Genomic DNA, 54825 nt, shown 5'->3' with positions numbered 1-54825 from the left:
AGGTAGTCGAGCCAGCTCTGGTGCAGGAAGTGGGGCGGAAAGCGCCGCCCCGCCTGCTGAAGCTGCCAGGCGCTGGGCTGGTGGGCGGTGCGGCGCAGGGGCATGTGCGCCTGACCGGGCGTGCGGCCGCCCTTGCGCAGGTTGCAGGGACCGCAGGCGGCGACGATGTTCTGCCACGTCGTGCGTCCGCCGCGCGAGCGCGGGATGACGTGGTCGAAGGTCAGATCCTGGGACGTGCCCGGCTCGCCGCAATACTGGCAGGCGAAACCGTCGCGCAGGAAGACGTTGAAGCGGGTGAAGGCCGGCTTGCGGCCCTGATCCACATAGGACTTCAGGCAGACCACGCTGGGCAGCTGCATCTCCAGCGAAGGACTGCGGACGACCTTGTCATAGGTGGCGACCACGTCGACGCGGTCCTGCCACACGGCCTTGACCACCTCTTCCCAGGGCCAGAGCGACAGGGGGAAGTAGGACAAGGGCCTGAAATCGGCGTTCAGCACCAGGGCTGGAAAGCCGGACGGCGGGCGGGTCAGGACCTGCATCAGGCCCTCCCGCTCATACGGGGGGTTATCGACGCGACAGGACTGAAGACACGTCTCCTTCCTTGGTCTGCTGACGAAAATCCTACGCCTGATTCCCGCGCATCGCCATGACCGGCGTGAGGAGTTTTCGTGACGGCGCGATCAGAAGACCTCGACCAGTTCAAAGCGTTCGCAGACCACCTTCATGCCCGGCGCCCAGGTGCCTTCGCGGCGGTAATAGGCCTCGTGCGCGTCGCGCCACCACGCATAGGTCAGGTCGCCTTCCCCCTCGGCGCGGGCGACGTCCTCGCTGACCTGCTCGAAAGGCATGACCTCGACTTCGGTCGTGCGGATCGCGCAGCGAGGGACTCCGGCGCCGTCCAGAATGACGCTGACCTCGCCCACGGTCGGCATGATGTCGGCCTCGCATGACGCCAGCGACGAACAGGTGGCGCGTTTGCCGCCGGCCAGCACCAGGGCCAGCAGTTCGTCCGCCAGTTCGGGGCTGTCGCCGAAAGCCCAGCGCGGCGCGGCGGCATAGGCGGCGGGAATCTCGCTCATGGACAGCCTCAATAGCGCGACGCGGCGGTCGGGAAGGCGGGCAGGCTCCAGCCCCACTTCAGGGCGCCTGCGCGCACGCCGAACCCGGCCACGACGGCCACCGCCACGGCGGGCCATGTCGGCAGACTCAGGGCCTTCAGCCCGACGAACAGGGCCGCCGACACCAGAGCCGCGGTGATGTTCAGTTCGCGCCGCAGCAGGATGGAGGGCTGGTGCGCCAGCACGTCGCGCACGATGCCGCCGAAACAGGCCGTCAGCACGCCCATGACGATGCAGATTAGAGGCGTCACGCCATAGGTCGCCGCCTTGGCCGCGCCCATGACGCCATAGGCCGCCAACCCCACCGCATCCAGCCACAGCAGGGCGCGGAAACGCCACGACCGCGAACCCAGCATCCAGAAGCCGACCGCCGCCACCATGCAGACGGCGACATAGCGCCAGTCCTGCACCCAGAAGACGGGCGCCCCGATCAGCAGATCGCGCAGGGTGCCGCCGCCCATGCCGGTGACGGCGGCGAAGAAGGCGAAGGTCAGGACGTCATGCTTCTCGCGCGCGGCGGCCAGGGCGCCGGTGGCGGCGAACACGGCCACGCCCGCGAAATCCAGCAGCGGCAGCACCGCAGCCGGACGAACCAGGTCTGCGCCCGCGATCGGCTCCAACATCGTCATCATCCCCAGGGCGCCGCACGGCGCCGTCTTCGGGGTCGCCCCCAGCCTTCATGAATCCCGAGGGCTAGACGCCCTCGTCCAGCGCGATCTCGCCGCGCCGAACGCCACCATACCACCCCCAGAGCAAATGCGCCGCCACTCCGCGATGCGGCCGCCAGATCTCGGCGCGGGCATAGGCCTGTTTCTCGTTCGGACGGGCCTCGGCGCGGTCGGCCCAGCGCATCGCCTCTTGGAGGGCTACATCCCCGCCGGGAAAGACGTCGATCCGCCCCTCGCAGAACATCAGGAAGGTCTCGGCCGTCCATTTGCCCACCCCCTTGATGGCGACCAGGGCGGCGATGGCCTCCACGTCGTCCAACCGCTCCAGATGGTCGAAGTCGATGTGACCCTCGGTCTGGGCGCGGGCGATCTCATGGCCGTACTTCGCCTTCTGTCCCGACAGGCCGAAGGTGCGCAGCGTCTCGACGTCGCGCGCCAGCACGGCCTCAGGCGTCACCTGCCCGTCCAGCCCGTCGACCACCCGTTTCCAGATCGAGGCCGCCGCCGCCACCGACACCTGCTGCTCGACGATCATGCGGAACAAGCCCTCATAGCCGCCCGGCCGCAACCGCCATTCGAACACGGGCGTCGAGGCGTGCGCCTTGGCCAGCGCCGGATCGGCGGCGGCCAGAGCCTCGCGAGAGGCGGCGACGGAGGCGGGAGAAGGAGCAAGAGCCATGAGGTTGTATCGACAGGAAAACAGCGCGGCCTTAGCATTGCGCCAATGCGCACCTTGGACGATCTTCTTCACCCGATCACCCCAGAACGTTTTTTCGCCGAGTTCCACGGCCGAAAACCGCTGCATATCCCCGCCGTCGAAGGGGCGCCGAAGCGATCCATTCTGGACTGGGCGACCTTCAACGATCTGCTGAACCAGCCTTCGATCTGGACCGCACAGACCTTGAAGCTGGTGCGCAACACCGACCCCGTGGCGCCCGAACTCTATTGCCGTTCCGTCCAGACCCAGTCGGGCTCGTCCTTCCGCCCCGACCCGGCCAAGGTGGCGCTTTTCATAGCAGAAGGTGCCAGCCTGATCGCCGGCGACGTGCAGGACCTGACCGCGCCGCTCGCCGCTCTGTCGTCGGTGCTGGGCCACGCCTTCGCCGCCAGCGTGGGAGCGAACATCTACTGCTCCTTCAAGGGCGTCCAGGCTTTCGGCGCCCACTTCGATCTCAGCGACGTGCTGGCGGTTCAGGTCGAGGGCGAGAAGACATGGCGGCTGTATGAAAATCGCGCCGACTCTCCGGTCGAAATGCCCGCAGACGTCGGCGATGTCCGACGCTGGTTCGAACAGACGCGCGGTCGCCTCCAGGCCGAGATCACCATGCGGCCGGGCGACGTCCTCTACCTGCCGCGTGGTTGGTACCATGACGCCCTGGCCCAGGACGGCGCTTCCTTGCACGTCACCTTCGCGCTGGCCTCGCTTCACGGCCGGATAATCTTCGACCTGCTGGAGCAGGCGGCCATGCAGGACCCCGCCTTCCGCGCCTATCTGCCGCCGGCGGCGAAGGATGGCGGCCGAGCCTTGCAACAGCACCTGACCCAACTCGGCCAACGTTTGGCGCAACTGGCGGCCTCCCCAGCCTTCCGCGACGAAGTCGCCATGACGCAGGAACGGCTGACGCCGCGCATGCATCGCTTCGCCCTGCCCCAACAAACCTCACTGACGCGCTACAAGCCTGGCGTCGCCCGCGCCCCGGCCTATGTCGGCCCGGTCGCCCACGCCATGCATTGGGCCCTGTCCCAGCACGTCTTCGTACTGGAAAACCTCATCGCCCAGTTCGATTTCGTGGCCGAAGCCGATATCCGCGCCGCTGTCGAACAGGCGGAAGCCTTGGGCGCCGTCCAGCGTCTCTGATCCCTCCTCGTCGCGCCATGTTCGCCACCCGCTTCGCCCCTTCGCCGACCGGACGCCTGCACAAGGGGCACGCCTTTTCGGCCCTGACGGCCTGGCGCGCAGCGAATAATGTCGGCGGGCGCTTCGTGCTTCGGATCGAGAACATCGACCCGACGCGCTGCCGACCGGAATTCGAGGCGGGCATCTATGAAGACCTGACCTGGCTGGGGCTGGACTGGGAGACGCCGGTGCGGCGCCAGTCCGATCATCTGGCCGACTACGCCGCCGTGGTCGAGGCGCTGAACCGGCGCCGCCTGCTCTATCGCTGCTTCCGCACCCGCAAGGAGATATTGGACGCCATCGGCGACGCGCCCCACGGCCCGGCCGAAGCCGCCCGCCCCGGCCCGCATCCTGCCGAGGAAGAGGCGCGCCTGCTGTCCGAAGAACGCCCTTTCGCCTGGCGACTGTCGCTGGATCGGGCGAAGGAGGCGCTGGGCGGCGCGGCCTGGGACGCACTCAGCTTCATCGAGGAAGGCTCAGGCCCCGATGGCGAGACCGGCATGGTCAAGGCGCGCCCCGAGACGGCGGGGGACGTGGTGCTGGCGCGCAAGGACGCCGGGACCGCCTATCATCTGGCCGTGACGCACGATGACGCCCTGCAGGGGATCAGCCATGTCATCCGGGGCCAGGATCTGTTCGAGGCGACGCATATCCAGCGGCTGATCCAGGCGCTGATGGACTGGCCCGCGCCCGTCTATCGCCACCACCGCCTGCTGGCCGGGCCGGACGGCCGCCGCTACGCCAAGCGCGACCGCTCGGTCACTCTGGCTGAACTGAGAGCGGGCGGGTTGACGGCTGAGACGCTGAGGGCGGAACTGGGGTTACGATAACGCGAGAGGGTTTGCAGTTGGCGGCCATCCTTATGGCATGTCACGCTGCAGTTGTTCGCCTCCATGAAAGCCAAGACATGCTCACGCTGTTCGCTCTGATGATGCTGACGCCCGCTCAAGATCGGTTCCAGCCGGAGGTTGAACAGGCGATCATGGCCGTGGATCTGGATGGTTTCAGCACAGGTCAGTGCTGGGCCTTTCTTTCGGAAGAAACGCAAGGCGCCGTATCAGTCGGTCACGAGAACTTCGAAGCTCGGCCGCCCCGTCCTCGTCCCGTACTGGATCAAGTCTTTTACGGCGCCTTGGACCGAGGCAAGGCAAGCGCGCTGCGAGAAGCGCCCGATCAGGAGCTTTGCGACATCCTGCGTCAGGAAGCAGCGGACGACATGGCAAGACAGGCAGACGCGCTCCGAGCGTTCGAGGAGTCGCTCCACCCCAGCCTGCGGCGTACGCCCTCCCCATAAAGCTCCATCCGACCGGACTTCTGTCAGATCGGCATCCGCATGATTTCCTGATAGGCCGAAATCACCTGATCGCGGACGGCCATGACCGTCTCCAGCGAGGCTTCGGCCGAGGAGATGGCCGTGACGACATCGATCAGATTGCCCTGCCCCTGAACCGACTGCGCCATCTGGGTTTCGGCCGTGCGGGTCGCCTGCGTCGTCTGGGTCATGACGTTCTGCAGCAGGTCCGCAAAGCCTCCCGCTGCATTAGGTCCCGTCGAGGCGGCCGCATTGGCCGAGGTGGCGACATTGACGCCGCCCCCGCCCTGAACGGCGGCGTAGGCGCGGGCGGCCATGATGGGGTTCATGCCCTAGACCCTCTTATTTCTTGATGATGTCGAGGGTGCGGGACTCCATGTTCCGCGCCGTCTCGATGACGTTCAGATTGGCCTCATAGGCGCGCTGCGCCTCGCGCATGTCCATGGCCTCGACCAGGGTGTCGACGTTGGGCCGCTGGACATAGCCTTCCGCATTGGCCGCCGGGTGCGAAGGGTCGTAATCCATGCGGAAGTCGCTCTGGTCCGGCCGCACCTCGGCCAGGACCACGCCGGTCGCGCCGTCGACGTTGCGGGCTTGGAACACCGGGGTCTGGCGGCGATAAGGCTGGCCGCCCGCGACGTTGGCGGTGGATTCCGCGTTGGCGATGTTCTCGGCGATGATGCGCATCCGCGACTGCTGCGCCTTCAGCGCGGTCGAGGCGACGGCCATGGCGGTGTTGCGCGGAGTGACGGGGCGACCATTGATCGGATCAGGCATGGTTCAGTCCTCCTCAGGCCGCGGGCTTCTTGGCCGCCAGGCGGATCATCTGCATCGACTTCTGGTAGAAGCCGATGGCGGCGTCATAGGCCATGCGGCTCTCGGCCATCTTGAGCATCTGCTCCTCGACCACGACCGAATTGCCGTCCAGCGTGGTCTCGGAATCCGGCGCGTTGCTTGCTTCAAACCGCGCGGCCTGGCCGGGCGGCGAGATGTGACGGGCGTTGGTGGCCGTCATGCGAAGGCCGCCGCCCGTCCGCATCGCCTCGGCGAAATCGGTCGGCGTCTTCAGGTCGCGAGCGACATAGCCGGGGGTATCCGAGTTGGCGACGTTCTGGGCGATCACCCGCTGGCGGTCGTCCAGCCAGCCCAGGCGGCCCTTGATCTGATTCAGCAGCGGCAGGTCGGTGACGGACACGCGAATCCCTCGGACGAACGGATCGGCAGAATTTGCCGCCTGCATGGTTAATATCCCGTATCCCTAAACGCGCCGTTAACCACGTCCGTTGAAACATGCGGGCGAAGCGTCGCGGCGGTCCGCGTCGTCTCCGTCGCGTCTGGGGCCTGCGAACGCATGAACTTCCTCGATCTGTTCCGGGCGATCTTCGGCCTGGCCATCACCCTGGGCATCATCGGCCTGGCCGCCTGGGCGGCGCGCCGCTATGCGCCCGAAATCCTGGCCCGCTTCCAGGGACCGCAGGGCCAGGTGCGGCGGATGAAGGTGGTCGAGACCCTGGTGCTGGACCCCTCGCGCCGCCTGGTGCTGATCCGTGTCGACGACGAAGAGCGGCTGATCCTGCTGGGCGAAGGCCGCGAACTGATCGAGCCGCGCCAGCCGGGAGGCGTGAAATGATCGGCCGCCGCAACGCCTCTCCCTCCCCTTCATGGGGAGGGTGGCTGAGCCCGACAGGGCGAGGCCGGGTGGGGGCGACCTCAAAGGCGAGCGCCGCGCGTTGCATAAAGCCCTCCCCACCCGGTCGCTGCGCGACCACCCTCCCCATGAAGGGGAGGGAGAAACAGAGACTGTTCGGCGCGCCGACCCGCGCAGAACTGAAACGCGCGGCCCTGCTGTCGCTGATCACGACCGCCCTGTGCCTGATCTGGCCGCTGGGCGCGCTGGCGCAGGAAGCGGCGCAGACCGGCTCGGCCATCAATATCGACCTGGGGACCGGCGCGGGCCTGACGCAGCGCGTGGTGCAACTGGTCGGGCTGATGACGGTCCTGTCGCTGGCGCCGTCCATCGTCATCATGACCACCAGTTTCGTGCGAGATCGTCGTGGTGCTGTCCCTGCTGCGCACGGCGCTGGGGATGCAGCAGTCGCCGCCGAACGCCGTCCTGGTGTCCCTGGCCCTGTTTCTGAGCGCCATCGTCATGGCTCCGACCTGGCAGGACGCCTATGATTCGGGGGTCCGCCCCCTGATGGATCAGCAGATGGAGCTGCCTCAGGCCTTCGATGCGGCGTCTGAACCGGTAAAAACCTTCATGCTGGCCCAGGTGAAGCCGGACGACCTGGCGTTGTTCACTCGCCTGTCGCGTGTGGAGCCCCCTGCGGACGTGCAGGACCTGCCCCTGCGCGTGGTCACGCCGGCCTTCATGATCAGCGAGTTGAAGACCGCCTTCACGATCGGATTTCTTCTTTTTGTTCCGTTCCTTGTAATCGATCTGGTGGTCGCCAGCGTGCTCATGTCCATGGGTATGATGATGCTGCCGCCGGTGGTCGTCAGCCTGCCCTTCAAGCTGATCTTCTTCGTGCTGGTGGACGGGTGGAGACTGGTCGCCGGAAGCCTTGTCGAGAGCTTCCAGAGAGCCTCTGGAGCGGGATAAATCCCCAGCCTGCAAGGCCTTCGCGCCGATGCGGGCTTGCCAAGCCTGCAAAAACCGTCGTTGATCCCCCGGTCCTCGCTCGGCGCTTCTTTCCGGGCGACCACCATTGGGAAACGACCCTCATGACCACTCAAGCTGAACTGATCGCCGCCGTCGCCAAGGACGCGGGCGTTTCGCAAGCTGACGCCGGCAAGGTGCTGACCGCCATTGTCGAGAACATCCACAAGTCCCTGAAGTCGGGCGGCGACGTCCGCATCTCGAACCTGGGCGTGTTCGACACGGCTGAGCGCGCCGAGCGCGAAGGCCGCAACCCGGCCACGGGCGCGACGATCAAGATCCCGGCCTCGAAGGCCGTGCGCTTCCGCGTGTCGAAGCCGCTGAAGGACGCCGTCAACGGCTAAGCCTTTCAGGCGCGTTCGATCCTCCTCGCGGGGATAGACGCAAAAGACCCCTCTCCCGCCGGGAGAGGGGTTTTTTTATTGGCCCGCGCCGGTCCTGGCCCGGAACTCGGCCTTGGTCTGGGCGATCCAGCCGGCGTAGGCGTCGGCTCCGGCGCTGAGGGCGGCGAAGTCCTGCGGGCGGCCCGAACCGTCGGCCCCGTCCAGCCCCGCCAGAGCCACCCGGATCGCGCCGGGCGAGCGCGCCCCTTCGGCGAAACGGGCGTAGTTCTTCGACAGGCGGCTCAGGGCGCCGGCGTCCTGCGCCAGGGAATAGCCCGCGCCCGCACGAGATCAGGCGTGTCTCCTCGACCTCGCTGAGCGGCACGGCCGTCTCCTTCCAGCGATCGCCGAGGCGCTGTTCGTAGAGGGCGGCGGCGGCGCCCCACTGCTGCTGCTTCCACAGGATGTCGGCGCGCACGTCGCGCGCGGCGGGCGAGGCGTCCTTGCCCAACACTTCCAGCGCGTGGTCGTAGCGTCCCAGCTCCATCAGGGCGCGAGCCTCCAGCGCGCGGCGCTCCAGGTTCATCGCCGTGGGCAGCAGGGTCGTGCGCGACGACCACAGGGCCTTCAGCGCCTCTTCCGGCTGGCGGTTCATCAGATAGACGGCGGCCAGATTGGTCGACACCTGCGCCTTGGCCACCCCGTCCAGCCGGTTCTCGGCCTGGTATTTGAGCAGCTCCGCCGCCTGATCCAGCAGGTCGACGTCGATCAGGCGCCGCGCCAGCCGCCGCACCATCTCGTCGCCGTCGGCGCCGACGGGCGTCAGTTCGCGGAAGTCGAAGAACAGGGCCAGCGCCTGCACCGGCTGCAACCCGTCGGCCGCGCCTTCGAGGAACAGGGCGCGGAAGGCGTTGTCGAGATCGGCCTGAAGCCGATCCCCGCCCGGCAGGGTGACGATCTTCGGCCCCGCCGTCTTCAGCGTGGTCAGCGCCTCGCGATAGCGGCCCTGCGACAGATAGAGTTCGCCCAGGGTGCGGATCACCGCCAGTTCGGTCGCGTCGCCGCGCCAGCGCCATTTCAGCGCCTCCAGCTGGGCGGCGGCCGCGTCGGCCTTCAGCGTCCCCTTGGCCATCTCCAGCTTGATGACGCCCAGCCGCGCGGGCGTGGCGACGCCGTCCAGCGGGGCGCGCGCCACGGCCTTGTAGATCGCCAGAGCGCGGTCGGGGTTCTGATCCAGTTCGAACAGCCGGGCCTGCACCAGGCGGGCGGTCAGCTGGTCGGGCGCCGAGACGTTCGGCTGGCTGAAGACATAGGCCAGAAGTTCGCGCGCGGCGTCGGCGTCGCCGGTCTCGACCGCCGCCATGGCGTGGGCGGCGCCGAAGCGGGCGCGCCATTCGGGGGCGAAGCCGTCGACCACGCCTGCGCCGGCCGCGAACAGCCGACGGGCGTTGGCCCAGTCGCCCTGCTGTGCGGCGATATAGCCCTGCCAGACCTTGGTCGAAGGATCGCCCGCCAGGGCGCCGGACGAGAAGTCGGCCTCGGCCTCGGCGAAACGGCCGATGGAGGCGCGGGCGGCGCCGCGCAGGCCGCGCACCTCGGCTACGCCCTGCATGGCGGGCGTCTGCTTGATCAGGGCGTTCAGCACCCCGACCGCCTCGAACCCCAGACCGTGCCCGACCAGGAAGCGGGCGTAGGCCAGCCGCGCCTCGATGGGCGCGCGCGGATCTTCGACGGCGCGGCCGCTCTCGCGTTCGGCGGCGTCCTGAAGGGCGCGGTGGCGGGCGGTGAAGCCGCCGTCGCCCGCATCGGCGGACCAGTCGGCCAGGATCAGGGCCGGGCGCGACGCGGCGCGCGGCGCGTCGGCGCCTTCGACCGCCGTCTCCAATCCGGCCGTGGGCGAAGACAGGGTCAGGCCGCGCGGGCGCGTGACGGTCACCAGGTCGCCGTCGGCCGTGACGCTCAGATCGTCGGTCGGCGTCTCGATCGCCAGGCCGTGGGCGGTGGGCAGGAAGCCCGCGTCCACCGTGCGGCGTGCGGTCTTCAGTCCCTTGCCGGGGGCCAGGGCGGTGACGGCGGCGAAGCGGTCGCCGATCATCGGGTCGGTCAGCCAGACGGTGCGGGTCGCCCCCGCCATGCGCGCGGTCAGCGACGCCTTGACCGCGTCGTCACGCTCGATGTCCACGCCGCTGGGCGCGGGCGCGGTTCCGCCGATGGTCACGACCCAAGCCGCCCCCTCGGCGCGGGCGGCCACGGCCTGGCCCGGCTCGACCGGAATGCGCACGGCGGTGAAGTCGGGCCCGGCGGCCCAGCGGGCGCCGTTCAGCCCCTCGCCCTTCATCTCCATGCGTGCGGCGTGGTCGAAGACGGCCCAGACCGCCTCGCCGCGCCGGAAGACGGCGGCGCCGACCGGCCCGTTCCAGGCGAAACGCATCACCGTCTGCTGGCCCTTGACCTCGGCCGCCACCGGCACCGCCCCGCCGATCGGCACGGGCGAGGGTCGCGAACCGTCGGCGCGCGCGCCCGGCGCATAGAGGTTCAGCCAGACGGCGCCGTCGGCGGTCCCGCTGGTCGCGCCCGCCCCCTCGGCCAGGGTCAGGACCAGTTCGGTCGCCCCCTGGGCGGCGCGGGTCTCGATCTTCTCCAGCCCCTTGGGCGGATCGACGCGCAGGCGGCTGACGTCGGGGGCGGCGGTCGTGCCGATGCGGACCACGACGGTGCGGCCGTCCTGGCGCACCCGCGCGCGCGATCCCACGACCCCGGCGAACTCGATCTTGGTGAAGCCCGCATTGGCGCCGATGCGGATCTCGACCGGCGCGCCCGCCTGGGCCAGAGACGGCGTCGAGGCCAGGGGCGCGAAAACGACCACGCCCGCCGCGGCGGCCGCCACGGTCGTCTGCAGAACGCGCTTCTTGGCGGGGGCCCCGGACATATCGCGCGCATGCTCGCGCGAAGGGCTTTAATCGCGGTTAACGGGGCCTAACTCGCCCGACCTACGGAGCCTATCCGCGCGGATAGGACAAAACACCCGCTTGCTTCCCCAGGGCGAACGGCCGACATCATGGACATCGTTCTTCTAGGAACCGTTTCGTGTCCGATCCCGCCTATCCTCCGATCAGCCCGCTGAAGACCGGCCTTCGCGCCCGCTGCCCGCGCTGTGGCGAGGGCCCTGTCTTCAAGGGTTACCTGAGCCTGCGTGAATCCTGCCCTGAATGCGGGCTGGACTACAGCTTCGCCGATCCGGCCGACGGCCCGGCCTTCTTCGTCATGTGCGCGGTCGGCGTCGTCGGCATGATCGCCTTCATGATCTTCGAGTTCAGCCTGCATCCGCCGGTCTGGGTCCACTTCCTTGTGACCTTCCCGATCCTGGCGGCCATGTGCCTGTGGGTGCTGCGGCCCTTCAAGGGCTGGATGGTGTCCGAGCAGTATTTCCACAAGGCCGAGGAAGCCACCTTCGTCAGCGTCGGCAAGCACGGCGAAGGCTATGGCTGGCGCGGCCAGGCCGAGCGCGCCGCCAAGGCCGCCGCCCGCGACAAGGACTGAGCGGCGGCCTCTTTCTAGGCAGTCGGATCAGTCGGCCCGGAAGACCTGTCCGCCCTTCATCACGAAGCGCACGCGCTCCAGTTCGGTGACGTCCGTCAGCGGATCGCCGCTGACCGCAACCAGGTCGGCCGGCATCCCCGGCGCCAGGCGCCCGGCTTCGTTCTGGATGCGCAGGTGCTCGGCGGCGCCGACAGTGGCCGCCTGGATCGCCTCAAGCGGCGTCAGTCCTGCGCGGACCAGCAGGGCGAACTCCTGAGCGTTGTCGCCGTGTGCCGAGACGCCGGTGTCGGTGCCGAACGCGATCCTGACCCCGCCGCGATGGGCGCGCGCGGCCATGTCCAGCATCTTGGGTCCGGCTTCCAGCGCCTTGGCCGTCTGGGCCGGAGTGAAGAAGTTGTCGGGGCTGGATGCGATGCGCGCGACGAAATCCCCCGCCATCAGCGTCGGCACCAGCCAGGCGTTATGCTGCTTGAACAGCTGAATGGAGGCATCGTCCAGATAGGTGCCGTGTTCGATGGAGTCGCCGCCCGCCTTCAGGAAGGCGTTGATGCCGTCGACGCCGTGAGCGTGCGCCGTGACCTGGCGGCCCATGCGGTGGGCCACCTCGACGATCGACGCCAGCTCATCCTCCGTGAACTGCTGCGCCAGTCCGGCCGCCGTGTTGGACAGCACGCCGCCGGTAGCGGTGATCTTGATGATGTCGGCGCCGGAGCGGACCTGCATGCGTACGGCGCGGCGGCAGTCTTCCGGTCCCGAGCAGATGCTCTCGGGCGACAGGAGGTGCAGAATATCGTCCCGATAGCCGTTGACGTCGCCATGCCCGCCATGAACGGACACGGCCGAGCCGGACGCGATGATGCGGGGGCCCGGCACGTCGCCGAGCCGAATGGCGTCGCGCAAGGCGAAGATGGCTTCGTTGCTGGCGCCCAGATCGGCCACGGTGGTGAAGCCCGCGTTCAGGGTGCGGCGGGCATAGCGGGCGCCGACCATGGCCTGGGTCGCGTCGGACTGCGTCACCCCGTCCAGGCGGGACGTCGGGCTGGATTCGCCCGTCAGATGGACATGGCTGTCGATCAGGCCGGGCAGGACGAAGGCCGAGCGCAGATCGACGACGTCCCCTTCGCCGACGAAGCCGTCGCGGATCTCGACGACTTGGTTCCCTCTGATCACGAGAGTTTTATCACGCAGGACCCGACCGCTGGCCGGATCGGCCAAAAGCCGCCCCACTTGAACGAACTTCGTCGGCTGTTCAGCGGAAACCGACGCAGGCGCCGGGGTTTGGCGCGCTTCGGCGCCGGTCGCGGCCAGAACGGCCGCGGTCACAATCAGGGCAAGCTTTTTCATTCATCCCTCCCGTTACTGAGGCGCGCAACATAACCGTTCCAATCTTCCCGCCAAGGCCAAGGTTGCTTTGCAAGGACGGTTCATGAAACAAGCCGATACAGTTGTTTAACCGTGCGAGGGGCGTCGCATGCGGCTTTCCAGACGTGGCTTGATTCTGGGCGGATCGGCCCTGTTGGCGGGGTGCTCCTCCGCCGCTTCCACCTCCAGCCTTCAGCTCGCCGGGGCCGTGGCTCCAAACCTTCCCACCCTGCCGGATCGCGCAGCGCCGGCGGCTGTCCAGATCGCGGACGTCGGGACGACGATCGATCCCCACGGCGTCGTCCGCAAGGATCTGATCGAACGCGCGCGCGCCGCCATGGACGTGCACGGCCACAAGATTTCGAAGCGCGACCGGATGTATCTGGTCGATTTCCAGAAATTCTCGGGCGAGGACCGGCTCTACGAAGTCGATCTGGAAGGCGGCTGGGTCACGGCCTACCGCACCAGCCACGGGCGCGGCTCGGACCCGGCGCATTCAGGCTATGCGCAGCAGTTCTCCAACCGCCCGGACAGCCATATGTCCTCCATCGGCGCCTACGCCACGGCGGGCGCCAGCTGGGGCAGCCAGCAGGGGCCGAACGTCCTGCTGGACGGGCTGGAGTATTCCAACAACCTGGCGCGCGAACGGGCCATCATCATCCACGGCGCCGACTACGCCGACCCGGCCTTCCTGGCGCGTCAGGGCAAGCTGGGCCGCTCCTACGGCTGCTTCTCCGTGTCCCACGCCGATCTGATCCCCCTGCGCGAACGCATGGGCGAAGGCCGGCTGTTGTTCGCCATGACCTAAGGCACGGCGGAGCCGCTTAGCGCGGCTCCAGCGCCCGCCAGCCGATGTCGGTGCGGTGGAAACCGCCCGGCCAGTCGATCTTGGCGATGGCCTCATAGGCGCGCTCGCGCGCCTGGGCCACGTCGTCGCCATAGGCGCAGACGTTCAGCACCCGACCGCCCGCCGCCGCCAGGGCGCCGTCGTCGCGCAGCTTGGTCCCCGCATGGAAGACCTGGACGTGCGGGCCGAAGTCCTGATCCGCGCCGCGAATGACCGAGCCTTCCAGCGGACTGTCGGGATAGCCCTTGGCCGCCAGCACCACGCAGATCACCACGCCCGGCTTGAACGCCGGGGCCGGCGCCTGGGTCAGGTCGCCGCGCGCGCAGGCCAGCAGCAGCGGCACGACGTCGCCGTCCAGCCGCATCATCAGCACCTGGCATTCCGGGTCGCCGAAGCGGGCGTTGAACTCGACCACCTTGGGGCCTTCGGCCGTCGCCATCAGGCCGACATAGAGGACGCCGCGATAGGGGGCGCCTTCCTCGGCCATCTTCTGGATGGTCGGGACGACGACGCGGTCGTTGGCCGCCTGGGTGAAGTCGGCCGTGAAGACAGGCGCGGGCGAATAGGCGCCCATGCCGCCGGTGTTGGGACCCAGATCGCCATCGAAGGCGCGCTTGTGGTCCTGGGCGCCGCCGAACAGCACGGCCCGCGTCCCGTCCGACAGGGCGAAGAGGGAGCCTTCCTCCCCGTCCATGAATTCCTCGATCACCACGCGCGATCCGGCCGCGCCGAACCGACCGCCCAGCATCCGCTCGATCTCGGCCTCGGCGTCGGCGCGATCGGGGCTGATGGCCACGCCCTTGCCCGCCGCCAGGCCGTCGGCCTTGATGACATAGGGGGCCGAATACTGGTCCAGCGCCGCCTTGGCCGAGGGGACGTCCTCATAGACGCCATAGCCCGCGGTCGGAATGCCGTGTCGTTGCAGGAAGGCCTTGGAGAAGGCCTTGGAGGTTTCCAGTTGCGCCGCCGCCTGGGTCGGGCCGAAGCAGGGGATGCCCGCCGCCTGCAGCTGGTCGGCCAGCCCCTCGGCCAGGGCCGATTCCGGACCGACGACGACTAAGTCCGCCTTCATCTCGCGCGCCAGGGCCGCCAGGCCGTCGGCGTCGGTCGCCTTCAGGTCGGGCCGCATCTCGCCCAGCCTGGCCATGCCCGGATTACCAGGCGCGACGACGAGCCGCTCCACCAGCGGCGACTGGGCGATCTTCCAGGCCAGGGCGTGTTCGCGCCCTCCCGATCCGACGAGCAGAATGTTCATGGGGGCGGAATGGCCGCGCGCGCCGTCCCGGTCAAGCGCCGGAAACGGTCAGCGGACGCAGGATCATGGAAATCAGGGCATCCAGGCGGGCATGGCCTTCAACTGCTCCAGCGTCATGGTCGACACCAGGTCGTAGTCGTCGCCTTCCTTTCGAGGCGTCAGACCATCCAGCGGAATGCGCACCCAACGCGGCCCGCCCTCGCCGGCCGGCTCGATGATCAGGCCCGTGACCGCGCCCGATGCGTCCAGGTCGACCCGCTGGACATCGCCCAGATCGACGCCGGCCGACGTGATGAGATCAGCCTCCTCCAGTTGCGCGACGGTCAGGCCCAGGGCCATGGCCCCAGCCGGTGCGGCCGCAGGCGTGGTCGCCGTTTTCGGCGCCGAAGCGGCGTCGGGCGAGGCCTCGGGCGTCCTGTCCGGCCTGGACGGCGCCTGTGAACAGGCGGCCAGCAAGGCGGCGGTCGAGGCGGCGGCGAGCAAAATCCTCATCATCAAACCCTCCTGTCTCTAGATCACGGCCGACACCACATAGACGCCGACACCGGCCAGAAGAATCAGCCCCAGAACCAGCCACGGGCTGAGCGCCGGATTGTGACTGCGCCGCGCCAGATCGCGCTCGCGCGCGTGATCGGGCGGTACGTCGTCGGCCATGGCCTCCTCCGAGGGCGGGTCTGGGGACTGCACCATGTTTCGCGAACGCGCGCGGGGACGCGCCCGTTCCGCCACGCTTGTCGCGGCGCCCCGGCGGATCGGCGGACGTCTTTGCGGGGGCGTCGGCTGCGGCTAGGGTGCGCGCCATGACCTCCGACGACGACTACGCCTTCGAGGGCGCGGCCCCGCAGCCCGCGCGCGACAACAATCCGCCGCTGTCGATCTCGGAGCTGAGCTTCGCGCTGAAGCGCACGCTGGAGGAACGCTTCGGCCATGTGCGGCTGCGCGGCGAAATCTCCAAGGTGAACCGCCACGCCTCGGGCCACGTCTATCTGACGCTGAAGGACGACAAGTCGGCCATCGACGGCGTGATCTGGAAGGGCGTGGTGCGCGGCCTGGGCGTCCAGCCCGAGACGGGGTTGGAGGTCATCGTCACCGGCAAGATCACCTCCTATCCGGCGCGCTCCTCCTATCAGATCGTGATCGAGAGCATGGAGGCGGCGGGCGCGGGCGCCCTGCTGGCCCAGCTGGAGCGGTTGAAGGTCCGCTTGCGCGACGAGGGCCTGTTCGACCCGGCGAAGAAGCAAGTTCTGCCGACCTTCCCTGCGACCATCGGCGTCATCACCAGCCCGACCGGCGCCGTCATCCGCGACATCCTGCACCGGATCGCCGAACGCTGGCCCTGCCGCGTCATCGTCTGGCCGGTGGTGGTTCAAGGCGACGCCGCCTGCGGCCAGGTGTCGAACGCCATCCGCGGCTTCGACCGGATGACGCCCCACGGGTCGATCCCCCGCCCCGACCTGCTGATCGTCGCGCGCGGCGGCGGCTCGGTCGAGGATTTGTGGTGCTTCAACGACGAAGGGCTGGCGCGCACGGTGGCGGCCGCCCGCATCCCCATCATCTCGGCCGTGGGGCACGAGACCGACACCACCCTGATCGACTTCGTCTCCGACCGCCGTGCGCCGACTCCGACCGGCGCGGCCGAAATCGCCACCCCGGTGCTGGCCGACCTGCGCTGGGCGCTCAGCGATCTGGAAGGCCGCCTGTCGCGCGCCGGGGCGCGGATGCTTGAGGATCGCCGCACTCGTCTGCGCGCCGCCGCGCGCGGACTCCCCGCCCGGCCCGAAGACCTGCTGGCCCTGCCGCAGCAACGCCTCGACCACGCCGCCAGCCGCCTGGGCTCAGGGCTTCACCGCAACGTCGCCGTGCATGAACGTCAGCTGGCGGCCGTCGCCGGGCGACTGTCCAGGGGACTGCTGGACCGCGCCATCGAGCGACGCGGCGACCGGTTGGCCGCCTATGCCGACCGCTTCGGCCCGGCGATGAAGCGGCGTCTGGACCGCGACGAAACCCGGCTGGCCGCCCTGTCGCGGGCGCTGTCGACGCTGGACCCCAAGCGGCCCAAGCCCGGCTTCGCCCGTATCGAGGACGCCGAGGGCGCCATGATCGCCTCGGCCGCCGCCCTGTCGCCGGGGCAGACGGTGCGGATCGTCTTCGGCGACGGCGCCAAGGGCGCGACCATCGACGGCGAGGGGGCGGCGCCGCGTCCTGTCCCTGCGCCCAAGCCCGCCCCGCGCCCGAAGGCCGCGCCGGCGGGTCAGGGCGACCTGTTCTAACCCCCTGAAAACTCCGCTCATCCCGGCGGACGCCGGGACCCAGTGTTTTGGCTTCAACCTCAGCGCTTAGAAACTAGGCGTCGGTCTTCAGAGAATCGAGCGCGTCGCTCTTACTGGATCCCGGCGTCCGCCGGGATGAGCGGGCTTAGAGGGGCGGAGCCCTAACGGCCGGCCGTCTCGCTCAACACCGCATTCACCGCGTCGATGTCCAGCGCCTCGACCGTGACCGCCCTGCCGTCGATCATCGAAGTCGTCGTCTGCGCCTTCAGCAGAGAGTTGAGGATGGCCTCCTCCGTGGCCTCGGCGACCGCGACGAACAGCGGCGACATCCGATCGTTGGGCCAGTCCGCGACCATCGCCTGCCCCACCCGGCGCTCAGGCGTGCGCCGCACGCCCTCCGCCGTCGAAAACGCGATCGCATAGTCTCCCGACCCGTTCGAGAACGCCGCCCCCGTCCGCGCCAGACCGGCGAAGGCGCGGTTCGCCAGTCGCTCCAGATTGCGGTCCGACAGCGGCGCATCGGTCGCGACCACGATCATGATGGAGCCGTCGGCGCGCTCATTCTCCACCTCTTCGCGCAGGTAGTAGCGGCCCAGCCGCACCCCGACCGGCGCTCCATCGATGCTCAATGCGCCGCCGAAGTTCGACTGGACCAATACCCCGACGGTGAAGCCGCCCAGACTGTCGGGCAGCTTGCGCGAACTGGTGCCGATCCCGCCCTTGAACCCGAAGGCGATAGTGCCCGTCCCGGCGCCGACCGCGCCCTGCTCCACCGGCCCCGACGCCGCCGTCTCGATGGCCCGCACCACGTCGGCGGCGGTGACGACGCGGGCGCGGATGTCGTTCAGCCCGCCGTCGTTGGTCTCGCCCACCACGGCGTTGACCGAACGGATGTCCTCATGCCCTGGCTGCTTCAGCGTCCAGTCCAGAACGCCGTCGATGCCCCGCGCCACCGACAGGGTGTTGGTCAGGACGATGGGCGTCTCGATTTCGCCCAGTTCCCTGATCTGAGTCGCGCCCGCCAGCTTGCCGAAGCCGTTGGCCACCGACAGCCCGGCCGGAACCTTGTCGCGGAACAGATCGCCGCCGTGCGGCACGATGGCGGTGACGCCGGTGCGGATATTGTCGCCCCAGCGCAGCGTCACCTGCCCCACCTTCACCCCGGCCACGTCGGTGATGGCGTTCAGCGGCCCCGGCGACAGGACGCCCGGCGCCCGGCCCAGTTCGCGGATGGTCGGGCGCTGGCCTTGCGTCTCCTGAGCGACCGCGCCGGGCGCGGCGGCCAGAACGGCGGCGAAGACGCCGGCGGCGAGGATGTCGGCGGGCGATCGAGACATGAAACATCCGAACTTATGAACGAGAAGCGGTCAGATGACGGCGATTCGCCTCTCGTCCCGCACAGGCTTCACGCTATGATGGCCTCATGAGCACGCAATCCTCTCCCCAGGACCCAGGCCAGGCGGCGGGTCAGACCGCCAGCCTGCACTACGGCGACGGCGAATTCGCCGTCCTGTCGGCCGGCGCCTTCGTGCGCTGCGCCGTCAGCGGCGCCGCCATTCCCCTGACGGCCCTGCGCTATTGGTCGGTGGAGCGGCAGGAGGCCTACGCCGGGCCGGGCGAGTATCTGGCGGCCGCCGGGCGCTGAGCCCATCCTCGTGTCGCGCCGGACGGCCTCCGGCGTTCCTGTTTTCCGGTGTCCTGAGATGTCCGCCCTGAGTTCGATCCACGTCCTGCTGGTCGACGACAATCCCAATATGCGCGCCATCGTCGCCGCCATGCTCAAATCCGTCGGCGTCGGCCGCCTGACCGAGGCCGAGGACGGCGCCGACGGGTTGGAGCTGTTGCGTCGAGAGGCCGTCGACATCGCCATCGTCGACTTTCGCATGAAGCCGATGGACGGGGTGGCCTTCACCCGCGCCGTCCGCAACCAGGCCGACAGCCCCAATCCCTATCTGCCCGTCATCATGATGACCGGCCATTCCGAGAAGAGCCGCGTGACCGAGGCGCGCGATGCGGGCGTCACCGAATTCGTGGCCAAGCCGGTGAAGGCCCAGACCCTGCTGACGCGTCTCGAAGCGGTGATCCTGCGCCCCCGCCCGTTCGTGCGCTCGCCCAGCTATTTCGGCCCGGATCGTCGCCGCACCCGAACCGAAGGCTACGCCGGTCCCTTCCGCCGCGCCGACGACGGCGTGGCGGATTAGGTCTCCGACGCCCGCAGCGCCTCATAGACCTGAGGCGGCCAGCGCTTGTGGACCCAGAACCAGTCGACCGGATGCTCGCGCACCCGATCCTCGACGAAGCGGTTGGCCGCCTGGACGCCCGCCAGCACGTCCGCCGCCTTGTCGCCCGTGTCGGGCACGGCGATCGGCTCGTGCGCCGTCACGCGGAAGCGCACGCCGGGCAGGCGCACCACCGACAGGGGCTGCATCACCGTGCCGAACTTCAGCGCCATGCGCGCCGCGCCGGGCGAGGCGTTGACCGGCTGGCCGAAGAACTCGACCTCCGGTCCCTGGCTGTATTTCTGATCGACCAGCAGGGCGATGGACTCGCCGCGCTTCATCCCCGCCATCAGCTCGCGGGTGCCGTCGCCCTTGGGCGCGAACAGCTTGATGCCGTAACGCTCGCGGCTCTGGCGGATCAGGGCGTCGACATAGGGGTTGTTGGCCGCGCGATAGGTCACCTGGCACGGCACGCCCGCCGCCATGATGACCGCCGCCATGACCTCGAAATTGGCCAGATGGCCCGAGATCAGCACGACCGGACGGCCGCTGTCGCGCACGGCGTGCAGCCGCTCCAGCCCTACGATGTCGATGCGCCCGCTCTCCGGCGTCAGCCGATCCATGACCGCCAGTTCGGCGAAGGTGCGCCCCGTCTGCTCCCACTGATCGACGGCCAGGCGGTCGCGCTCGCCTTCGTCCATGTCAGGAAAAGCGATGCGCAGATTGCGCGTCACCGTCTTGTGCGTGCCGGTCAGCGGACCCAGCGTCCGCAGCAGCTTGCCGCCGAAGCCCGAGGCCCGCTCAACGCCGAGCAGGCGCAGCAAGCCGAACAGCCCCTGAAAGGCCGCCGCCTCCAGCCGCCAGTTCAGGTCCTGCAGAAACGGGACCTCTCTATGTGCGCTACCGCCCTTCGGGCTGCTTGAGCGCGTTTGATCACCAGGCAATCGTCAGTCCGCCGTCCACCACCAGGGTCTGGCCGGTCACATAGGCCGACGCAGGGCTGCACAGATAGACCGCCGTGCCCGCGATTTCATCCGGCTGGCCGATCCTTTTCAGCGGCGCGGGGTCGGTGACGGTCTTCAGCAGCTCGGGGTTCTCCCACAGGTAGCGGGCGAAATCGGTCTGGACCAGGCCCGGCGCGATGCAGTTCACCCGCACGTTCGACGGCCCGAACTCCACCGCCAGATTGCGCGCCAGCTGCATGTCCGCCGCCTTGGAGATATTGTAGGCGCCGATCAAAGCGTTCCCGCGAAGGCCGCCGATGGAGGAGATCAGCAGGATCGCCCCGTCCTTGCGCTCGACCATCTCCGGCGCGACCATCTGGATCAGCCAGTGGTTGGAGATGACGTTGTTCTGAAGGATCTTTTCGAACTGCTCGTCGCTGATGCCCGCCATCGGCCCGGCGTAGGGATTAGTCGCGGCGTTGCAGACCAGGATGTCGATCTGGCCGAAAGCCGTGTGCGTATCGTCCACCAGCCGCTGCAGGTCTTCCTTTGAGGCGATGTTGGCGGGAATGGCGATGGCGCGGCCCTCGCCGTGCTTCTCGTTGATGGCGACGGCGACCTCTTCGCACGGCCCGGCCTTGCGCGAGGAGATGACGACGCGGGCGCCGTGCTCGGCCAGACGCTCGGCGATCGCCTTGCCGATGCCCTTGGAAGAGCCGGTGATGATGGCGACCTTGCCGCTCAGATCGAACAATTCCATGCGTTAACCTCCTTTTACCGCCCGTTTATCCGCGCGGACCCTAGCCGTTAGCCTTCGTTAACGTGATACTTGATCGATTCTATAGGGAAAGGCGGTTCTGACCGGCCCCATGCGAAAGATCACCGGCGGCTTCCTCTTCTTCGGCTACCTGTTCCTCGCCCTGACCATCGGGGCGGCGATCTGGCGCGCCGGTCTGGGCGGCGGCGCGGGCGCGGCCGGGGTGCTGGGCGCGCTGGGGATCATGGCCGGCGTCCACGCCATCGTCACCGGCCTGGCCGATCGCCGCGCCCTGCGTCTGGAGATCGGCAAGGTGCGCGAGGCCCACCGTCTGCTGGCCGATGCGATGGAGTCGACGCAAGGCGCCCTGACCGAACTGGCCCAGGCCATCGAGACCGGCGCCCTGTCGCGCACCGACGCCCTGACCGGCGAGGTGCGGATGCTGGAAGGCCTGGTCCAGCAGATGAGCGCCTCGATCGAGGAACGGCTGGCCGCCTCGACCCTGACCGCCGACACCTTCGAGGGCCGTCGTCAGGTCCAGTCGAACACCCTGCTGAAGACCGTTCACGACGCCCTCAGCGAGAACCGCGTCGACCTGTATCTTCAGCCCGTCGTGACCCTGCCCCAGCGGCGGACGGTCTATTATGAGAGCTTCACCCGCCTGCGCGACCCGTCGAACCGGGTGATGATGCCCGCCGAGTACCTGTCGGTGGCCGAAGGCGAAGGCCTGCTGCCCGCCATCGACAATCTGCTGCTGTTCCGCTGCGCCCAGATCGTGCGCCGTCTGGCCGGGCAGGACCGCAAGGTCGGGGTCTTCTGCAACATCTCCCTCGCCTCGCTGGGCGACGAGACCTTCTTCCCGCAGTTCCTCGACTTCCTGAGCCAGAACCGCGACCTGAAGGACGCCTTGATCTTCGAACTGGGCCAGGCGACGTTCGACGCCCGCGGCGCCGTCGAGGCTCGCAACATGGCCAAGCTGGCCGACCTGGGCTTCCGCTTCTCCATCGACAAGGTGCAGACGCTGGACCTGGACTTCGCCGACCTGCAACGCTCGGACGTGCGCTTCATCAAGGTGGCCGCCGATCTGCTGATCGAGCAACTGCTGGATCTGGACGGCGCCGCCCCCTTCCCAGCCAGCCGGACATCCGCGCCGGCGACTTCGCCCCCCTGACCCGCCGTCACGGCCTCGAGCTGATCGCTGAAAAGGTCGAGAGCGAGAAACAGGTCGTCGACATCCTCGAACTGGATATCGCCATGGGCCAGGGCCACCTGTTCGGCGAGCCGCGCGCCATCAAGGAAGCCGTCCTGGCCGAAACCGACCCGCCCGCCGACTTCGTCCGCTCGACGCTGAAATCGGCCGAGCAGAGGGTGCGGCTCTAAGCCCACGGCCGAAAGCCGCCAGACAACCGGGTCGCCGCGCGCTCTGATGGCGGCATGACCGACGCCGCCCTCGACTGGCCCCGCATCGCCGCCGACCTGAACGCCCAGGGCTGGGCCATGACCGGCCCCCTGCTGACTCCCGCGACCTGTAAGGCCCTGCAGACCCTCTATGAACAGCCCGAGCGGTTCCGCAGCCGCATCGTCATGCAGCGCCACGGATTTGGGAAGGGCGAGTATCAGTATTTCGCAGATGCCCTGCCCGATCCCCTGCCCCGGCTGCGCGCGCGGCTTTACGAGAGGTTGGCGCCGATCGCCAACGACTGGGCGGCGCGGCTGGGACGGCCGGAGTTCCCCGCACAACTGGACGCGCTAACCGCCCGCTGCCGCGCGGCGGGCCAGACGCGGCCGACGTCGCTGATGCTGCGCTACGGTCCCGGCGACTACAATCGGCTGCACCAGGATCTGTACGGCGATCTGGTCTTCCCGCTGCAGGCCGCCATCCTGCTGAGCGATCCGGCGGAATTCGAAGGTGGAGAATTCGTTCTGGTCGAGCAGAAGCCCCGCTCGCAGTCACAGGCCCATGTCGTGCCGCTGAAACAGGGGCAGGCGGTCATCTTCGCCGTGAGAGAACGTCCCGTCGCCGGAACGCGAGGCGACTACCGGGTCCAGATGCGCCACGGCGTCAGCACGGTGCGCGCAGGCCGTCGCATGACGTTAGGCCTGATCTTTCATGATGCGTCATAGGATTCCGCTCATCCCCGCGGAGGCGGGGACCCAGTGCTTTGGCTGCAGACGCTGCGGTGGAATTGGGCGAGATTTCAATCGGATTCGCGTGAAGTTCTCACTGGGTCCCCGCCTCCGCGGGGATGAGCGGGTGTTGGAAGTTACGCTCTAAAAAAGCCCCTCCGCCGAAACGGAGGGGCCTGATCCTTTACGCCTTCTGCGCGTCCAGCCAGCGCACCACATCAGCGTCGCGGGCCGACAGGTCGGGGTAGTCAGCGTCCGACCCCACATCCGGCACCCGGCGCCACGAACGGGCGCACTTGGGATAGTCCGCCGTCTTCACCTCGACGGTCACTGCATCTCCGCCCGCGACCAGTTCGGCGCCCGAGGTGCGGAACACCTCGGCGGCGTCCAGTCCCTCGAACGGGGCCAGCAGCTCTGCCGGGGCCGTCACCACCGGCCAGGCGTCCAGCGCCCCGCCGATGACCTTGTCACGTCGCGCGGCTTCCAGGGCCTCGTTGACCTCTTCCAGCACCGTCTCGACCTTGGCCCAGCGCGCCGCCTCAGCCGCATTTTCCCACTCGGTGGGGGTGTCTGGAATCACCCGCGCGCAGTTGGTGCCCGCATCCGCGAAGCGCGTCGTCCACGCCTCGTCCATCGTGAAGGGCGTCAGCGGGGCCAGCCAGGCGGCCAGGCGGCTGAACACCTCGTCCATCACCGTGCGGACGGCGCGGCGCTTGATGCTGTCGGGACGGTCGCAATAGAGGCTGTCCTTGCGCACGTCGAAATACAGGGCCGACAGGTCGCCCGAGCAGAACTCCAGCACCGGCCGCACCACGTCCTGGAAGCGGTATTCGGCGTAGGCCTGACGCACCTGAGCGTCCAACTCCCACAGGCGGTGCAGGATGAACTTCTCCAGCGGCGGGAACTGCGAATAGTCGGTCAGGCGCTCGGCCTCGTCGAAGCCGTTCAGCGCGCCCAGCAGATAGCGGACGGTGTTGCGCAGCTTGCGATAGGCGTCGACCGTGGTCTGCAGGATCTGCTTGCCGATACGCTGGTCGTCCGAATAGTCGACCAGGGCCACCCACAGGCGCAGGATGTCGGCGCCCGACTCCTTGATGATGGTCAGGGGATCGGTGGTGTTGCCCCGCGACTTCGACATCTTCTCCCCGTTTTCATCCAGGGTGAAGCCATGGGTCAGGACCGCCTTGAACGGCGCCCGCCCGCGCGTGCCGCAGCCTTCCAGCAGCGACGACTGGAACCAGCCGCGATGCTGGTCCGAACCTTCCAGATAAAGGTCGGCGGGCCAGTGCGACGGGCGGTCGCCCGCATAGCCGCTCTCGGCCGTTCGCGGGTCCAGGGTGAAGGCGTGGGTCGAGCCGCTGTCGAACCAGACGTCAAGGATGTCCGTGACCTTCTCGAACCGCTCGGGATCATGTGCGCCCAGGAAGTCGGCGTCGGGCGCCGAGAACCAGACGTCGGCGCCGCCCTCGGCCACGGCCTTGACGATGCGGGCGTCGACCTCGGGGTCGTGCAGGGGCTGGCCGGTCTGTTTGTCCACGAACATGGCCAGCGGCGTGCCCCAGGCGCGCTGACGGCTGATCAGCCAGTCGGGGCGGCCCTCGACCATCGATCGGATGCGGTTCTTGCCCGCCGCCGGGTGGAAGGCGGTCGCGTCGATGGCGTTCAGCGCCCGGTCGCGCAGGGTCGCGCCGTCTTCCAGCTCTTCATCCATGCGGATGAACCACTGCGGCGTATTGCGGAAGATGATCGGGGCCTTGGAGCGCCAGGAGTGCGGATAGGAATGCTCCATCCGGCCGCGCGCCAGCAGATTGCCGGCCTCGATCAGCTTGTCCATCACCGCGCCGTTGGCGGGCCCGAACTTGCCGGTCTTCTTGCCCTCGGTCTCCAGCACCTTGAGGCCGGCGAACAGGGGGACGTGGTCGTAGTAGGCGCCGTCGGGATCGACCGTGTCCGGCACCTCGCGATGACCGTGGGCCAGCCAGACGTTGTAGTCGTCCGCGCCGTGGCCCGGCGCCGTGTGGACGAAGCCAGTCCCTGCGTCGTCCGTGACGTGATCGCCCGCCAGCAGCGGCACGGAGAAGCCGTAGCCGCTATCCAGCGCCGCCAGCGGGTGGGCGCACTCCAGACCCGACGGATCGATGTCGTAGACGCGCGTCCAGGCGGCGATCTTGGCGGCCTTGAACACCTCTTCGGCCAGCTTGTCGGCGAGGATGAAGCGGTCGCCCGGCTTGGCCCAGGGCTCATAATCCAGCCCTTCCTCAAGGGCCGTGACCTCATACAGGCCGTAGTTGATTTCGGGGCCGTAGCTGATCGCGCGGTTGGCCGGGATGGTCCACGGCGTCGTCGTCCAGATCACGATCGCAGGCGTCGCCGTGCGGAAGGCCAGCAGGTCGTCCGGGTGGCTGTCGGTCGCGCCGACCACCGGGAACTTGACCCAGATCGTGGGGGAGACGTGGTCGTGATACTCGACCTCCGCGTCAGCCAGGGCCGTGCGCTCGACCGGCGACCACATCACCGGCTTGGAGCCGCGATACAGCTGGCCCGAGTTCTTGAACTTGTGGAATTCCGCGACGATGGCCGCCTCGGACGTGAAGTCCATGGTGGCGTAACGGTTGGCGAAGTCGCCGGTGACGCCCAGACGCAGGAACTGGTCGCGCTGCAGGTCGATGTATTTGCCGGCGTATTCGCGACAAGCGGTGCGGAACTCTTCCTTCGACACCTCGTCCTTGCGGCGGCCCTTGGCGCGGAACTGCTCCTCGATCTTCCACTCGATCGGCAGGCCGTGACAGTCCCAGCCCGGCACATAGTCGACGTCGTAGCCCAGCAGGAAGCGCGATCGGACCACGAAGTCCTTCAGCGTCTTGTTCAGGGCGTGGCCGATGTGGATGTCGCCGTTGGCGTAGGGCGGGCCGTCGTGCAGGACGTAGAGCGGCGCCTTCTGCTCCTGACGGATGGCGCGCAGACGGCCATAGAGGTCGCCCCACTGCTCCAGGATTTCCGGCTCCTTCTTGGGCAGGCCGCCGCGCATCGGGAACGGCGTCTCGGGCAGGAAGACGGTGTCGCGATAGTCGCGGCCGGAAGGGGTCTGGGTGTCGGCGTCGGCCATGGAATGTCTTTTCGTCTTGTCGCGCGCGGCCGCTTGGAAGCGGCATCGGGCGTCAGTCTAGCGTGAAGGCGCCGGGCGGCCCATGCCCTGATGGCTCAAGGCGGCGTCGTCTCGGCGAAATGTTTCGAGAAATCCCGACGTGCGCGGGGCTTGCAGCCCTGCAGCGCTACGCCGGGCGGCTAATCGAAATCGGACGGATCACGCGAACGGTCATGATGGGAAGGCTCTAGCAGACCCGGCGTCCCCTGCGCCATAGTCCAGACGAACAGATGGGGAGACGATCAGATGCGTGTTCAAGCCCTGGCGACGGCGGCGGCGTTGGCCCTGACGGCGGCCGCCTGCTCGGAACAGAAGAGCGCCCCTGCCCCTGCGGAGACCGCCGCGCCCGCCCTGACCGGCCGCGCCGCCGTCTACGCCGCGGGCGAAAAGGACGCCGAGGCCTTCGTGCGCGCCCTCTACGCCCGCGTCAGCGAGCCGCGCGATACGCCCGACCCGGCCGAGGCGACCATCACCCCCGGCCGTGACCCGCTCTATTCGCGCACCATGAACGCCCTGATCGGCGTCGACGACCGCGAAGCCAATCGCACGAACAGCGCCCCCTACCTCGACCACGATCCGATCTGCGCCTGTCAGGACATCGACGGCTTTGCGCTGAAAACGGTGACAATGACGCCGGACGGTCCGCGCGCGGCCACGGCCGACGTCGTCTTCACCAACCACGGCGAGGACCGGCGCCGGACGCTGAAACTGCTGAAGGAAGGCCCGATGTGGCGCATCGCCGACATCATCGACGACAAGGGCAAGTCGCTGCACGACGACCTGATGGCCATCGCCGAAAAGGCGGAGAGCTAGGCACGAAGCGTCAGGCGAAGGCCCACACGACCGCGGGTCCGTCAGCGTCGCCAGAAGGCGGCGGGGTCCTTGGCCAGATGCGGCGCTTCCGTATTCTAAGGTTCAACCGACGCAAGGGCTGCACGAGCGCCGTCACGCGCCTCACCATCATCACCCTGACCGGCGCCAACCGTGCCTGGGCGGCCATCACGCTGACGGCCGTGAGGACTTCGAGATAGGCCAGCACGTCTCCGGCGGCGAACAGGGCCAGTTCCAGCCCGACGGTCTGCCACAGCATTATCACACCGGTCATCACCAGCACGAGCCGTATCGACGAGCCGGAAAGGGCCCACGACAGCTTGTCCATGGCCCAGCGCCGGGCATCGGCGTTGACGCCGAAAATCAAGGCCGAGGTCCCGATCAGCAATGGCGCCGATACGCCCGTTCCGCTGAGCGCAGCAGCAATGCTCCAAAGGACACAGACACCTGCGACTGCGATCCAAACACCCGAATCTTCTTTCATTCCCACTCCCGCCAACCTCATTCGGTAAAACTGGGAACGGGCCGGGTCGCCTGCAAGTCGCAGCGCCCTCAGCCCAGCACGGCCCTCGCCGCCTCTGCGTCGGCGTCGATCTGGACCTTGAGCGCGTCCAGGCCGTCGAACTTCATCTCGCCGCGCAGGAAGGCGATCAGTTCGGTCTCCAGCACCTGGCCGTAGAGGCTTTCGTCGAAGTCCAGCAGCCAGACTTCCAGCAGCGGCTCTTCGATCTCGAACATCGGGCGAACGCCCAGGTTGGCGACGCCCTTGACCACCCGGCCGTCGGGCAGGCGGGTGCGGGTCGCATAGACCCCGTAGGCCGGGCGCATATAGTCGCCCATGGCGATGTTGGCGGTGGGCGTGCCGATGGTGCGGCCGCGCTTGTCGCCGTGGATCACCTCGCCCTGAATGGTGAAGGGGCGGCCCAGGATAGCGGCGGCGCGATCCATGTCCCCGGCCTTCAACGCCTCGCGCACGGCGCTGGACGACAGCTTCAGGCCCGAGGCGTCGTCGATGCGGTCGGTGACCGAGACGCCGAAGCCCAGCGTCTCGCCATAAGCCTGCAGCAAGGCGGGCGAGCCGGAGCGGCCCTTGCCGAAGGTGAAGTCGAAGCCGACGGCGGCATGGACGATCCCGAGGCCTTCGGACAGGACGCGGCGGGCGAATTCCTCGTCCGTCATGCCCGCCATCTCGCGATCGAACGGCAGCAGATACAGGCGATCGACGCCCAGCGGCGCCAGGGCGCGGGCCATCTGGTCCGGCGTCATCAGACGAAAGGGCGCGGCCTCGGGTTGGAACAGGCGGCGCGGATGAGGGTCGAAGCTGACGACGGCCAGGGGAACGCCCAGGCGCTCGGCCGCCCCACGCGCCGAAGCGATGACCGCTTGATGGCCGCGATGCACGCCGTCGAAAGCGCCGACGGCGACAGCCGCCCCCTTCTGCGCGTCCGTCAGGCCGCGCCAGTCGCGAATGACCTCGACCACTTCAGGCGGCCTTCAGCGGGCGGAAGGCTTGCGGCGGCGCGGCACGCGCACGACGGCCACGCCGTCCATGATCAGCTTGTCCTCGACAAAGCCTTCGCAGCGCAGTTCGCCGCGCGCGCTGTCATGGTCCAGGCCGATGACGGTGATGACGATCCGCACCGTGTCGCCGATCCGCACCGGGAAGTGGAAGGCCAGCGTCTGGGAGATGTAGATCGAGCCCGCCCCCGGCAGGATCGTCCCCACCACCGCCGAGCCGAAGGCCGCCGACAGCAGGCCGTGGGCGATGCGGCCGCGATAGGCCGTCTTGGCGGCGAAGGCCTCATCCAGATGCACCGGATTGAAGTCGTCGGAGGCCTCGGCGAACAGACGAATCCGCTCCTCCGTGACGTGAACCGTCTTCTCGGCGGCCATGCCGACGTGGAGTTCGTCGAGGATGTAACCGCCCGACGGGTGCGCTTGGACCATATCAACCATGAGCGGCCCTTTAAGGCAGGTGCGACGAAATGGCGAGACTCACCACGTCAGTTCCAGAGCGGCGTAGCGGGCGAAGGTCGTCTCGGCACGGAGCAGTTCGGCCGCGCGGGCCGGATCGAGGGCCCCGTCCGCGCCCTTGGCCGCGTCGCCGTGAATGCCCTGGGCGATGAACAGACAGTCCAGCGCCTGCTCGGCGGCGCCCAGCACATCCGTAACCACGCCGTCGCCGATGCACAGGACGCGCGAACGATCGACCGCGCGACCCATCAGACCCTCGGCCTCCTTCAGCGCCAGGGCGTAGATGGGCGCGAAAGGCTTGCCCGCCATGACCACGCGGCCGCCCATCGACTCATACAGATCAGCGATGGCGCCGCCGCAGTAGATGATGGAATCGCCGCGCTGGACGATGCGGTCGGGGTTGGCGCAGATCAGCTCCAGCCCGCGCGCGACGGCGGGCGTCAACCGCTCGCGATAGTCCTCGGGCGTCTCGGTCGTGTCGTCATAAGGGCCGGTGACGGAGATGAAGGCCGCGTCGCCCGCATCGTGGGCGCTGGTCAGGTCCAGGCCTTCATAGAGGACGAAGTCGCGATCCGGCCCGATGATCCAGGCCGGTCCGGGCGCGCGGCGCGCCAACTCCATGCGGGTGGCGTCGCCCGAGGTGACGAAGGCCTTCCAGGCGCTGCGCGGCACGCCCAGAGCGTCCAGCTGCGCCACCACGTCCGGCGACGGGCGCGGCGAGTTGGAGATCAGGACGACGTGGCCGCCCTTCTCATTGAACTTCGTCAGGGCCTCGCAGGCCGCCGGCCAGCTTTCGCGCCCGTTGTGGATCACGCCCCAGACGTCGCAGAGCAGGATGTCGTAGTCGTCGGCGACGGCGGACAGGCGGGGCAGCGGATGAGGCAGGGTCATGCCCTGCTTATAGCGAGGGAAAACCGGGGGGAAAGGCCGTGCGGACGATCCGCGCCTCTTCGCTTTCCCTCTTCGCCGCCGAACGTCTTCCTGCTAACTCGCTCGGCATGAAGATTTCCCGTCTCGCGCTCGGCGCCTACGGCATAGCCTTGGCCGTCATCATCCTGGACCAACTGACCAAGGCCTGGGTGCTGGGGGCCATCGACGCCGCCCATATCTCCAATATCCCCGACGGCTATCGCATCGCCGAGGTGGCGCCCCCCGTATTCAACCTGACCTATGTGCTGAATACCGGGGTCAGCTTCGGCCTGTTCGGCGGCGGCGCGGGGCGTTGGATCCTGAGCGTCTTCTCCGTCGTCGTGGCCGGCCTGCTGGCCTGGTGGGCGACGCGGGCCGATCGCCGCCTGCTGATCGCCGCCATCGGTCTGGTCATGGGCGGCGCCGTCGGCAACGTCGTCGACCGCATCCGTTTCGGCGGCGTGGTCGACTTTCTCGACTTTTCCGGCACGGGCCTGTTTCCCTGGATCTTCAACATCGCCGACAGCGGCATCACCGTCGGCGTCGTGCTGCTGATCCTGGACAGCTTCCTGTCCGAGCGCCGTTCGACAGTTGGCGCGGCCCACGAAAAGTCGTAATCACACCCCCTTAACTATCGACCCGAGCCTGCGCCCGTGCGGCGCGCCTCCCGGAGCCGAACGACCCATGCGTAACCGTCCCGTCCTGATCGTGACCCTGGCCGCCGGCGCGGCCCTCAGCCTGAGCGCCTGCGGATCGATGAAGCAGAGCATCGGCCTGACCAAGGTCGTGCCGGACGAATTCGTCACCGTGGCCAGCGCCCCCCTGGTGGTGCCGCCGGAATACGGCCTGACCCCGCCTTCGCCCGGCGCCCCGCGCCCGCAGGAGCTGGCGCCTGAAAGCGCCGCCCGTCAGATTCTGCTGGGCCAGCGCCAGGCGGTGACCCGCACCCCCGGCGAACAGGTCCTGGCCGCCGAGGCCGGCGCCGACCGCGCCGACCCCCTGGCCCGCTATGTCGTCGACGACGAGTTCGGCGGCCTGGCGCACAAGGAAGAAAGCTGGGCCAACCGCATCATGTTCTGGCGCAAGGACGATCCGGCCAGCCAGGCCGCGACGGTCAGCCAGACCTCGGAAGGCGCCAAGACGATTGACGCCTCCAGCGAGCACGCGCGCCTGGAAGCCCTGACCGGCGGCCGCGAAGGCATCACCATCGCGCCGCGTCGCGACAGCCGGTTCAAGCTGCCGGGTCTCTAGGCGCAGCCGGAAACCTTCGTCTTCAATCGAAAGGCGCGTTCGTCACGGCGAGCGCGCCTTTTGCAATTGGCGCGGCTTGCTTGACGCAACGGCCGTGCTTCAGGATCGTTGTTCACGGCTGATTGCGGGGTTGAAGCGATGGCTAGGGCTTGGATCGGATGGCGTGGAGCCCTGGCTGCGGGCGCCCTGACCCTGGGCGCGACGCCCGTCATGGCGCAGGTTCAGCCTACCGCCGCCCAGGAGACGTCGCGCACGCCCCTGACCTACGCCGAAGCCGAGGCGCGGCTGCGCACCACCTCCAGCCTCGGGCGCGCCGCCGGCTACGGGGTCGAGGCCGCCGAGGCCCAGGCCCAGGTCGCCGCCGGACTGAACCGGCCCACGGTGTCGCTGGACGCCCAGCTGATCCGCTATCGCAAGACCTTCGACCTGTCGCTGTCGGACGCGCTGGACCGCGCCCAGTCCGACCTCGGCGCCGCCATCCCCGGCCTGATCTCGGACCTGCCGGGCGTGCCGGGCGACGTGCTGAACGCGGTGGGCCAGCGGCTTGAGGCCGCCCTGCCGGAGATCTTCGCCGCCCTGCCCCACGACATCCGCCTGCAGGTGGACGACACCACCTTCCGCCCGACGGTCACGGCGCTGCAACCGATCTACACCGGCGGGGCCATCCCCGCGCTGCGGCGGGCGGCGGCGGCCAATGTCGACCTGGCCGAGGCCCGGCGGCAGGAGGCCCTGAACCTGGAGAGCGTCAACCTGGCCCGCGCCTATTTCGGCCAGGTGCTGGCGGCCGAGGCGCTGAAGATCGCGCTGGAAACCCGCGACGGGTTCGACCTGCACCTGCACAACGCTCGGCGCATGGAGGAGGAAGGGATGCTCAGCCGCGCCCAGACCCTTCAGGTCGAGGTCGCCCGCGACGCCGCCCAGCGCCAGGTCAACCGCGCCGAGCTGGAGCATGAGAACGCCGTCGCCTCCCTGGCCCGCGTCGCCGACGTCGAGGCGGGCGTGACCCCGACCACGCCCCTCTTCGTCAATCGCGATCCGGTCGGCCCCGCCTCCGTCTTCCTGGACAGCGCGGGCCAGTCGAATTCGCGCATCGTTCAGGCCCAGGCCGGGCGCGATCTGGCCGAGGCCGGGGCGGATCTCGCGGCCTCGCGGATGAAGCCGTCGGTCTACGCCTTCGGAACCTACAATATGAACCCGGACGACGCCCTGCCGACCGAGCCGGACTGGGCCTTTGGGCTGGGCGCCCGCTACACCCTGATGTCGTCGCTGGACCGGCGGAGGATGCTCGGCGCCGCCCGCGCCCAGGCCTCGGCCGCCGGCGAGGTCGAGCGCCAGGCCCGCGACGACGCCCGCCTGCTGGTCACGCGCGCCTACAACCAGGTCGAGCTGGCGCGGCGGCAGTTCCTGACCATGGACAGCAGCCTGGCGGCCGCGCGCGAGAACCTGCGCGTTCAGGAGGTCGGCTTCCGCGAGGGCGAGGCGACCGCCGCCTCGGTCATCGACGCCCGCAACCTGCTGGGGACGGCGCGGCTGCAACGGGCGGCGGCGGCCTATGAATACGACCTCAGCCTGTCGGCCCTGCTGGCGGCGGCGGGAAGCGACCAGACCCTGAACGACTATCTGCAACGCGACGACCGGATCAGCGCCCCATGAATCAGCGCCCCATGAGCGAGACGCCTTCCTCGGCCTATACGCCGCCCCAGCCGGCCGAAGCGCCCCCGCCGAAGCCGCGCCGGTCGCCCTGCCCCTGATCGTCGCGGCGGGCGTGGTCCTGCTGATCGCCTTCATCGTCGTGGGCCTGTTCCTGGCCGCCCGCCCGGCGCCGGATCAGGTCCAGGGCATGGTCGAGGCCGAGACCTTCACCGTCGCCACCAAGGTGCCCAGCCGCGTCGAACGCTTCCTGGCCGCCGAGGGCGATCAGGTGAAGGCCGGGCAGGAACTGGCCCTGATGAGCAGCCCCGAGGTCGAGGCCAAGGACGCCCAGGCCCGCGCCCTGCTGCAGTCGACCGAGGCCATCCAGTCCATGAGCCGCGAGGGCGCCCGCGCCGAGGACGTGCAAACGGTCGAGTCGATCTGGCGCGCCTCCCAGGCCACCGCCCGCCTGGCCGACCAGACTGCGCGCCGGGCCGAAAACCTGTTCGCCGAGGGCGTCATTTCGGCCCAGCGCCGCGACGAGGCCGTCGCCGCCCGCGCCGCCACCGCCTCCCAGACCGAGGCCGCCCGCCAGCAGTATCTGAAGGCCCTGGCCGGAACCCGGCCGCAGGAGAAGTCGGTCGCCGACGCCAACGTCAGCGGCGCCCGCGCCGCCGTCGCCGAGGTCGAGAGCCTGCAGGGCGAGACCCGCCTGACCGCCCCCCACGGCGGCGAGGTGTCCGAACGCTTCGCCAATGTCGGCGAACTGGTGCTGACTGGGGTGCCGGTGTTCACCATCGTCGATACGGCCGATCCCTGGGTCGCCTTCAGCGTGCGCGAGGATCAGTTCCGCGACCTGAAGATCGGCGCGACCGTGCGCGGCGACGTGCCCGCGCTGGGGATCAAGGGCGCCGCCTTCCGCGTCACCGCCATCAGCCCCCAGGGCGAGTTCGCCACCTGGCGCTCGACCCGCCAGTCCAGCGGCTATGACGTGCGCAGCTTTCAGGTGAAGGCCAAACCCGCCCGGCCGATCGGAGGTCTGCGGCCGGGCATGAGCGTCCTGTTCGACTGGTCGTCGCGATGAAGGGCGGGGCGGCCGTCTTCCTCGCGGCCGTTCAGGACGAGACGCGGCGGCTGGCGACCCGCCCGTGGGACGCCTTCGTCGCCTTCGGCCTGCCGCTGATCCTGCTGGCGGTGATCGCGGCCATGCTGGCCCCCGGCGTGATCCGCCAGGCCCCGGTCGCCGTGGTGGATCAGGACAATTCCGCCTTCAGCCGCGCGGCCATCCGCAACATGGAGGCCGGCCCCGGCGTGCGGGTGGCCCACGCCCCGGCGACGGTGGATGAGGCCGTAGCCCTGATGCGGCGCGGCGAGGTCTACAGCATCGCCCACTTCCCTTCAGGCTTCACCGAAGGCGCCTTTCGCCGCCCGGAGCAGGTGACGGTATCGTTCAACGGCGCCTTCCAGACCGTCGGCGCCCTGTCGGCCCTGGGCCAGACCTCGGCCATCGCCTCGGCCGCCGCGCCCCGGCTGGAAGAGCGGGCGCGCCAGATGGGCCTGCCCGCCACGGCGCTGGAGCCGCCCGCCGTCCAGGTGTCGATCATCGGCAATCCGCAGTTGAGCTTCGAGCTGTTCCTCGGCGGCCTGCTGGCGCCCGGCGTGCTGCACCTGCTGGCGGCCTGTTCAGCGGTGCTGGCGGTCGGGCGGTTGATGCAGGGCGGCTCGTTCCAGGCGCTCAAGACGCAGACCGACGGGCGGACGACGGCGGCCCTGATCGGGCGGCTGACGCCGCATTTCGTCATCTTCACCCTGTGGGGCCTGGCCTGGATCGGCTGGCTGTGCGGGATCAGAGGCTGGGGCGTGGCCGGGTCGCTGCCCCTGCTGATGCTGGGCATGGCGGCCCTGATGGCGGTCAGCGTCGCCCTGTCGGCCCTGCTGGTCGCCCTGCTGGGGGACGTCGACATGGCGTTTTCGGCCACCGCCATCTATTCGGGCGCGGCCATCGCCTTCTCGAACGGCACCCTGCCGCTGGATCACGGGCCGCGCTTCGCCCGAGATCTGGAGCGACATCCTGCCCTACACCCACTATCTGCGGCTGCAGACCGGCCAGATGGTGACCGGCGCGGCGCCCGGCGGGGCCTGGCGCGACCTGGCGATCCTCAGCGCCGTCACCCTGATCGCCCTGATCGTCTCGGCCGTGCTGATCCGCCTGCGTGCCCGCCGCGCGCCCAAGGCCGAGGCGCTGGCCTTTCCCCTGCCCGAACAGGGCGTCGGCGCCGCCTTCATCGCCACATTCCGCAACCTGCCGCGCGCCCGGCCGGTCAGCAGCCTGCTGATCCTGGCCGTCGTTCTCTACGCCTTCTACTATCCGGCGGCCTACGCCGGACAGGCGGCGACGGGCCTGCCGGTCGCCGTGGTGACGCCGACGCAGAGCGCCCTGACCCGCGCCCTGGTCGAAGACCTGAACGCCTCCCACGCGATCGAGGTCGCCGCTGTCCTCCCCTCGACCGCCCAGGCCTCCGACCTGATGCGGCGCGGCGTGGTCGACGGCGTCGTCATCCTGCCCGAACGGTTTGAAGCAGACCTGGCGCGCGGCGCGCCCAACGGCGTGGCCGTCTGGCTGAACGGCGGCTATCTGGTTCGCGTCACCTCGGTCGGCAAGGCGGTCGCGGCGGCCGCCGCCCATGTCGCCGAGACGCGGCTGGAGGGCCTGCCCGAGGCCGCCCGCGCGGCCCGACTGGCGCCGAGCCTGAAACAGGAATCCCTGTTCAACCCGACCGAGGGCTATGGCGACTACGCCGTGCCCGCCGTCAGCCTGATCATCCTGCAGCAGACCCTGCTGCTGGGCGCGGGCGTCATCGCCGCCCTGCGTCGCGAGACCGGCGCATCCCCCATGCGGCGCAGCGCCCGGCTGGGTCTGTGGCTGGCGCTGACGGCGATCGGCACGGCGTCCTGCCTGTTCTATTTCGGCTTCGTCTTCTGGTTTCAGGACTATCCGCGCGCGGGCGACATGGCCGGGGTGATCCTGCTGGCGCCGGTCTTCTCGGCCGGGGTTGCGGCGCTGGGCCTGCTGCTGGGCGGACTGTTCGACCGGCACGAGCGGGTGTTGCAGGTGCTGGTCGGAACCTCCGCGCCCCTGTTCTTCCTGGCGGGTGCGGCCTGGCCGCACTTCATGATGCCCAAACTGCTGGTCTGGCTGGCGCATCTGTCGCCCTCGACCGCGGCGGTTCAGGCCTTCGTGCGAATGAACGCCATGGGCGCCGGCCTGGCCGAAGTCGCGCCCCAGGCTTTGACGCTGATCGCCCTGGCCCTGATCTTCGGCGGCCTGTGGCTGTGGCGCGGCGACGAACGCCGCCGCGCCTGAAGGCTCATCCCGCAGCGACCGGCGCCGTCACGCCCGCCGAGGCCATCTCCTGCGCCGCCTGCTGGAAGCCGAACTCCGGCACGGTCTCGCCTTCGCGGTTCGAGACCTCGTCCCAGCGCGCGATCAGTTGTTCGCCCGCGTCCGCAGCCCCGCCGATGCGCACGCCCGGCGTCAGGGTGATATTGGCCGTGGCGAAATGCCCGCCGCCCGCGCACAGGATGGCCCGCGTCGGCGCCGCCTCGCCCACCAGCGCCAGCAGGCCGGGACTGACCAGGGCCGGGTCCAGCGCCTTCAGCACCTCTTCGGACAGGATGCCCGCCGTCATCTGGGTGGCGGCGGTCGGCGCCAGGGCGTTGACCTTGATGTTATATTTGGCGCCCTCGATGGCCAGGGTCTGCATCAGGCCCACCTGCGCCAGCTTGGCCGCGCCATAGTTGGCCTGGCCGAAATTGCCGTAGAGGCCCGAGGACGAGGTCGTCATGACGATGCGGCCGTAGCTCTGCGCGCGCATGATCTCCCACACCGCCTTGGAGCAGATGGCCGCCCCCATCAGATGCACGTCCACCACCAGGCGGAAGTCGTCCAGCGTCATCTTCGAGAAGCTCTTGTCGCGCAGGATGCCGGCGTTGTTGATCAGGATGTCGATGCGGCCCCAGGCCTTCATCGCCGCCTCGACCATGGCCTGAACCGCGTCGACGTCGGTGACGGAGCCCGCCGCCGCCATCGCCTGACCGCCCGCCGCGACGATCTCGTCCGCCACGCCCTGCGCCGCCGCCTCGGTCAGGTCGTTGACCACGACCTTGGCGCCCTGACCGGCCAGATAGAGGGCGTGACAGCGGCCCAGGCCCCCGCCCGCGCCGGTCACGATGGCAACCCGATCCTTCAACTGCATGAACATCTCCGATGATGGGTGACTGGAAATCCGGCGGGGCGTCCTAGCCCTTGAAACCGTCCTTGAGGGCGCGGCGCGCGGCGAAGTCGGCGGCGTCGCGGGCGCGCAGGAAGGGATTGAAGCGGCGCTCGATCCCTACCGTGGTCGGCACGGTCGCCTCGCCGCGCTCACGGGCGGCGAAGACGGCCTCGGCGTGGGCCTTCAACGCCTCATCGGCGTCCGGCAGAGACAGGGCGAAGCGGGCGTTCGACGCTGTGTATTCATGGGCGCAATAGAGGGTCGTCGCCTCGGGCCAGGCGGCGATGCGGTTCAGGCTGTCCCACATCTGCTGCGGCGTGCCCTCGAACAGCCGTCCGCAGCCCAGGGCGAAGATGACGTCGCCGACGAAGGCCAGGCCGTCGTCCGCCGCATGATAGACCACATGGCCCAGGGTATGACCCGGCGACAGCACCACGTCGAAGGCCGTCTCGCCCAGGCGCACCGCCTCGCCGTCGACCAGGACGTGATCCAGCGGCGCCGTGCGGCGCACCTCCTCCGGTCCGGCGATCTCGCAACCGGTCTCGGCCTTCAGCCGTTCGTTGCCGCCGGTGTGGTCCGCGTGCCAGTGGGTGTTCAGGATCAGATCCAGCCGCCCCCAGCCCGACGCCTCCAGATCGTCCAGAATGGCCTCGGCGTCCGGCGTGTCCACGGCGGCGACCAGCCCCGTCGCCTCGTCGCGGATCAGGAAGCCGTAGTTGTCGGACAGGCAGGGGAACTGGCGAACGGTCAGGGTCATGGGGAGGTCTCCTATCGAAACCCTATCCTACCGGGGCCGCACGACAAACTCCGCTCATCCCGACGGACGCCGGGACGAACGGTTTTAGGCGGGAAAGCCGACATCCGCCGCGAAATCCGCCATACTGGCCCCATGCGCCGCAGCATCGACGATCTCCGCACCTTCTATGGCGAGCCGACCGGCGCGCTGGCCCGGCGTATGCTGGCGCGACGGCTGGAGGACGCCTGGGGCGAGGCCAACAATTGCGACGTCCTGGGTCTGGGCTACGCCACGCCCTGGCTGGACGGTTTCATCGGCGCGCGCCGGGTGATCGCCGCCATGCCGGGCGGACAGGGCGCCGAGCAATGGGCGGCGGCGGGACGCAACCGCACAGTCCTGGTCGACGACCGTCGCCTGCCCTTCGCGGCCGGGACGTTCGACCGCATCCTGCTGGTCCATGCGCTGGAAGAGGCCGACGATCCGCAGGGCCTGCTGGCCGAGGCGGTGCGCGTCCTGGCCCCGGCCGGGCGCATCATCCTGGCGGCGGCGGCGCGCGGCGGCATGTGGGCGCGGGCCGAGACCACCCCCTTCGGCCACGGCCGCCCCTTCACGCGCGGCCAGCTGGAGCGGCTGGTGCGCGAGGTCGGGCTGGAGCCGACCGCCTGGTCCCAGGCCCTCTACGTCCCGCCGTGGCGGCCGATGCTGCCGCTGGCCGACGGTCTGGAGCAGGTGGGGCCGAAGCTGTTTCCCGGCGCGGCGGGCCTGATCATGCTGGAAGCCTCGCGTCGCGCCTACGCCCGCGTGCGGCCCGGCGGCCTGGCCCAGGCCGTGCTGGCCGGACGCCCGTCCCTGACCCCCTCGCCCGCCGCGCGCGACCATCACGCGCGCGCCCGTCCCGCGCACCCTATGGGCGCCGCGCGCAAACAGCCGTAAAGCCCTCGCCATGCAGAGACTGATCCTGATGCGTCACGCCAAGGCCGAAGCCTCGGCGCCGGGCGGCGACACAGCCCGGCCCTTGAGCGAACGCGGCCGCCGCGACGCCGGCGCCATGGGCCGCGCCCTGGCCGAACGCGGCATGAGGCCGGACATGGCTCTGGTCTCGGGCGCCCAGCGCACGCGAGACACCTGGGACGGGGTCAGCGAGCATTTCGGCGATGTCGAGCTGCACGTCTCCGACGCCCTCTACAACGCCCCCGCCGACGTCCTGCGCCGCGCGGTCGAGGCGGCCGAGGACCAGGCGGGCTGCCTGCTGCTGATCGCCCATAACCCCGGCGTGCATCAGCTGGCGGTCGAATACCTGATCGAGAGCGCCGCCTCGCCCGCGGTGCTGGACAAGATGAGCGGCGGCTTCCCCACCGGGGCGGCGGCGGTCTTCAGCGTCGATGTCGCCGGGCGCCCGTCCTATGAAGGCTGGCTGACCCCGGAGACCGTAGCGTGACCGACCGGCCCGACGTCGCGTTCAAGATCCTGAGTCGCGCCGACTGGCGCGCCGCCCTGGCCGAGGGCCGCTATGACGGCTCGGCCGTGGACCGGGCCGACGGCTACATCCACCTGTCGGCAGCCGATCAGCTGGAAGCCACGGCGGCCAAACATTACGCCGATCAGGCCGAGCTGATGCTGGTCGAGGTGGATCTGACCGCCCTGGGCGACGCCCTGATCTGGGAGCCGTCGCGCGGCGGCGCCCTGTTTCCCCACATCTACGGCCCCCTGCCCGTCGCGGCGACGCGCGCCGCCCGCGCCCTGTCGGTCACGCCCGACGGGCGCATGATCCTCGACGAGACCGCCTGAACATGAGCCTGACCGACCTCGGCGCCTGGGCGCTGCGCCAGATGGACCCTGAGACCGCCCACCGTCTGGCCATCCGCGCCCTGCAGATGGCGCCCCTGCCCGCGCCGGGCGCCGACGATCCGATCCTGAAGACCACGATCGCAGGGCTGGAAATGTCCAACCCCGTCGGTCTGGCCGCCGGTCTGGACAAGAACGGCGAGGCGCTGGAAGGCCTGTCGCGCCTCGGTTTCGGCGCGGTCGAGTGCGGGTCGGTCACGCCGCGCGCGCAAGCAGGCAACCCGAAACCGCGCCTGTTCCGCCTGTCGGAAGACTGGGCGATCATCAACCGCATGGGTTTCAACAACGAGGGGCTGGAGCCTTTCGCCGCCCGTCTGGCCCGGCGCCCGACCCGCACCGCCATCGGCGCCAATCTGGGCGCCAACAAGGATACCGAGGACAAGGCCGCCGACTATGTCGCGGGGCTGAAGCGGCTGGCGGGGCTGGCCGACTATTTCACCGTCAACATCTCGTCGCCCAACACGCCGGGCCTGCGCGCGCTTCAGGGACGCGGGGCGCTGGACGACCTGCTGGGCCGTATCCATGAGGCCCGCCCCGCCGACGGCGCGCCGGTCTTCCTGAAGATCGCGCCCGACCTGATCGGCGAGGAGATCGGCATGATCGTCGAGGCCTCCATCGCCCACCGCATCGACGCCCTGATCGTGTCCAATACGACGCTGGAGCGGCCCGCCTCGCTGCGGTCCGCCTATAAGGGCGAGGCGGGCGGCCTGTCGGGCGCCCCATTGAAACCCTTCGCCCAGAAGGCGCTGGAGGCGGCGGCCGAGGCGGCGGGCGGGCGCCTGCCGCTGATCGCGGTGGGGGGAATCGCCGACGGCGCTGACGCCTGGGCCCGCATCCGCGCGGGCGCCTCGGCGGTCCAGATCTACTCGGCCATGATCTATGAAGGCCCCGGCATGGTCGGCCGGATCAAGCGCGATCTGGCGGCCCGTCTGCGGGCCGAGGGCGTTTCCAGCGTGGCCGAAGCGGTCGGCTCCGGCCGTTGACGGAGCATTAGGTCTCCGTCGCCATGATGCAACGGAAGGGCGCCGTCGCCCGTTCGGATCGCCGCATGACGCAGACCGATGCATCCCGGAGCGGGTGGGCTTCCGCCATCCGACAGCGGCACAAGATGCTGCCCCAACGACTCGTCGTGGGTCTGGCCTGCGCCCTGTTGTTCAGCCCCATCCTCGGCCTGTCGCTCTGCCTCGTCTGGCTGGCTGTCTATCTGCTGCTGCAACTGGCCGAGGCCGCCGCATTCGCATCGGTGACGCGCGGTCAGGCGATGGCGCTCAAGGGCTGGCGCGGCGCCCTGGGCGACCTGGCCCTGACGGCCAACGCCGGCGTCTACGCCAGCATCGCCATCCCCCTGTGGACCATGGGCGGGCTGCCCGGCGGCGTGGTCGCCACCACCCTGCTGGCGGCGGGCGCGATCAATTCGGTCATCGCCTCGGCCGGCAATCTGCGGGTCTTTATCTGGACCGTCACGCCCCAGGTGGCGGTGCTGGCGCTGACGCCGTTCTTCATGGCCCAGTCAAACGTCGAGGGACGCTTCATCCTGCCGGTGGCCGTCGGGGTTCTGGCCTTCGTCTTCTTCTGCCTGACCACGCGCAGCCGCCTCTACGCGGCGGGCGCGGCCGAAGCCCGCGCCCTCAAGGAGGCGGACGACAAGCGCCGCGAGGCCGAAAGCATCATGGCGGGACGCAGCGCCCTTCTGGCCGCCGTGGCCCACGATCTGCGCACCCCGATCGGCGCCATCCTGACCGGCGCGCATGAGTTGAGCCGCGTCGCTGCGTCCTCCTCCTCGACCCGCCAGCAGACGGCCATGATCGAGGACGCCGGTCTGATGATGAAGGAGCTGCTGGACGACCTGCTCGATCACGCCCGCCTCGACGCCGGCCGCCTCAAGGTCGAGACGCGCGGGTTCGATCTGCGCGACCTGCTCAACCACACCTTCCGTCTGTGGCAGGGTCCCGTCCGCGCCAAGGGCCTGCGCCTGCGTCTCGACGGTTCGCGCTACATGCCTCGCATCGTCCAGGGCGACGCCATGCGCCTGCGCCAGGTGCTCAACAACCTGATCTCCAACGCGGTGAAGTTCACCGACTCCGGCGCCGTCACCGTCCGACTGTGCGCCTGGCGGGACGAGGCCGGGCGCCATGTCCTGCTGATCGACGTGGCCGATACGGGGCCAGGCATGACGACCAGCCAGTTGGAGCGCCTCTTCACCCCCTTCGACCAGACCGCCGACGGCGTGGCCGCCCGCTACGGCGGCTCAGGCCTGGGCCTGGCGATCAGCCGCGACCTGATCGAACTGATGGGAGGTCGGCTGACGGTCCGCAGCGAGGCGGGCCAGGGGTCGACCTTCACCGTCGCCCTCACCCTGTCGGAAGGCGAAGAAGACGGTGAAGTCGCCGCCTTCCTCGCCGCCCCTCCTCTGACCGGCGCCCCGTCCGCCGCGACGCCGACCCGGCGGCCGCTCCCAATGGACGCTCCGTCTGCGCCGCGCGAAGAGACGGAAACGCCCCTCGCCGCCGCCCCAGCCGAGCCGGACCCCGACGCCGAACGCCCGCTGCGGGTTCTGGTGGTGGACGACCACGCCATCAACCGCCGCGCCGTTCAGGTGATCCTGCAGGCCCTCGACTGCGAACTGACCATGGCCGAGGACGGCATGGCCGCCCTCAAGGCCTGTGACGCCGACGTCTTCGACGTCATCTTCATGGATGTGCGGATGCCCGAACTGGACGGTCGCGAGACGACGCGCCGCCTGCGCGCGGGCGGCGGACCGAACGCCGACGCCCCGGTCATCGCCGTGACCGCCGACACCTCTCCCGAGGACATCGCCGCCTGTCTGGAGGCCGGCATGAACCATTTCGTGGCCAAGCCGCTGACGCCGGCGGTGCTGCTCACCGCCCTGAGCGAAGTCCTGGACCCCGCCGGCGACGCTGAAGTCGGCGCCCAGGCCGTGGCCTAACCGGCGTCGGCTTCGCCCCGCACCTCAGCCAGCAGCCGCTCGCCCCACTCCGGCCTCTTCTGCTCGCACTCCCACAGGGTCAGCACCCGCCAACCCGCCGCCGCCAGCTCGGCGGCGACGCGGCCGTCGCGCGCCCGGTTGCGATCGATCTTTGCCAGCCAGTAGTCGGCGTTGGAACGGGGCTGGCGCGCGCCGCGCGGGCAGTCATGGCCGTGCCAGAAACAGCCGTGGACGAACAGCGCGACGCGTCGCCCCTTCATCACCACATCGGGTCGGCCGGGCAGGCCGCAGCCGCCCAGCCGATAGCCGATCCCAGCACCCCGCAGCAGGCGCCGGACCTTCAGTTCGGGCGCGGTGTCGCGCCCCTTCACCCGCCGCATGACGGCGCTGCGTTTCTCCGGGGTGAAGACGTCGCCCATGGCTCAACCCGCCGCTCGGGCCGCCGTCCGGGCGACGCCCCTCATCACAGCTGGGCCAGCAGGTGCTCGGCCGAGGAGACCTTGAACTCGCCGCCCTGCTCGATGTTGAGCTGGTCGACCACGCCGTCCTTGACCAGCATGGAATAGCGCTGCGAGCGCTCGCCCATGCCGAAGCCCTTGGCGTCCAGCGACAGGCCCACGGCGCGGGTGAAGTCGCCGTTGCCGTCGGCCAGCATGACGATGTCGTCGGCGCCGTTCAGTTCATTGTCCTTGGCCCAGGCGCCCATGACGAAGGCGTCGTTGACCGAGACGCAGGCGACGGTGTCCACGCCCTTGCCCGCCAGATCGGCGCGATGGTCGACATAGCCCGGCAGGTGGCGCGCCGAACAGGTCGGGGTGAAGGCGCCCGGCACGGCGAACAGGGCGACCGTCTTGCCGCCGAACAGCTCGGCCGTCGTGACTGGCTTGGGGCCGTCGGGCGTCATGGTCGTCAGGGTGGCGTCGGGAATGCGGTCGCCGATCTGGATGGTCATGTCGGGGTCTCCGGGAGTTCGGCCCGGACGATCCAGGACGATGGGAGTCAGATAGAGACCCGTAAGGAGATCGCCAAGCGCGCCGGGCCCTGAGAATGGCTTGCGCCCGCCATCGTCCGCCCCGATGATAGAGGCATGACCGCCTTCTCCTCCCTGACCGGGCGTCTTCTGGTGGCGATGCCGGGTATCGACGACGATCGCTTCCGCCACGCCGTCATCCTGATCTGCGCCCACGACGATGAACACGCCCTGGGCCTGCGCCTGGACCAGCCCGCGCCGGGCGTGTCCCTGGCCGAGGTCCTTGAAAAGCTGGACACGCCGATCGACGACGCCGCGGGCGACCGTTCAGTGCTGATCGGCGGCCCGGTCGAGCGCGAGCGCGGCTTCGTCCTGCACACGGACGACTGGACCAGCGAGGACGCCAGCCTGACCTTCGGCGACGGCCTGGCCCTGACCGGCACACGCGACGCCCTGACCGCCATGGCCGACGCCGAGGACGGACCTAGCCGCTCCATCCTGCTGCTGGGCTACGCCGGCTGGGGCGAGGGGCAGCTCGAGGAAGAGCTGAACGAGAACATCTGGCTGACGACGGACGCCGACCCGGCCCTGATCTTTGACGCCGACTACGACACCAAATGGAGCCGCGCCCTGGCCGCCCTCGGCGTCGACGCCGCCCGCCTGTCCAGCCAGAGCGGCCGGGCCTGACGGCGGCCTAGACCGAGCGCGCCTTGATCGGCGCGGCGCCGTCGGCGAGGGACTCGTTCAGATAGACCTCCGCCTCCTGGGCGGGCAGGGCCGGCGCATAGCCGAAGCCCTGGCCGTAGTGGCAACCGTCGTCGAGCAGCAGCTTGGCCAGGACCGCGTTCTCCACCCCTTCGGCCACCACCTCCAGCGCCAGGTCGCGCCCCAGGTTGACGACCGATTTGACGATCTTGGCCGAGCCCTCGTCCTTGTCCATCGTCAGCACGAAATAGCGGTCGATCTTCAGCGTGTCGAACGGCAGCTTGGCCAGGTAGGACAGGGACGAGAAGCCCGTGCCGAAGTCGTCCAGCGCCAGGCTGGCCCCCGCCTCGCGCAGGGCCTTCAGCACCTCGGCGGCGCGCGCGGTGTCGCGCATGATGTCGCCCTCGGTGACTTCCAGCTTCAGGGCGCCGCGCGGCAGGCCGGCTTCCTTGATGATGCGGGCCACGTCCTCGACCAGATGGGCGCGCTCGATCTCGCCCACCGACAGGTTGACGCTGCAGAACAGCCGCCCGGCGCCGGGATGGCGCTGCAGCCACTCGGTCAGCTGACGCGCCGCCTGGGTCATCATCAGCAGGCCGAGCTCGTTCATCAGGCCCATTTCATCGGCCAGGGTCAGGAACTCGTCCGGCGGCACCAGGCCGCGCCGGGGATGACGCCACCGGGCCAGGGCCTCGAAGCCCGCCACCGCGCCCGTGCCCAGGTTGACGATCGGCTGGTAGAAGGGCTCGATCTCGCCCCGCACGAAGGCGTTTCGCAGGTCCGCCTCCAGCGCCAGACGAGACAGGCTGTCGCTCTCCAGCGCCCGACCATAGGCCGCCGCCCCGCCGCGTCCGGCCTGTTTGGCCTGTTCGACCGCCAGTTCGACCCGGCGCAGCAGTTCGGCGGCGTCCGGCGCGTCCGGTCCGCCCTCGGCCGTCACGGCGCCGATCGACAGGGTGGGATAGATGTCGAAACCCGCCAGCCGCAGGGGCTGTTCGAGCGCCTCGCGCAGCCGTTCGCTGCCGCTGGCGCCGCTGCCGCCGCGCCGTACCAGGACGGCGAACTCGTCCTCGCCGATGCGGGCCGGGATGCAGTCCTCGGAAAAGGCCGCCGACAGGCGCGACCCCAGGGCCGACAGCACCAGATCGGCGCGCTCATGGCCCAGGGCTTCGTTGAGACGACGCAGCCGATCCAGATCGGCCACCACCATTTCATAGTCGCCCGCCGTCCCCAGCGTCTCGGCCACGCGCACCAGGAAGGTGCGTCGATCCAGCAACCCCGTCAGCGTGTCCCGGTCGGCGCCCGCGAACTTGGTCTCCAGGGCGACGATGCCCGCCGCGCGCAAGCCGTCCTCCAGCCAGACGCCGCGCCACAGGCAGGTCTCGCAGCCGCGCATCCGCAAGCGCACGGCGATCTCCGTCCCTTCGGCCTGCGGCTTGAGCAGACGATCCGCCAGAGCCCGGTCCTGCGGCAGGGCCAGGGCGGTGAAGGCCGCGCCCGAGCATTGCGGCGCCAACGGTCCCAGGCCGAGCGGCCGGGTGGCCCCGGTGAAGCGGATCTGATCCTCGGCGGGCGTCCATATCCACAGGGCGGCGTCCGCCGCCGCAAGGGCTTCGATCGCCGTGGTGGGGTCCCACGTCAGGGCTCTGGATCGTGTGCTCAAGACGGGTCCGATACTCTGACGGAATGGGCGACTCTGGCGTCGAACTCCTCCTGGAGGACGCCGAACAGCAAATGGTCTGCCCAACGGCCGTTAATTTTCAAATAAGCCCGGGCGACGCCTTCCTGACGAAAGCCCGCCTTTTCCAGCACACGGTGCGAAGCATGGTTGGTCGGCACGCAGGCCGCCTCGACCCGATGCAGTCCCAGGCTTCCAAAGGCGTGAGCCAGCATGGCCCGGACCGCCGCCGTGCCGACGCCCCGCCCCGCATAGGGGCGGCCGATCCAGTAACCCAGGGTCCCGGTCTCGGCCACGCCGCGCCGGATGTTGGACAGGGTGATGGCGCCCAGCAGGGCCTCGTCCGCCGGATCGAAGACGAACAACGGCCAGGCCGTCCCCTGCTCCATCTCTCGCGCATAGACGCCCAGGCGGCGACGAAAGGCGGCGCGGGTCAGGTCGTCCTCGGCCCAGGCCGGCTCCCACGGCTGCAGATAGTCGCGCGATTCCTCGCGCAGGGAGGCCCAGGCCACGTAGTCGGAGGGACGCGGCGGGCGCAGCACCACCCCCTGCCCGTTCAGGACCGGTCCGGTCGCCTCGGCCATCCAGTCGAACAGGGCCATGGGTCAAACGATAGCGCGAAGCGATCTCGGCGTCAGCAGGCCGCGATCAGCCCGCCGCCATCCGCTGACGGAAGGCGCGCCCCGCCCCGCCCGCCGCCCGGGGCCCCAGCACCGCCGTCGCCGACAGCCCCGGCGCCGCCATGAGCCGGCCCACGACGCGCAGGTCGTCGGCCGTCTGGGCTTCGATACGGGCGGCGCTGTCCTCGGACGACATGGGTGCGCCGAACGCCAGGGTCTGCCCCGCCAGACGTCCCGAGCGGCTGGCCGGGCTTTCGTCGGCCATCCACAGGCTGGCGTTCAGCACCGCCTTGGCCCGCGCCAGCTCGGCGTCCGTCGGCCCCCTTTCGGCCAGGTCGAGGATCTCGGCGGCGCACAGCTCGGCCAGCTCCAGCGAGCGCTCGGCCGCCGCTCCGGCGTAGACGCCCAACAGGCCCAGATCGTCATAGGTCTCGTGATAGGCGTCGATGGCGTAGGCCAGACCCCGATCCTCGCGCGCGCTCTGGAACAGGCGCGAGGCCATGCCCCCGCCCAGGATTTCGGTGAACAGGCGCACGGCGGGCTGGCGCGGATCGCTCACCCCCAGGCTGGGAAGCTGGAACACCAGATTGGCCTGTTCGATCTTGCGCGCCAGCCGCGCCTCGCCGCCCGTGAAGACGGCCGGCGCCGTCGTTTCGCCCGGCGCCGACGCCGCCTGGCCGAACCAGGCTTCGGCCAGGGTCAGCAACTCGGCCTCATCGACCGCGCCGGAAACCGCCACCACCATGCGGTCGGGCGAGTAGAGACGGGCGCGCCAGTCGGCGACGGCCGCCCGGTCGGCGGGGGCCAGGCTGGGGACCGAACCCAGGATCGGCCGCCCCAGGGCCTGGCCGGCGAAGGCCTGGGTCTGGGCCATCTCGAACACATGATCGTCGGGAGTGTCGAAGGCCTCGGCGATCTCCTGAGCCACCACGTCCTTCTCGCGCTCGATCTCCTCGGGCGACAGGGTCGGGCGAAACACCAGGTCGGACAACACCTGCATGGCCAGCGGCAGGCTGCCCTTCAGCGCGCGCACGTCGAAGCTGGTGCGCTCATAGCCGGTCGCGGCGTTGATCGAGCCGCCCTCGGCCTCGATGCGCTCGACGATCTCGCGCGCGCCCATGTCGCCCGCGCCCTTGAAGACCAGGTGCTCCAGCAGGTGCGACCAGCCGGAATGGACTTCGTCCTCCATGCGGGCGCCGCCGTTGACGGCCACGGTCACGGCGATGGTGCGCAGGCCGGGCATGGGGTCGCACACGACGCGCACGCCGTTGGACAGGGTGTGAAGGCGAGCAGTCAGGTCAGCGGTCCTTGGCAGGCATGGGACGATAGCGGCGCAGCAGCAGGGCCGCGTAGAAGACGACCAGCACGATCGCCAGGCCGAACCAGGTCAGGGCGTAGCCCAGGTGGTTGTTGCTGAAGGCGGCGGGCGGCGCCACCGGCCGCAACCCCGTCAGCTCCGGGTTGGCCGAGGTGGTCGCATAGACGGTGTAGGGCGAGACGGCCTCCGTCACGCCCAGAGCCTCAGCCATGGCCGCCCGGTCGCGGCCGTAGAAGATCTTGCCCGACGGGGGCGGCGTCAGGGCGTTGGGGCCGGGCGCCTGGCGCACCACGCCTGCGATCACGACCGGCATGGCCGCGGCGTCTGCGCGCACGGCGGGACGCTCGGCGATATCCGCCGGCAGGAAGCCGCGATCGACCAGCACGGTCCCCCGGCCCTCGACCGGACAGGCCGAGATCAGCCGCACCCCGGCGTCGCCGTCCTCGATGGTCTGAAGCTCGACGAAGGGCGCCGCGTTCAGGCCCCGGCAGGTCACGACCACCTGGCGGAACTCGGGATCCTCCAGCGCCAGGGCGTCGGTCAGGGCGATGGGCGCCTGCTCCGCAGCGGCCTCAGCCTTGTCGATCAGGTCCAGCTTCCACTGCAGCCGCTGCACCTGCCACACGCCCAGAGCCAGCAGGACGCCGAGCAGCAGGACGGCGACCGCCGTCAGGATGATGGGAAAGCGAGGCCGGGCGGCGACGGTCATCAGGTCTCTCGGTGTGAATCGGCGCCGCGCTGACGCAGCATCTGAAGGGCGGTCATCAGCCCTTTGCCGGGCCGCATCAAGGCCACGGCCAGAACCGCGACCAGAGGCAGCCAGATGATCAGGTGCAGCCAGATCGGCGGGCTCCAGGCGATCTCGACGGCCAGGGCCGAGAAGCCCACCAGGAAGCCGGCGATCTGCATGATGAAGGTCGCCGCCCCATCGCCGGTCTCGACCGCCCCCAGATCATAGCCGCAGACTTCGCAAGTCGAGCGGCGTTTCAGGAAGCCCTCGAACAGCGGCCCCCGCCCGCAGGCCGGGCAGCGTCCCATGAGCCCTGCGCGCACGGCGGGCCAGACAAGCAAATCGGCGCGGGGCTTGGGGCCCCGCGCCGACGAAAGCTCGACTTGTCCGTCGGGTTCGATCAACCGAAGACGACGTACATGAAGACGAAGAGGAACAGCCACACCACGTCGACGAAGTGCCAGTACCAGGCGGCGGCTTCGAGACCGAAGTGCTTCTGCGGCGTCATCTGGCCGGCGTAGAGGCGCAGCAGGCAGACCGCCAGGAAGATGGTGCCGATCAGGACGTGGAAGCCGTGGAAGCCCGTCGTCATGAAGAAGATGGAGCCGTACAGCTTGGCCTGGGCCGCTTCCTCGCTAAAGAACAGGTGGCCGTGCAGGATGTGGTAATACTCGTAGGCCTGAACCGCGGTGAACAGGACGCCCAGCAGGACGGTGATCAGCAGGCCCAGCTTGGCGCCCTTGCGGTCGCCCGAGATCAGGGCGTGGTGCGCCCAGGTCAGGGTCGTGCCCGACAGCAGCAGGATGACCGTGTTCATGAGCGGCAGGCTCCACGGGTCCAGCAGTTCGACGCCCTTGGGCGGCCAGGTCTGCCAGGCGGCGGCGGTGTCCGCCCAGTTGCCGACTTCCGGGATGATCGTGCGCGCTTCGTTGAAGATCGCCATGTCGAAGAACATCCAGAAGAAGGAGACGAAGAACATCACCTCCGACGCGATGAACAGCACCATGCCGTAGCGCAGGCCGATGCCCACGACCGGGGTGTGGTCGCCCTTGCGGCTTTCCTTCACCACGTCCGACCACCACGAGAACATGGTGAACAGGACGCCGGCCAGGCCGGCGAAGAACAGCCACTTGGTGCCGGCTTCCAGGCCGAACAGGCCCTTCATCCACACCACAGCCCCGATGAACATGATGCAGGCCGACATGGAGCCGACCAGCGGCCACGGGCTGGGGTCTACCAGATGGTAGTCGTGTTGCGGTTTCGCGTGAGCGTCAGCCATTCCCAAGGTCTCTGAATTAAGGCGAGAGTCGTTTGAAGAGGGCTATAGCCCCCGCTCTCCGGCTTTGCCAACAGCAGAGTCGTTCGCAACGGCCTGCTGAAAGCCTTTGGTTGGAAAGAAGGTGTAGCTGAGGGTGATCTGGCGCACCCCCTTGACCTCGGCGTCGGTCGCCATTTCGGGCGCCACGAAATACTGCACCGGGAAGGAAACCGTCGCGCCCGGCGCGATCTCCTGCCCCTCGAAGCAGAAGCATTGCAGCTTCTGGAAATAGGGTCCGGCCCGCTCGGGCACCACATTATAGGCGGCCGTGGCGTGGATCGGCTGGTCCGAGGTGTTGGTCACCTCGAAATAGGCCATGCCCGTTTCGCCGATGCGAACCTTCTGGCTGGTCTGCTCCGCGCGGAACTTCATCGGCAGGTCGCGGACGTTGGTGTCGAACCGGATCAGGACTTCCTGGTCCAGAACCGCCGTCGGCGCGGCCTCGGCCTTCTTCACCGTGCCGTCAAAGCCGGTGACCTGGCAGAACAGCCGGTACAGCGGCACGGCGGCGAAGGCCGCGCCCGTCATCAGAATCACCAGAGCCGCGCACAGAAGCGCGACCGAATTCTTGTTCTTCACAGCCCTCAAGGCTCCTGGGTTACAGGCGCGGGGGCGTCCGGCTGGACCGGCGCCGGCAGAGCCGGGTCGGCCCTCTCCAGCGTGGCCAGGGCCGCCGCCTCGGCTTCATGCCGCGCCTGGTTGTTGGCGTGCATGCGCGACACCGTCACGGTGTAGACCAGGGCGATGAAGGCCAGCAGGCCCAGAGCGATGGCCACGTTGCGACGCTTGCGCGCACGGACCTGTTCATCGTTCAGCTTCAGGAACTCTGGTTTGGACATGGGATTCAGACTCCGACGCCCGACAGATGCTCGACCAACAGGGCCGAGAACAACGCCATCAGGTACAAGATCGAAAAGGCGAACAGGTTGCGAGCCGGTTTGGCCTCGACCCGAACGTCATACAATGCGGCCTCTCGCCCCACGGCCTCGGCCTTGTCTGGCTGGTCGCCCGCGCGCGAGCGCCACAGGCGGAAAGCCAGGGCCAGGAAGCCCAGCCCCCCGACCGCCGACACCACCAGATAGATCGGCCCGCCCAGGCCGGTGAAGGCCGGCGCGATCGCCACAGGCACGAAGACCAGGCTGTAGAGCAGGATCTGCAGACGCGTGGACTTGGCCCCGCGCGCCACCGGCATCATCGGAATGCCCGCCTTGGCGTAGTCGCCGGCCGAATAGAGCGTCAGGGCCCAGGTGTGGGGCGGCGTCCACATGAAGATGATCAGAAACAGCAGCCAGGCCTGCCAGGGCGCGTCGCCCGTCACCGCAGCCCAGCCGATCACCGGCGGGAGGGCGCCCGCCGCGCCGCCGATGACGATATTCTGAGGCGTGCGGCGCTTGAGCACCAGGGTGTAGAGCCACGCGTAATAGACGATGGTCAGGGCCAGAAGCCCGCCCGCCAGCCAGTTGGTCGTCATGCCCAGCAGCATGACCGAGAAGACCGACAGCACCATGCCGAAGGCCAGGGCGTCGTTCTTGCGCACGCGGCCGGCGGCGACCGGTCGACCGCGCGTACGGCGCATCAGGGCGTCGGTCTCGCCCTCGACGGCCATGTTGAGAGCGCCGGCCGCTCCGGCCCCGATGGCGATGCACAGGACGGCGACGATGGCGTTGACCCAGCTCAGCTGCCCCGGCGCCACGACCAGGCCCGTCACCGCCGTGAACACCACCAGCGACATGACGCGCGGCTTCAGCAGTTGGAAGAAGTCTTCCGGCTGGGACGTGGTGACGAGGGGGGTCTCGCGGGCGGGGCGTTCGGTCATGGTCATATAAAGCGCGAAGGCCGCCCTTCCGGTTTCGAAAGGGCGGCCTCTCCGGGTCTATCCGATACGGATCAGTGGTTGTCCGCCTTGACCACCGGCAGTTCGTTGAACTGGTGGTGCGGCGGCGGCGAGGAAAGGGTCCACTCCAGGGTGGTGGCGCCTTCGCCCCAAGGATTGGCCTCGGCCTTGCGGCGACGGATGGCCGACTCCAGCAGCATCACCAGGAAGACGGCGACGCCGATGATGGTGATGAGGTAGCCAACCGACGAGACGTGGTTCCAGTAGGTGAAGGCTTCCGGGTAGTCGATGTAGCGACGCGGCATGCCCTGCAGGCCCAGGAAGTGCTGCGGGAAGAACACCAGGTTCACGCCGATGAACATGATCCAGAAGTGCGCCTGGGCCAGGAACTCGTTGTACTTCACCCCGAACATCTTCTCGTACCAGTAGTAGAAGGCCGCGAAGATCGAGAAGATGGCGCCCAGCGACAGCACGTAGTGGAAGTGCGCCACGACGTAGTAGGTGTCGTGCAGGCTGTAGTCGATGCCGGCGTTGGACAGGACCACGCCGGTCACGCCGCCGACGGTGAACAGGAAGATGAAGCCCATCGCCCACAGCATGGGCGCCTTGAAGGTGATGGAGCCGCCCCACATGGTGGCGATCCAGCTGAAGATCTTCACGCCCGTGGGCACGGCGATGATCATGGTCGCGGCCACGAAGTAGGCGCGCAGGTTCACGCTCATGCCGACCGTGTACATGTGGTGCGCCCACACGATGAAGCCGATGAAGCCGATGGCGACCATGGCGTAGGCCATGGCGAGGTAGCCGAAGATCGGCTTCTTCGAGAAGGTCGAGACAATGTGCGAGATCATGCCGAAGCCCGGCAGGATCATGATGTACACTTCGGGGTGGCCGAAGAACCAGAACAGGTGCTGGTACATCACCGGGTCTCCGCCGCCGGCCGGGTCGAAGAACGACGTGCCGAAGTTACGGTCGGTCAGCAGCATGGTGATGGCGCCCGCCAGGACCGGCAGCGACAGCAGCAGCAGGAAGGCCGTGATCAGCACGCCCCAGGCGAACAGCGGCATGCGGTGCAGGGTCATGCCCGGCGCGCGCATGTTGAAGATGGTGGTGATGAAGTTGATCGCGCCCAGGATCGACGAAGCGCCCGCGACGTGCAGCGAGAAGATCGCCAGGTCGAACGACGGCCCCGTATGGCCCATGGTCGACAGCGGCGGATAGGAGGTCCACCCCCCGCCGAAGCCGCGGCCCGGCCCGCCGTCGACGAACATCGACAGCACCAGCAGCACGAAGGCGAAGAAGATCAGCCAGAACGAGATGTTGTTCAGGCGCGGGAAGGCCATGTCCGGCGCCCCGATCATGATCGGGATGAAGTAGTTGCCGAAGCCGCCCATCGTCGCCGGCATGACGACGAAGAACACCATGATCAGGGCGTGCGCCGTGACCGTGGCGTTGTAGCCGTGCTTGGAGGCCTCAACGAGACCCAGGTACTGGATGATCGTACCTTCCTTGAACAGCTGAATGCCCGGCTCGGCCAGCTCCCAGCGGATCAGGCCCGACAGGGCGCCGCCGACGAGGCCGGTGAAGATGGCGAACACCAGGTACAGAATCCCGATGTCCTTGTGGTTGGTCGACAGGAACCAGCGGGTGAAGAAGCCCGGCTTATGGTCGTGTGAATCGTGAAGTGCAGCGGTGGCCATGGATCTGGGCTCTCGCGTCTCTCTTACTGAGCAGCCGGCGCGGCGGGCGCGGCGGCGGTTGCGGGGGCCGCAGGCGCGGCGTCGGTCGGGGCGGCGGCGTCAGCAGCCGGAGCGGCGGGCGCTTCGGCGACGGCAGGCGCGGCGGCGGCGGCGGCTTCGTCGGCGGCCTTGGTCATGGAGCCGCCCTTGGAGGCGACCCAAGCGGCGAAGGCGTCCTTGCTCACCACCTTGACGTGGATCGGCATGAAGGCGTGGTCGACGCCGCACAGCTCGGAGCACTGACCGTAGTATTCGCCTTCCTTCTCGGCGCGGAACCAGGTCTCGTTCACGCGGCCCGGAACGGCGTCCACCTTGATGGCGAAGGCCGGCACGGCCACGGCGTGAATCACGTCCGAAGCGGTGATCAGCAGGCGGACGTTCTCGCCGACCGGCACCACCATCGGCTCGTCGGCGGCCAGGCGGTACAGGTGCGCCGGAGCCTTGTCTTCCGGCAGCATGTTCGAGATGTACTCAGCCACGCCCTGGTCCGGATACTCATAACCCCAGTTCCACTGGTTGCCGGTGATCTTCACCGTGACGTCCGCATCCGGATAGTCATGGTAGGCGAACAGCAGGCGGAAGGAGAACAGAGAGATGCCGACCAGGATCAGCACCGGCACCACGGTCCAGATCACTTCGATGACCGTGTTGTGGCTCCACTTGGCCGGGGTCGGGTTGGCGCGCTTGTTGTAGCGGATCGCGATCCACACCAGCAGCGCCAGCACCAGGACGCAGATCGCGGTGATGACCGGCATCAGCACGATGTTGTGGAAGAAGTGGGCCTCATGCGCCAGCGGCGCGCCGGCCGTCTGCAGGCCCAGGCCTGCCGGCGTCGGCTGACCCAACACATCCTGCGCCATCGCCGGCGCGGCGAAAATGGCGGCAAGGGCGGTCGCGGCGATACCGCCTCCCAACCGCGCCATGGCTCGCATGCCCATCCCCATTCGAGAAGTCCTCATAAACCGTTCAGCAGCAGACGTTTGCGAGCAATTCGCAAGCGTCGCCGGGCCCAGAGGACCTCGGCGTGTCATGGGCCGGTCCTTATCGGCTCGGATCGCCCTTGCCAAG

At 69.1% G+C, this 54825-nt stretch carries 58 protein-coding genes and 3 pseudogenes (1 of these 61 cut by a window edge); 26 read left to right on the top strand and 35 right to left on the bottom strand.

Annotated features, from left to right (window positions below; genetic code table 11):
- From AC52GN_RS02480 to AC52GN_RS02465, 4 genes are all read right to left on the bottom strand, one after another.
- A protein-coding gene (locus tag AC52GN_RS02480) for an HNH endonuclease (protein WP_496528839.1) crosses the window boundary here: on the bottom strand, window positions 1-545 show its 5' portion. It extends 28 nt beyond the left edge of the window; 545 of the gene's 573 nt are visible here — the first part of the coding sequence; it begins with the start codon at window positions 543-545; its stop codon lies off the left edge, out of view.
- 138 nt (window positions 546-683) lie between these two features.
- Window positions 684-1082 (bottom strand): ASCH domain-containing protein, encoded by a 399-nt coding sequence (locus AC52GN_RS02475; RefSeq protein ID WP_496528058.1) that lies wholly within the window; start codon window positions 1080-1082, stop codon window positions 684-686.
- An 8-nt stretch (window positions 1083-1090) separates the two neighbouring features.
- Complete coding sequence (locus tag AC52GN_RS02470; RefSeq protein ID WP_346484714.1) at window positions 1091-1753, bottom strand: trimeric intracellular cation channel family protein; 663 nt, start codon at window positions 1751-1753, stop codon at window positions 1091-1093.
- 61 nt (window positions 1754-1814) lie between these two features.
- On the bottom strand, window positions 1815-2468 hold the full coding sequence (locus tag AC52GN_RS02465) for a DNA-3-methyladenine glycosylase family protein (protein WP_496528057.1): 654 nt from the start codon (window positions 2466-2468) through the stop codon (window positions 1815-1817).
- Between the two features lie 54 nt (window positions 2469-2522).
- On the opposite strand from AC52GN_RS02465, the gene AC52GN_RS02460 reads away from it, so the two are divergent.
- The 3 genes from AC52GN_RS02460 to AC52GN_RS02450 all read left to right on the top strand — a co-directional run bounded on the left by AC52GN_RS02460 (window position 2523) and on the right by AC52GN_RS02450 (window position 4980).
- Window positions 2523-3647, top strand: coding sequence for a JmjC domain-containing protein (locus AC52GN_RS02460; RefSeq protein ID WP_496528056.1), 1125 nt, complete (start codon window positions 2523-2525; stop codon window positions 3645-3647).
- Window positions 3648-3664: 17 nt separating this feature from the next.
- Complete coding sequence (gene gluQRS, locus AC52GN_RS02455; RefSeq protein WP_496528055.1) at window positions 3665-4516, top strand: tRNA glutamyl-Q(34) synthetase GluQRS; 852 nt, start codon at window positions 3665-3667, stop codon at window positions 4514-4516.
- A gap of 77 nt (window positions 4517-4593) precedes the next feature.
- Window positions 4594-4980, top strand: a complete 387-nt coding sequence (locus AC52GN_RS02450) for a hypothetical protein (RefSeq protein WP_496528054.1) — start codon at window positions 4594-4596, stop codon at window positions 4978-4980.
- Between the two features lie 23 nt (window positions 4981-5003).
- Here the strand turns inward: AC52GN_RS02450 and fliE are convergent, their stop codons facing one another.
- From fliE to flgB, 3 genes are read right to left on the bottom strand one after another with little or no spacing between them, the layout of a single operon-like run.
- Window positions 5004-5327 carry a flagellar hook-basal body complex protein FliE gene (gene fliE, locus AC52GN_RS02445; protein ID WP_343828618.1) on the bottom strand — a complete coding sequence of 108 codons (324 nt, stop codon included), beginning with the start codon at window positions 5325-5327 and terminating at the stop codon, window positions 5004-5006.
- Window positions 5328-5340: 13 nt separating this feature from the next.
- A complete protein-coding gene (gene flgC, locus AC52GN_RS02440; protein WP_312219791.1) occupies window positions 5341-5775 on the bottom strand; it encodes a flagellar basal body rod protein FlgC in 435 nt (144 codons plus the stop codon).
- Window positions 5776-5788: 13 nt separating this feature from the next.
- Entirely contained in the window at window positions 5789-6193 is a 405-nt protein-coding gene (flgB, locus tag AC52GN_RS02435) for a flagellar basal body rod protein FlgB (protein ID WP_496528053.1), read from the bottom strand.
- A gap of 156 nt (window positions 6194-6349) precedes the next feature.
- Between flgB and AC52GN_RS02430 the strand changes: the two genes are divergently transcribed.
- The 3 genes and pseudogenes from AC52GN_RS02430 to AC52GN_RS02420 all read left to right on the top strand — a co-directional run bounded on the left by AC52GN_RS02430 (window position 6350) and on the right by AC52GN_RS02420 (window position 8001).
- A complete protein-coding gene (locus AC52GN_RS02430; RefSeq protein ID WP_046652103.1) occupies window positions 6350-6628 on the top strand; it encodes a FliO/MopB family protein in 279 nt (92 codons plus the stop codon).
- A gap of 146 nt (window positions 6629-6774) precedes the next feature.
- Window positions 6775-7600, top strand: a pseudogene (gene fliP / locus AC52GN_RS02425) (flagellar type III secretion system pore protein FliP).
- A gap of 122 nt (window positions 7601-7722) precedes the next feature.
- On the top strand, window positions 7723-8001 hold the full coding sequence (locus AC52GN_RS02420; protein WP_003165927.1) for an HU family DNA-binding protein: 279 nt from the start codon (window positions 7723-7725) through the stop codon (window positions 7999-8001).
- Here AC52GN_RS02420 and AC52GN_RS02415 read toward each other — a convergent pair.
- Entirely contained in the window at window positions 7991-10909 is a 2919-nt protein-coding gene (locus tag AC52GN_RS02415) for a tetratricopeptide repeat protein (RefSeq protein ID WP_496528052.1), read from the bottom strand. The two genes, AC52GN_RS02420 and AC52GN_RS02415, sit on opposite strands and share 11 nt — an antisense overlap.
- Before the next feature lie 158 nt (window positions 10910-11067).
- Between AC52GN_RS02415 and AC52GN_RS02410 the strand changes: the two genes are divergently transcribed.
- Window positions 11068-11520, top strand: coding sequence for a DUF983 domain-containing protein (locus tag AC52GN_RS02410; protein WP_312220387.1), 453 nt, complete (start codon window positions 11068-11070; stop codon window positions 11518-11520).
- Between the two features lie 27 nt (window positions 11521-11547).
- On the opposite strand, the gene AC52GN_RS02405 is transcribed toward AC52GN_RS02410, so the two are convergent.
- Window positions 11548-12864 carry a metal-dependent hydrolase family protein gene (locus AC52GN_RS02405; protein WP_312220385.1) on the bottom strand — a complete coding sequence of 439 codons (1317 nt, stop codon included), beginning with the start codon at window positions 12862-12864 and terminating at the stop codon, window positions 11548-11550.
- A gap of 127 nt (window positions 12865-12991) precedes the next feature.
- Between AC52GN_RS02405 and AC52GN_RS02400 the strand changes: the two genes are divergently transcribed.
- Window positions 12992-13690, top strand: coding sequence for a murein L,D-transpeptidase catalytic domain-containing protein (locus tag AC52GN_RS02400; protein ID WP_346484727.1), 699 nt, complete (start codon window positions 12992-12994; stop codon window positions 13688-13690).
- 16 nt (window positions 13691-13706) lie between these two features.
- On the opposite strand, the gene purD is transcribed toward AC52GN_RS02400, so the two are convergent.
- The 3 genes from purD to AC52GN_RS02385 all read right to left on the bottom strand — a co-directional run bounded on the left by purD (window position 13707) and on the right by AC52GN_RS02385 (window position 15638).
- On the bottom strand, window positions 13707-14984 hold the full coding sequence (gene purD / locus AC52GN_RS02395; RefSeq protein WP_496528051.1) for a phosphoribosylamine--glycine ligase: 1278 nt from the start codon (window positions 14982-14984) through the stop codon (window positions 13707-13709).
- A 72-nt stretch (window positions 14985-15056) separates the two neighbouring features.
- Window positions 15057-15479 carry a PRC-barrel domain-containing protein gene (locus tag AC52GN_RS02390; protein ID WP_291779822.1) on the bottom strand — a complete coding sequence of 141 codons (423 nt, stop codon included), beginning with the start codon at window positions 15477-15479 and terminating at the stop codon, window positions 15057-15059.
- Between the two features lie 15 nt (window positions 15480-15494).
- The gene (locus AC52GN_RS02385; RefSeq protein WP_496528050.1) at window positions 15495-15638 is read right to left on the bottom strand and encodes a hypothetical protein; all 144 of its coding nucleotides are present in this window, start codon (window positions 15636-15638) and stop codon (window positions 15495-15497) included.
- A gap of 146 nt (window positions 15639-15784) precedes the next feature.
- On the opposite strand from AC52GN_RS02385, the gene xseA reads away from it, so the two are divergent.
- Window positions 15785-17254 (top strand): exodeoxyribonuclease VII large subunit, encoded by a 1470-nt coding sequence (gene xseA, locus AC52GN_RS02380; RefSeq protein ID WP_496528049.1) that lies wholly within the window; start codon window positions 15785-15787, stop codon window positions 17252-17254.
- A 161-nt stretch (window positions 17255-17415) separates the two neighbouring features.
- Here xseA and AC52GN_RS02375 read toward each other — a convergent pair whose 3' ends face one another.
- Entirely contained in the window at window positions 17416-18591 is a 1176-nt protein-coding gene (locus tag AC52GN_RS02375; protein WP_496528048.1) for a DmpA family aminopeptidase, read from the bottom strand.
- Between the two features lie 86 nt (window positions 18592-18677).
- On the opposite strand from AC52GN_RS02375, the gene AC52GN_RS02370 reads away from it, so the two are divergent.
- A complete protein-coding gene (locus AC52GN_RS02370; protein WP_123154994.1) occupies window positions 18678-18899 on the top strand; it encodes a DUF2093 domain-containing protein in 222 nt (73 codons plus the stop codon).
- Window positions 18900-18957: 58 nt separating this feature from the next.
- Entirely contained in the window at window positions 18958-19455 is a 498-nt protein-coding gene (locus tag AC52GN_RS02365) for a response regulator (RefSeq protein WP_453988992.1), read from the top strand.
- Here the strand turns inward: AC52GN_RS02365 and AC52GN_RS02360 are convergent.
- On the bottom strand, window positions 19452-20351 hold the full coding sequence (locus AC52GN_RS02360; protein WP_496528838.1) for a lysophospholipid acyltransferase family protein: 900 nt from the start codon (window positions 20349-20351) through the stop codon (window positions 19452-19454). The genes AC52GN_RS02365 and AC52GN_RS02360 overlap by 4 nt on opposite strands.
- Window positions 20352-20406: 55 nt before the next feature.
- Window positions 20407-21177: an SDR family NAD(P)-dependent oxidoreductase gene (locus AC52GN_RS02355; RefSeq protein ID WP_496528047.1), complete on the bottom strand. Its 771-nt coding sequence runs from the start codon at window positions 21175-21177 to the stop codon at window positions 20407-20409.
- A gap of 109 nt (window positions 21178-21286) precedes the next feature.
- On the opposite strand from AC52GN_RS02355, the pseudogene tipF reads away from it, so the two are divergent.
- Window positions 21287-22554 (top strand): annotated as a pseudogene (tipF, locus tag AC52GN_RS02350) (flagella assembly cyclic-di-GMP phosphodiesterase TipF).
- Window positions 22555-22608: 54 nt separating this feature from the next.
- On the top strand, window positions 22609-23298 hold the full coding sequence (locus AC52GN_RS02345) for a 2OG-Fe(II) oxygenase (RefSeq protein ID WP_496528046.1): 690 nt from the start codon (window positions 22609-22611) through the stop codon (window positions 23296-23298).
- Between the two features lie 187 nt (window positions 23299-23485).
- On the opposite strand, the gene ileS is transcribed toward AC52GN_RS02345, so the two are convergent.
- Window positions 23486-26407 (bottom strand): isoleucine--tRNA ligase, encoded by a 2922-nt coding sequence (gene ileS, locus AC52GN_RS02340; RefSeq protein ID WP_496528045.1) that lies wholly within the window; start codon window positions 26405-26407, stop codon window positions 23486-23488.
- A gap of 285 nt (window positions 26408-26692) precedes the next feature.
- Here ileS and AC52GN_RS02335 point away from each other — a divergent pair, with 285 nt between their 5' ends.
- Window positions 26693-27259 carry a DUF3828 domain-containing protein gene (locus AC52GN_RS02335; protein ID WP_496528044.1) on the top strand — a complete coding sequence of 189 codons (567 nt, stop codon included), beginning with the start codon at window positions 26693-26695 and terminating at the stop codon, window positions 27257-27259.
- Between the two features lie 10 nt (window positions 27260-27269).
- On the opposite strand, the gene AC52GN_RS02330 is transcribed toward AC52GN_RS02335, so the two are convergent.
- The 4 genes from AC52GN_RS02330 to AC52GN_RS02315 form a co-directional block, all read right to left on the bottom strand.
- Window positions 27270-27761 (bottom strand): hypothetical protein, encoded by a 492-nt coding sequence (locus AC52GN_RS02330; RefSeq protein WP_496528043.1) that lies wholly within the window; start codon window positions 27759-27761, stop codon window positions 27270-27272.
- A gap of 68 nt (window positions 27762-27829) precedes the next feature.
- Window positions 27830-28759, bottom strand: a complete 930-nt coding sequence (locus AC52GN_RS02325; RefSeq protein WP_496528042.1) for a bifunctional riboflavin kinase/FAD synthetase — start codon at window positions 28757-28759, stop codon at window positions 27830-27832.
- A gap of 12 nt (window positions 28760-28771) precedes the next feature.
- Window positions 28772-29233 (bottom strand): MaoC family dehydratase, encoded by a 462-nt coding sequence (locus tag AC52GN_RS02320; protein WP_496528041.1) that lies wholly within the window; start codon window positions 29231-29233, stop codon window positions 28772-28774.
- A gap of 39 nt (window positions 29234-29272) precedes the next feature.
- Window positions 29273-30142, bottom strand: coding sequence for a TIGR01459 family HAD-type hydrolase (locus AC52GN_RS02315; RefSeq protein WP_343828600.1), 870 nt, complete (start codon window positions 30140-30142; stop codon window positions 29273-29275).
- A gap of 107 nt (window positions 30143-30249) precedes the next feature.
- On the opposite strand from AC52GN_RS02315, the gene lspA reads away from it, so the two are divergent.
- The 6 genes and pseudogenes from lspA to AC52GN_RS02285 all read left to right on the top strand — a co-directional run bounded on the left by lspA (window position 30250) and on the right by AC52GN_RS02285 (window position 36407).
- Window positions 30250-30777 (top strand): signal peptidase II, encoded by a 528-nt coding sequence (lspA, locus tag AC52GN_RS02310; RefSeq protein ID WP_453989003.1) that lies wholly within the window; start codon window positions 30250-30252, stop codon window positions 30775-30777.
- A 67-nt stretch (window positions 30778-30844) separates the two neighbouring features.
- A complete protein-coding gene (locus tag AC52GN_RS02305; protein ID WP_291779772.1) occupies window positions 30845-31411 on the top strand; it encodes a DUF3035 domain-containing protein in 567 nt (188 codons plus the stop codon).
- A gap of 138 nt (window positions 31412-31549) precedes the next feature.
- Complete coding sequence (locus AC52GN_RS02300; RefSeq protein ID WP_453989004.1) at window positions 31550-33064, top strand: TolC family protein; 1515 nt, start codon at window positions 31550-31552, stop codon at window positions 33062-33064.
- 112 nt (window positions 33065-33176) lie between these two features.
- Window positions 33177-34127 carry an HlyD family secretion protein gene (locus AC52GN_RS02295; protein WP_496528040.1) on the top strand — a complete coding sequence of 317 codons (951 nt, stop codon included), beginning with the start codon at window positions 33177-33179 and terminating at the stop codon, window positions 34125-34127.
- Window positions 34124-35017: pseudogene (locus AC52GN_RS02290) on the top strand (ABC transporter permease); the annotation flags it as partial. The gene AC52GN_RS02295 and the pseudogene AC52GN_RS02290, both read left to right, overlap by 4 nt.
- 136 nt (window positions 35018-35153) lie before the next feature.
- The gene (locus AC52GN_RS02285) at window positions 35154-36407 is read left to right on the top strand and encodes an ABC transporter permease (protein WP_496528039.1); all 1254 of its coding nucleotides are present in this window, start codon (window positions 35154-35156) and stop codon (window positions 36405-36407) included.
- Between the two features lie 4 nt (window positions 36408-36411).
- Here the strand turns inward: AC52GN_RS02285 and AC52GN_RS02280 are convergent, their stop codons facing one another.
- The gene (locus tag AC52GN_RS02280) at window positions 36412-37299 is read right to left on the bottom strand and encodes an SDR family NAD(P)-dependent oxidoreductase (protein WP_496528038.1); all 888 of its coding nucleotides are present in this window, start codon (window positions 37297-37299) and stop codon (window positions 36412-36414) included.
- Between the two features lie 43 nt (window positions 37300-37342).
- Window positions 37343-38074 (bottom strand): hydroxyacylglutathione hydrolase, encoded by a 732-nt coding sequence (gene gloB / locus AC52GN_RS02275; RefSeq protein ID WP_496528037.1) that lies wholly within the window; start codon window positions 38072-38074, stop codon window positions 37343-37345.
- A 132-nt stretch (window positions 38075-38206) separates the two neighbouring features.
- Between gloB and AC52GN_RS02270 the strand changes: the two genes are divergently transcribed.
- The 5 genes from AC52GN_RS02270 (at window position 38207) to AC52GN_RS02250 (ending at window position 42845) form a co-directional block, all read left to right on the top strand.
- A complete protein-coding gene (locus AC52GN_RS02270; protein ID WP_496528036.1) occupies window positions 38207-38986 on the top strand; it encodes a class I SAM-dependent methyltransferase in 780 nt (259 codons plus the stop codon).
- Between the two features lie 10 nt (window positions 38987-38996).
- Window positions 38997-39491 (top strand): SixA phosphatase family protein, encoded by a 495-nt coding sequence (locus AC52GN_RS02265; protein WP_496528035.1) that lies wholly within the window; start codon window positions 38997-38999, stop codon window positions 39489-39491.
- Window positions 39488-39841, top strand: coding sequence for a DUF952 domain-containing protein (locus tag AC52GN_RS02260; protein ID WP_496528034.1), 354 nt, complete (start codon window positions 39488-39490; stop codon window positions 39839-39841). The genes AC52GN_RS02265 and AC52GN_RS02260 overlap by 4 nt, the downstream gene beginning before the upstream one ends.
- A 2-nt stretch (window positions 39842-39843) precedes the next feature.
- A complete protein-coding gene (locus AC52GN_RS02255; protein WP_496528033.1) occupies window positions 39844-40881 on the top strand; it encodes a quinone-dependent dihydroorotate dehydrogenase in 1038 nt (345 codons plus the stop codon).
- 125 nt (window positions 40882-41006) lie between these two features.
- Window positions 41007-42845: an ATP-binding protein gene (locus AC52GN_RS02250; RefSeq protein ID WP_496528032.1), complete on the top strand. Its 1839-nt coding sequence runs from the start codon at window positions 41007-41009 to the stop codon at window positions 42843-42845.
- Here AC52GN_RS02250 and AC52GN_RS02245 read toward each other — a convergent pair.
- Entirely contained in the window at window positions 42842-43264 is a 423-nt protein-coding gene (locus tag AC52GN_RS02245; RefSeq protein WP_496528031.1) for a very short patch repair endonuclease, read from the bottom strand. The genes AC52GN_RS02250 and AC52GN_RS02245 overlap by 4 nt on opposite strands.
- 44 nt (window positions 43265-43308) lie before the next feature.
- Window positions 43309-43797, bottom strand: coding sequence for a peroxiredoxin (locus tag AC52GN_RS02240; RefSeq protein ID WP_291779660.1), 489 nt, complete (start codon window positions 43795-43797; stop codon window positions 43309-43311).
- Window positions 43798-43932: 135 nt separating this feature from the next.
- Here AC52GN_RS02240 and AC52GN_RS02235 point away from each other — a divergent pair, with 135 nt between their 5' ends.
- Entirely contained in the window at window positions 43933-44502 is a 570-nt protein-coding gene (locus AC52GN_RS02235; RefSeq protein ID WP_452112111.1) for a YqgE/AlgH family protein, read from the top strand.
- Window positions 44503-44509: 7 nt separating this feature from the next.
- Here AC52GN_RS02235 and AC52GN_RS02230 read toward each other — a convergent pair whose 3' ends face one another.
- From AC52GN_RS02230 to coxB, 11 genes are all read right to left on the bottom strand, one after another.
- Complete coding sequence (locus AC52GN_RS02230; protein ID WP_496528030.1) at window positions 44510-46183, bottom strand: putative bifunctional diguanylate cyclase/phosphodiesterase; 1674 nt, start codon at window positions 46181-46183, stop codon at window positions 44510-44512.
- On the bottom strand, window positions 46180-46800 hold the full coding sequence (locus tag AC52GN_RS02225; protein ID WP_343828586.1) for a GNAT family N-acetyltransferase: 621 nt from the start codon (window positions 46798-46800) through the stop codon (window positions 46180-46182). The genes AC52GN_RS02230 and AC52GN_RS02225 overlap by 4 nt, the downstream gene beginning before the upstream one ends.
- 46 nt (window positions 46801-46846) lie before the next feature.
- A complete protein-coding gene (locus AC52GN_RS02220) occupies window positions 46847-48061 on the bottom strand; it encodes a M16 family metallopeptidase (protein ID WP_496528837.1) in 1215 nt (404 codons plus the stop codon).
- A gap of 55 nt (window positions 48062-48116) precedes the next feature.
- Entirely contained in the window at window positions 48117-48845 is a 729-nt protein-coding gene (locus AC52GN_RS02215) for an SURF1 family protein (RefSeq protein ID WP_496528029.1), read from the bottom strand.
- Window positions 48845-49174, bottom strand: coding sequence for a DUF983 domain-containing protein (locus AC52GN_RS02210; RefSeq protein WP_291779646.1), 330 nt, complete (start codon window positions 49172-49174; stop codon window positions 48845-48847). Before AC52GN_RS02210 ends, AC52GN_RS02215 begins: the two co-directional genes overlap by 1 nt.
- 92 nt (window positions 49175-49266) lie before the next feature.
- Window positions 49267-50145 carry a cytochrome c oxidase subunit 3 gene (locus AC52GN_RS02205; RefSeq protein ID WP_291779643.1) on the bottom strand — a complete coding sequence of 293 codons (879 nt, stop codon included), beginning with the start codon at window positions 50143-50145 and terminating at the stop codon, window positions 49267-49269.
- 42 nt (window positions 50146-50187) lie between these two features.
- Entirely contained in the window at window positions 50188-50763 is a 576-nt protein-coding gene (locus tag AC52GN_RS02200; protein WP_291779638.1) for a cytochrome c oxidase assembly protein, read from the bottom strand.
- A gap of 5 nt (window positions 50764-50768) precedes the next feature.
- Complete coding sequence (locus AC52GN_RS02195) at window positions 50769-51023, bottom strand: cytochrome c oxidase system small membrane protein (protein WP_346484773.1); 255 nt, start codon at window positions 51021-51023, stop codon at window positions 50769-50771.
- A 5-nt stretch (window positions 51024-51028) separates the two neighbouring features.
- Window positions 51029-52006, bottom strand: coding sequence for a heme o synthase (gene cyoE, locus AC52GN_RS02190; protein ID WP_312220017.1), 978 nt, complete (start codon window positions 52004-52006; stop codon window positions 51029-51031).
- Between the two features lie 65 nt (window positions 52007-52071).
- A complete protein-coding gene (gene ctaD / locus AC52GN_RS02185; RefSeq protein WP_291779629.1) occupies window positions 52072-53718 on the bottom strand; it encodes a cytochrome c oxidase subunit I in 1647 nt (548 codons plus the stop codon).
- Window positions 53719-53741: 23 nt separating this feature from the next.
- Window positions 53742-54701: a cytochrome c oxidase subunit II gene (gene coxB / locus AC52GN_RS02180; protein ID WP_346484775.1), complete on the bottom strand. Its 960-nt coding sequence runs from the start codon at window positions 54699-54701 to the stop codon at window positions 53742-53744.
- Window positions 54702-54825: the final 124 nt, after the last annotated feature.

This window comes from Brevundimonas sp. SS2672, from assembly GCF_059579685.1.
The sequence above is the reverse complement of the archived record's forward strand: the minus strand, read 5'-3'. Positions and strand labels throughout refer to the sequence as shown.

Coding starts and splice junctions, on each gene's coding strand:
- AC52GN_RS02400 (WP_346484727.1), top strand. CDS start 12,992: ATGCGGCTTTCCAGACGTGGCTTGATTCTGGGCGGATCGGCCCTGTTG.
- AC52GN_RS02210 (WP_291779646.1), bottom strand. CDS start 49,174: ATGGGACGCTGCCCGGCCTGCGGGCGGGGGCCGCTGTTCGAGGGCTTC.
- purD (WP_496528051.1), bottom strand. CDS start 14,984: ATGAACATTCTGCTCGTCGGATCGGGAGGGCGCGAACACGCCCTGGCC.
- AC52GN_RS02255 (WP_496528033.1), top strand. CDS start 39,844: ATGAGCCTGACCGACCTCGGCGCCTGGGCGCTGCGCCAGATGGACCCT.
- coxB (WP_346484775.1), bottom strand. CDS start 54,701: ATGGGGATGGGCATGCGAGCCATGGCGCGGTTGGGAGGCGGTATCGCC.
- AC52GN_RS02270 (WP_496528036.1), top strand. CDS start 38,207: ATGCGCCGCAGCATCGACGATCTCCGCACCTTCTATGGCGAGCCGACC.
- AC52GN_RS02305 (WP_291779772.1), top strand. CDS start 30,845: ATGCGTAACCGTCCCGTCCTGATCGTGACCCTGGCCGCCGGCGCGGCC.
- AC52GN_RS02390 (WP_291779822.1), bottom strand. CDS start 15,479: ATGATGAGGATTTTGCTCGCCGCCGCCTCGACCGCCGCCTTGCTGGCC.
- AC52GN_RS02320 (WP_496528041.1), bottom strand. CDS start 29,233: ATGGTTGATATGGTCCAAGCGCACCCGTCGGGCGGTTACATCCTCGAC.
- AC52GN_RS02265 (WP_496528035.1), top strand. CDS start 38,997: ATGCAGAGACTGATCCTGATGCGTCACGCCAAGGCCGAAGCCTCGGCG.
- lspA (WP_453989003.1), top strand. CDS start 30,250: ATGAAGATTTCCCGTCTCGCGCTCGGCGCCTACGGCATAGCCTTGGCC.
- AC52GN_RS02385 (WP_496528050.1), bottom strand. CDS start 15,638: ATGGCCGACGACGTACCGCCCGATCACGCGCGCGAGCGCGATCTGGCG.
- AC52GN_RS02285 (WP_496528039.1), top strand. CDS start 35,154: ATGGTGACCGGCGCGGCGCCCGGCGGGGCCTGGCGCGACCTGGCGATC.
- AC52GN_RS02280 (WP_496528038.1), bottom strand. CDS start 37,299: ATGCAGTTGAAGGATCGGGTTGCCATCGTGACCGGCGCGGGCGGGGGC.
- AC52GN_RS02240 (WP_291779660.1), bottom strand. CDS start 43,797: ATGACCATCCAGATCGGCGACCGCATTCCCGACGCCACCCTGACGACC.
- AC52GN_RS02250 (WP_496528032.1), top strand. CDS start 41,007: ATGCTGCCCCAACGACTCGTCGTGGGTCTGGCCTGCGCCCTGTTGTTC.
- AC52GN_RS02450 (WP_496528054.1), top strand. CDS start 4,594: ATGCTCACGCTGTTCGCTCTGATGATGCTGACGCCCGCTCAAGATCGG.
- AC52GN_RS02235 (WP_452112111.1), top strand. CDS start 43,933: ATGACCGCCTTCTCCTCCCTGACCGGGCGTCTTCTGGTGGCGATGCCG.
- AC52GN_RS02220 (WP_496528837.1), bottom strand. CDS start 48,061: ATGCCCGGCCTGCGCACCATCGCCGTGACCGTGGCCGTCAACGGCGGC.
- AC52GN_RS02470 (WP_346484714.1), bottom strand. CDS start 1,753: ATGATGACGATGTTGGAGCCGATCGCGGGCGCAGACCTGGTTCGTCCG.
- xseA (WP_496528049.1), top strand. CDS start 15,785: ATGACCTCCGACGACGACTACGCCTTCGAGGGCGCGGCCCCGCAGCCC.
- ileS (WP_496528045.1), bottom strand. CDS start 26,407: ATGGCCGACGCCGACACCCAGACCCCTTCCGGCCGCGACTATCGCGAC.
- AC52GN_RS02330 (WP_496528043.1), bottom strand. CDS start 27,761: ATGAAAGAAGATTCGGGTGTTTGGATCGCAGTCGCAGGTGTCTGTGTC.
- AC52GN_RS02245 (WP_496528031.1), bottom strand. CDS start 43,264: ATGGGCGACGTCTTCACCCCGGAGAAACGCAGCGCCGTCATGCGGCGG.
- cyoE (WP_312220017.1), bottom strand. CDS start 52,006: ATGACCATGACCGAACGCCCCGCCCGCGAGACCCCCCTCGTCACCACG.
- ctaD (WP_291779629.1), bottom strand. CDS start 53,718: ATGGCCACCGCTGCACTTCACGATTCACACGACCATAAGCCGGGCTTC.
- flgC (WP_312219791.1), bottom strand. CDS start 5,775: ATGCCTGATCCGATCAATGGTCGCCCCGTCACTCCGCGCAACACCGCC.
- AC52GN_RS02345 (WP_496528046.1), top strand. CDS start 22,609: ATGACCGACGCCGCCCTCGACTGGCCCCGCATCGCCGCCGACCTGAAC.
- AC52GN_RS02205 (WP_291779643.1), bottom strand. CDS start 50,145: ATGGCTGACGCTCACGCGAAACCGCAACACGACTACCATCTGGTAGAC.
- AC52GN_RS02215 (WP_496528029.1), bottom strand. CDS start 48,845: ATGACCGTCGCCGCCCGGCCTCGCTTTCCCATCATCCTGACGGCGGTC.
- AC52GN_RS02465 (WP_496528057.1), bottom strand. CDS start 2,468: ATGGCTCTTGCTCCTTCTCCCGCCTCCGTCGCCGCCTCTCGCGAGGCT.
- AC52GN_RS02375 (WP_496528048.1), bottom strand. CDS start 18,591: ATGTCTCGATCGCCCGCCGACATCCTCGCCGCCGGCGTCTTCGCCGCC.
- AC52GN_RS02415 (WP_496528052.1), bottom strand. CDS start 10,909: ATGTCCGGGGCCCCCGCCAAGAAGCGCGTTCTGCAGACGACCGTGGCG.
- fliE (WP_343828618.1), bottom strand. CDS start 5,327: ATGAACCCCATCATGGCCGCCCGCGCCTACGCCGCCGTTCAGGGCGGG.
- AC52GN_RS02430 (WP_046652103.1), top strand. CDS start 6,350: ATGAACTTCCTCGATCTGTTCCGGGCGATCTTCGGCCTGGCCATCACC.
- AC52GN_RS02225 (WP_343828586.1), bottom strand. CDS start 46,800: ATGGCCCTGTTCGACTGGATGGCCGAGGCGACCGGACCGGTCCTGAAC.
- AC52GN_RS02300 (WP_453989004.1), top strand. CDS start 31,550: ATGGCTAGGGCTTGGATCGGATGGCGTGGAGCCCTGGCTGCGGGCGCC.
- AC52GN_RS02195 (WP_346484773.1), bottom strand. CDS start 51,023: ATGTCCAAACCAGAGTTCCTGAAGCTGAACGATGAACAGGTCCGTGCG.
- AC52GN_RS02475 (WP_496528058.1), bottom strand. CDS start 1,082: ATGAGCGAGATTCCCGCCGCCTATGCCGCCGCGCCGCGCTGGGCTTTC.
- AC52GN_RS02405 (WP_312220385.1), bottom strand. CDS start 12,864: ATGAAAAAGCTTGCCCTGATTGTGACCGCGGCCGTTCTGGCCGCGACC.
- AC52GN_RS02420 (WP_003165927.1), top strand. CDS start 7,723: ATGACCACTCAAGCTGAACTGATCGCCGCCGTCGCCAAGGACGCGGGC.
- gluQRS (WP_496528055.1), top strand. CDS start 3,665: ATGTTCGCCACCCGCTTCGCCCCTTCGCCGACCGGACGCCTGCACAAG.
- AC52GN_RS02355 (WP_496528047.1), bottom strand. CDS start 21,177: ATGGAATTGTTCGATCTGAGCGGCAAGGTCGCCATCATCACCGGCTCT.
- AC52GN_RS02370 (WP_123154994.1), top strand. CDS start 18,678: ATGAGCACGCAATCCTCTCCCCAGGACCCAGGCCAGGCGGCGGGTCAG.
- AC52GN_RS02335 (WP_496528044.1), top strand. CDS start 26,693: ATGCGTGTTCAAGCCCTGGCGACGGCGGCGGCGTTGGCCCTGACGGCG.
- AC52GN_RS02315 (WP_343828600.1), bottom strand. CDS start 30,142: ATGACCCTGCCTCATCCGCTGCCCCGCCTGTCCGCCGTCGCCGACGAC.
- AC52GN_RS02365 (WP_453988992.1), top strand. CDS start 18,958: ATGTCCGCCCTGAGTTCGATCCACGTCCTGCTGGTCGACGACAATCCC.
- gloB (WP_496528037.1), bottom strand. CDS start 38,074: ATGACCCTGACCGTTCGCCAGTTCCCCTGCCTGTCCGACAACTACGGC.